Consider the following 57,315-nt stretch of genomic DNA (forward strand, 5'->3'; position numbering starts at 1 on the left):
GTCTATCTAAACCAGGCATCGCCATACATCAGCCGCAGTGTAATTCGGAATAGTTTAGCCAGCGGCGTATTCTCAAGTAATGCGGCAAAAGCCGTCGTTCGCGATAGTGAGTTGTACGGTAATGGTGGCTGTGGCATAACCGGTTTTAGTTTTGGAAGCGCTGTAATGAACGTTAGCGGAAATGTAATAAGAAACAACCAGTGTGGGATATCTCTCGGGAACGGAGTTGTAAATAACAATATTATTGCTGGTAATAGTATTGGTGTTACTGCGAGCTCATCTCCTGGCACGGTTTCTTTTTCTTATAATAGCATAGTTAACAGTGCAGCTACAGCAGTGTCCATGGAAAATCAATCTGGCATTAGTTACCTGTTATCTAATACTTTTAGTGGCAATAGTGGTGATCAATACAACAATTCTACTATCGTATCGGGTAATGGTTTTTGGGAGTCAAACACTGTAATTAGTAGTAATAACTTGTTTGATTTAGTCCCTTATGCCATTTACAATCGGAATGTGAACAGTACACCAGCACTATCGGCAATTAATAATTGGTGGGGTACTGCTGTAGATGGTGCTATTCAGGCGAAGATATACGATTGGCTAGATGATGGTTCAAAAGGCGTTGTGAATTATGTCCCATACCTGACTATTCCCAATGTTGCAGCTCCGATTTCTCCGCCCTCTGAAGTCAAAGCAAGCCTAAATGGTACTGATGTTACCTTAAGCTGGAAGGCCAATCCTGAGGGTGACGTTGCAGGGTTCAAAATTTACTGGGGGACAGAAGCTGGATACTCATACGCGAACAGTGCTGATGTAGGCAGTGGCACCAGTTACACGCTTACCGGGATTGATCCGACCAAAATTTATCATGTAGCGGTCACAGCCTACGACAATGACTATGACATTACCAAAGACGATCCTGACACTGCTGTTAACGAAAATCAGACAAACGGTAATGAAAGCTGGTACTCAGAAGTGGTAGTGACAGCCACACCACCAAATGATACAGAGGCACCGGTAAACAGAAGTATCAACTTTATTGATGGCGGTATTCCAGCTACACTTTCTGTTAATGTCTCCCTGGCACTTGTTGGGACAGATAATACGGGCATTGTGGGCTATTGGATCTCTGAGTCCTCAGCGATACCTAAAGCAGACGATAGTGGATGGACCACTGTTGCTACGGTAAAGGCTTACGCTGCCAATATTCCCTTTGTCTTAAGTGGAGCAGCTGGAACAAAGACCGTCTATGTCTGGTTTAAGGATGCGGCAGGAAATCTTTCAGAGGGGGGTAGCAGCAGCATTGTTCTTCACACCAGCCTGACAGGAACCCCAGTATATGGTGTTCTTACCTCAAATACGACTTGGACAAAATCAAACAGCCCGTATGTGGTGCTGAACAACATTCTTGTACCTGTTGGGACAACCCTGACGGTCGAGCCTGGTGTTGTTGTCAAATTTGATAAAGACAGAGTTCTCCAAATCAATGGTACCTTGCTAGCTCGTGGGACTTTTGCCCAGCCAATAATATTTACATCGGGGCAAACTTCACCTGCTGCTGGGGACTGGGGGCGTATTTACTTTGATGCTACGAGTACTGCTGCCGTTTTCGATTCTGCTGGTAATTATTTAAACGGTAGTATCATCGAGCACAGTATTGTCGAATACGGAGCAGGGCCAGATGGTATGGTCTATCTAAACCAGGCATCGCCATACATCAGCCGCAGTGTAATTCGGAATAGTTTAGCCAGCGGCGTATTCTCAAGTAATGCGGCAAAAGCCGTCGTTCGCGATAGTGAGTTGTACGGTAATGGTGGCTGTGGCATAACCGGTTTTAGTTTTGGAAGCGCTGTAATGAACGTTAGCGGAAATGTAATAAGAAACAACCAGTGTGGGATATCTCTCGGGAACGGAGTTGTAAATAACAATATTATTGCTGGTAATAGTATTGGTGTTACTGCGAGCTCATCTCCTGGCACGGTTTCTTTTTCTTATAATAGCATAGTTAACAGTGCAGCTACAGCAGTGTCCATGGAAAATCAATCTGGCATTAGTTACCTGTTATCTAATACTTTTAGTGGCAATAGTGGTGATCAATACAACAATTCTACTATCGTATCGGGTAATGGTTTTTGGGAGTCAAACACTGTAATTAGTAGTAATAACTTGTTTGATTTAGTCCCTTATGCCATTTACAATCGGAATGTGAACAGTACACCAGCACTATCGGCAATTAATAATTGGTGGGGTACTGCTGTAGATGGTGCTATTCAGGCGAAGATATACGATTGGCTAGATGATGGTTCAAAAGGCGTTGTGAATTATGTCCCATACCTGACTATTCCCAATGTTGCAGCTCCGATTTCTCCGCCCTCTGAAGTCAAAGCAAGCCTAAATGGTACTGATGTTACCTTAAGCTGGAAGGCCAATCCTGAGGGTGACGTTGCAGGGTTCAAAATTTACTGGGGGACAGAAGCTGGATACTCATACGCGAACAGTGCTGATGTAGGCAGTGGCACCAGTTACACGCTTACCGGGATTGATCCGACCAAAATTTATCATGTAGCGGTCACAGCCTACGACAATGACTATGACATTACCAAAGACGATCCTGACACTGCTGTTAACGAAAATCAGACAAACGGTAATGAAAGCTGGTACTCAGAAGTGATTATAGGTCAGGTCGTTAATAAGGTTGGGGACTGTAACAATGACGGTCAGATCTCTATTGCGGAAGTTTTTAACGTAATAAATAGGTTTCTTGGTGTCGAGACCGGGGTAGACTGTGTGGATGTCGGCACTACGAATGTTGTGACAATTACAGATATACAGAAAGCTTTTAACAATTTTTTGGCCAATGACTCTTTAATCCATTAGCATGCTGCTGGTTCTAAGTTACCTATGTTGCTGTTTTTAACCCTTGATGACTTTAAACGTACTACCTATTGGTTCAGCGATAGATTCGGGCATGGCACTGATTTTTGCCATCAACTTTGGGTTTAAATAAGACTCTTTCATGTAATGCGTTTTCGTCTTTTGTCTTCAGTGGGTGCCCGCATGGGGTAGGGCAACTTTGGACGCCGATACAGGGGGCAAACTCTAAGCCGATTCACAATGGTTAATTTGTGCGATTGGGTGATCACTGTCATTACAGTAGCTTACAGCGTTTCTCCTTTCAATAGTCTAGCTGCTTCTGCTGCTGTTTTTTTCGAAACCCTTAGTTGTTTTGCAATAGTGGTTAAGGGTAGTCCCTCTTGGCGAAGAAGCGCCACCTCCTCTGCTATCTTGCGGTGGGATGGTATATGCTCGTTAAGAGGGACCTCAATAGGTATTTCTGCAAAGGTTCGAATTCTTTCGTATTGGGGACCCCACTAATAAATAAAAGGGTTACAGCAAATGCTGTAACCCTTTTTTGTTTTGGCAGGCCTTACGCCGCTCTCTCGTTGCCTTAAAGACGCTCAGAAAACTTATAATCTTATATGTGTCCCTTTGTGCCACTTTGTGCCAGCAGAGAAAACTCGTCACCCTGGTCACTGACGATATCGTGATTTACAGTATCATATCAATGCGAGACAAAATCGCATACACTGCGCCTGTTCCAGTGTATGTCGACACTGAACTCTGAGAGGAATTTATCATGGACAAATTCATGCAAGCAGCTTTGGAAGAGGCTCGAACCGGTTTGTCAGAAGGCGGAGTACCAATCGGGTCAGTTATAGTGCATGACGGCAAAATTATCGGCAGGGGCCGTAACCGAAGAGTGCAAAAAGGAAGTGCTATTCTGCATGGTGAGATGGATGCTCTGGAGAATGCCGGGCGCCAGCCTGCCTCTGTATATCGGAACTGCGTGCTTTATACCACTCTCTCGCCTTGCCCTATGTGCAGCGGTGCCATTATCTTGTATGGGATACCGCATGTCATAATCGGGGAGAACCGCACGTTCATGGGTGAAGAGGATGTCCTCAGATCGCGTAATGTGACTGTTGAAGTTCTGCAGGACGAGCAGTGTATTGGTATGATGGAGGAGTTTATTCGGCAAAAGCCCGAACTGTGGAATGAAGATATCGGGGTGTGAACATGGAAACCGAAACTTTGTCCACGACCGGCAGGAACCAAAATACCGATCAATGGGGCAGGGGGACGTTGTTAATCTACTTGCATTAGGTGGGGCACGTAGAGCAAAAGTGAAAATATTAACAACGTCCCCGCCGTTCCCTTTACAACTGACATAGCCAAACCGGATTCCGTAATACCCAAGACCTTCATGTGCAATTACATGGGGCACAACTCCATGCGAGGCATAAAACCTGCGACAGAACTGAAGCGCCATAAACCTAGCTAGTCCCCACTCGTTACCCTGTCTTCCTGCTGCTCGCCAATCTTCAAATAGCAAAGAGACATCTGAATACTCATTGTTTGTACTGCTCAGCTTAATTTCAGACTCGCTTGTCATCGCAAGGTTTACTGCACCTGTTATTACTGGAAAGGTGCTGTTGAAGAATTTCAACTAGCTTCGCTGTGTATCTGTTCTGGTGCCCATTGCCGGGGAAAGGTAAGGTATAAGCTTTGGTTGATATTCCAGATTGATCGATTGCTTTCAGCACATGAGTTTCAATTCTCTTCAGTACAGTAACAATGACGGTCGGCTGCATCTGCTTGATCCGTCTGGACAAGTCAGGAATGCAAGACTTGAGAAGCTGTTCTCTTTCGGTACACGGAAGATTGTTTACTGGCGTCTCAGTTATGTCATCTCAGTAACAGCCACAATCCTTGAAGTATTCGAGAAAATGTCTAATGCTTTTGAATTTGAGTCCGGATGCCTTCTCAAATGCCACCATCGTGTAGCGCGTCATTTCACTTTTCACATAAAAGAAATCCCCATTTGATGGCGGTGATTCCGCAACTAGCAGAATTTTCACATTTGATGGGAGATATGCTTTCCTGATTTCTTCAGTACTCCTTTTCTTTTCCAACTGACCAAGTGTCACTTGCCTGGTAAGACCAGGTGCATCTTCATGACATGATTCTGAGGGGGGCTGTGTCATCGGAGCCTAACCTCCTTCCAGGACGTAAATAGGAAAAAGAGTGTGTTTGGGCGGACGGGAGGGGGGGAAATACATCATTTATAGTATCCGCATCCTTTGAAACCGCAAGCCGATCCAAAGTCCTTCAGCTTGGGGGATCACGAAAACAGCGGGTGCACAGCCTCATGCGGGCGGACCAACTGTCCTGCCCCTAGCTGGCCTGCACGCGCTGGTCTAAATTTTAAGGGTACCTGGGACCAGGCATGCAATGTTGCGATGTCACTCCGGGAGGGCAGGGTGGCAGGGGGACGTTGTTGACTTCGTTGAGTTCACTCCAGTAAGTCAACCAACTCAACAACGTCCCCCTCCCCCGCCAACCGTATCAGGAGTACGGCTTTTGTCTTCACGGCTTCTTAACGCCCTCGGTGGGGATTTTCACACCGTCTTAATATGCCAAGGGATATGGTGATATTTAGGAATGAAACGAAAACGCCTGGAGAATCGCCATGAAAATCTATTTTTACTCCCCAGAAACTGGAGTCTATCAGGGCGAGGATTTCGTTGATGCAACTCTGGTGATGAGGTCTCACCCCCAAATTCCGGAGTGGGCCACAACCATTGCTCCCCCGGCTTACAGTAAAGGAGAAGTGCCGGTCTTTCTTGCGGATGAAGAACGGTGGGTACTGACGCACCTAGAACGAATTCAGAATTGGCACCTCGTTCCGGCCCGAGAGGACGAGCCGCTTGCGAGAGAGCTACCGGTGACATCACTTCCGTCAGAATGAGACGCAGTGAGATAACTGGGGTCAGGCTTGCATTGTCGCAAAGGGGGCAGGGGGACGTTGTTGACTTCGTTGAGTTCACTCCAGCAAGTCAACCAAATCAACAACGTCCCCCCCCTCCCACGGTTGGCGCCCCCCCTTCAACGTGGCAAATTACCATGGCGGTCGTCATCTGGAACCTTTTTGATATACTTCAACGATTAATGTATTAACCTCCGAGATGTGAGACAACCCATGCTCAAGGCGCGGCACACATACATGGTCACGTTGCTGGCTTTCCTTGCAGGGTGTGCTGCTACAGAGATCCCAAGCGGTGCATTGGTACTTCGCAAAATCGATAGTGTCTATTCCCGTGACAAATTCATAAGCCTCGATGAGGGACGACGTTACGCCTGCTTTTTGCGCCTTGGGGGTAAGGGTGAGGATGTCGTCGATGGCAGTTTTGTTGTCACCGTCGGATTTCAAGGCCCTTACAGTGGAGGTGGTGAAATTGCCTTCGTCAGACCTGGTCTGAAAGCTGATGTGGGAGATATCGTCGAAATGGAGACTTACGCAGTAAGAGAGAGGAATGTTATTACTAAGATTCGGCAAAAAAATGGCTATCCGGGTCCGTGTAGTTTCGTGACAAACCGGTTTCTCTGGAATACCGCTGAAGATTTATACTGCGATGGAATAGAGCGTGAGGGCTGGCAAAAAGTCCCTGGCTCCTATGGGACATGGTTCAAACCGCCAGAGGATTGGAAAACTCAGAAAAGCAGCAGGGAGAGGAGCAGGTGATGCGCAGTATATCTCCTCAAATCACTGTCCTGTCATTCCTCATATGTCTGATTCTGCCGCAAATGGGATGTGCACCCCGTATTCCGCAAGCAGCTCAGCCGACTGCTGCTTTTCCATCCTCAATTGAAAGGACTGACTTAATTCCCATTGGAGTTGAAATTTCGCCCGATGTGATTCTTGAAGCTGATTCAAGGGGATGGTATTGGTGGCAGGCAAATGTGAATACCGCGGCAGATGCTATTTTATGGCCTCTACGGGTTTCCGTGTCCGCGTTGTTGGCTCCCGTTGCACTGCCTCTCTGCATGTCAACTGAAGCTTATAATGAGAGTTATATCCAGCAGGTCGTACAGGAAATTAAACTAGTAGAGAATCTACGTTCCAGTGTTGTAGAAGAACTGCGCAACATCAATGGTCCAAGCAATGTTGCTGCGGCAGAGCAGAAAGGAGGGGGACTGCCTGGCTCGCAAACCTCGGCGAGCTATTCCTCTTCAACCCGGTTTCACAGCATTCTGACATTGGACAAGATCAAGGTCTATTTAGACAACGGTACGGTATACAAGGAGACCGGCACAGGCCACAGCTTCACCCTTATCCTACACTCCCGTTGGTCGCTGCGGAAATTGAGCGGTAGGGAGGAAAGTGTAAGTTTCGAGGTGGTTACTGTCCGGCCGTGCAAAGTGCAGATGGTTGACATACCGTTAGAACTTTTTCTTGCCCTTGATGGACATGCAAAAAGAATTGTCCATAAGCTGAAGCCTCCAAGAAATATAGAAAAATAGAGAGTCGCCCCAAAAACAGTAGGGGGGCAGAGGTAAGTTGTTGACTTAGTTGATTTCACTCCAGCAAGTCAGCCAAATCAACAACGTCCCCCCCTCCCAAACGCTGTAGGCCTTTTTTGCTCTTATTCTACCTCTGCAGTTCTCCCCTTTGCATGGCCGACTTGATAGCATTGCCTGCCAGCCGCTCGAAGGCCCGGGCCCATCCTATAGATCTCCGCCAGCACCGTGTCAGTCACGCCGGTGGAGACGTTCACCTGAGTTACTTCCACCGGCTGCCCTCCACTGTGGTACGTACCGCACTGCCCCCCTGTATTGCTATTATGGGCGACCTTCCGTTGACTTGTCTCGTCCAGCCACTAGACTCAGATGGGGCACAATCGTTAACAGACTGGTGACAATGTCATGAGGAGGTTTCAAATGAACAGACGGGCTTTTCTGAAAACCACAGTTGCCGGCTCCTTAGTCGCGGGCTTCGCTGGAACGGTAGCGGCGGCCGAGCGCTATTTCCCGACCCAAGTTGACATGAGGCTCTTCGATACTATCAACAGGGTTAAGGACCCAACTAAAAAGACTCCGCTCGAAAAAAGCCATGCGCCTGTCATCACCGCTCCTGCATCAGTAACGGCCGGCAAGCCTTTCACCGTTGAAGTATCGGTCGGGGAAGTGCTCCACGGGATGATGCCCGCCCACTGGATAGGCTTTATCGAGCTCAGCCTTGGCAACGAGCCCGCTGGAAGAGTGGATCTGCAGCCGAGGGGGTACCTGGTACCGAAAGTTGCCTTCACCGTTTTGGTCCCCAAAGAGGCAGCGTCGACCGGGAAGGTTACACTGGTGGCAAAACAGCAGTGCAACCTCCATGGTCTATGGGAAGGCACCCTCGATATCGCAGTGACCTGATTCCAGCCGACGGGGCCTGGAGTTGTATCGGATTACTGGCTATGGCACGGTACACACACCATCGCATACTGTCGGGTGCAGCGCGGAGAAGACGTGGGGTGGCGAGGTCGGGCGCCCTCCCCGTTGGTGCGAGGGGAGGGCGGGAATTCTGGCGCCTGTTATGTCCAAAATTCCTGTTTGCATTTCTAGCTGACAGGCAGATAATTACTCTAACCTGCTATGAAGACAATCGTACCGAAAGGATGCCAACCACATCTATCGAAAGCGAAAACCTTCAGAACCAGGTAAAGGCTCCCGCTCCACCAGCCATCGGTCCTGAAAAAACCGACCGCTGAGCGTAGACACTGCTAGCATTAAAAACGTTACTCTGCCGCCGGGAGCCACCAACGAAACTGCTTTGGTCAGAGACCGCAATTGGACTTGCTAAAAACGAGTCCTAATTACAGCGGCAACCTGCCCAAAGCAGTTTCTTTTTTTGTGCCCTCCATCAATTATGCCGCCGTCTTGACATCTGTAACCCGGGTAGAAGAAAGGGGACGCCTATATAGGAGAAAGGGGACGCCTATAAGTTTATAAGATCCAGCTCCAGAGACTTTTACGCTTCCCTTATCATGGACACACTCCGTAACATAAGAAAAGGCCCCGGCGAGAGCTTGTACAGCTTCGCGCCGGGGCCTTTTTTCAATTTAAAGATGTACTTCCTATTGTGCTGCGGTGGTCACTTTGTTAAGAGCCTGCTCGACATCATCAATGGTCTGGGTATCAAAGCCCAGCTTTGCTGTCGCGGCAATGCGGCCGTCCGGCTTTTCCGTCACGATGACGTAGTTGATGCCAAGCAGCCGGTTGAAGAGCGGGGTTTTCTTGCCGGTGGCAAGGTTCTCGACGGTGGTTTCACGCATGCTGTTTTCGGTGATGATCAGGAGCGGACCGCTGTCGCTTTTCTGCCAGGAAATGCGCCAGTAGTAGTGACCGCCGTTGGGCATGCCATACTTGTCGTAGAGGCTTTCGAAGAATTCCACTTTCTTGCAGGCATTCATCACCGCTCCCTTACGGCGGCACTGCGAGTAGTCGCCTTCCTTCTTGTCATCCATGCTCACATTGATGGGAACCTGCTTCCCGGAGTCCATGTGGAGGAGGATGTAGTCTTCCTTCTTGTTGATGCCGAGAGTGCTCCCAAGACTGGACACGGCATTCATGATGCCGCCCACCTGGTCGCTCTTGTCGACATCCTGACGCTCCGCCAGGAGGTAACGCGTTCCGATGATGTCACCGTTCTGGAACGGTGCGATCAGGAAGCCGTCAGGAATGGCTATGCTGGTGATCCCTTTGCCGGGCGTATAGAGGAAGCCGGCGGTTGAACGGCCGACCAGGAAGCCTCGCGACAATGGAATGATCGCTTCGCCTGTGAGTTTCTTGCCGGTGGCGGTGACGACGCTCCAGCCGGTCGCGGTCACATTCGCGGTGGCAATGGTTATCGGTTCGCTGCCGACCCGCATGGTCTTGATGGCATAGCTGTCTTCGGAAAGTTGGGCCATATAGGTGACATCGCCAGTTCTGGCGCTGGAGCCGTATTTGACGATCTGCCCCTCGGGATCGATGTGGCGCCTGCCGTTCGCTTCAAAGCCGTCCTTCTTCTTCACAATGGTTGCGCCACCGGGAAGTTCCGGGAAAGCGGCGATCTGCGCAGCGAGGTCCTGTTCGCTCACGGCCGGAGCCTGTTCGATCTTTGCCGCTTGTTTGGCTTGGACCTCCTGGGGCTGTCCCATTCTGTTAAGGAAACCCTGCATTAGTTTCTGACGCATTTCCATCTCTTCCGCTGTCGGTTGATGAGGCATGATGCATCCGTTTAGTGACATGACAGAGACTACAAGAACAGCCGACAGGACAAGCTTACGCATAGCAACTACTCCTTCTGACTTTGGGATGGTTTCCACGTGGGAGGATTTGGCATTTTTATGCAAACGCGCAGATTTTGGCAAGTATTTTTTGAACGCATATTCATAAATAAGTAAAAATTATGCCCCGATTACATTTGCGCGTTCAAAGATGCTTGGAAGCCGAAGGGCCATAACATCCTGCAGATGGTCACTCAAGAGGAAGAGTAGGGGCGCTTGACAGGCAGTGATTCAGTTTGAAGTAACTGCTGGCCGGCCGGTCAAAGGTCTGTTTCCGATTCAATCCACTTTATTGCATGTTCGACGGTCCTGAATGCCGAGTACAGATATGGAATACCTGACAGGCTGACGATTGCGGTATACATGTGTGACATACCGAAGGTCAGATCCCTTGACGCCACGAATGCACTCTTACTGTAGGGGGTGCGGTTGATGACTTTTGTTGAGAGGATTGACGCCAAGGCCCTCATCTCATCACCAGAGAGGGCACTGATGTCTGCGTTGTTGAAATCCCAAATCAGGTGTCTCGTAACCTTCGGACCGTAGTTGCTTATGATATCAAGGAACTCCTTGTACCCAATCGTGCCGGTCACATGAAACACTTGTGTGTCTGGTGTGAGTTGTTCAAACTGTACCGTGGCCATAGGCATGCTCCATTCCATGTAATCTACCTCAAAAAAATTATTCATTTTATGCAGAAAGCCGTCCTCATCGGAAAGACTGAAGCGCCAATGGTGGAATTATCGGCTCGGCATGTTATGAAATATAGCAAAGTGTGCGAAATGTGCAGTCTTTAACCAGATGCGAAATACCGAGCAACTAGAACAGTCGGAGTCGGTCCCTTGGCGGGAGGTGGCGGAGCGACGCGGCAGCGTGCCGGCCTCGATCCTGCGCGGCGCACGAGGAAAGGTGGGGGTTACACAGACCAGGCTGTCGGAACTCTGCGGGATACCGCAGCGGCACCTGTCCGAAATGGAGCGTGGCAAAAGGCCCATAGGCAGGGAAACCGCCAAAAAGCTGGCTGCTGCGCTCGATCTCGATTACCGTCTGTTCCTGTAGATACCGCAGATGGGGAAGGGGCGGGCACTCGGCGTAGAAAGTGCTTGAAAGAGGGCCGTTTGTTTGACGTGGTCTCTCTCTGACTAGGCACCTTGTAGCGGCGAGGAACCCCGCAGTATCCGCTCCACATCCGCCCTCTCGAGCACCTCTTCCTGCAGCAGCGCCTTTGCCAGGGCATCGAGCGTATCCCTCCTGTCCCCCAGTACCCTGGTCGCAGTTGCCTCCGCTTCCCTTATGATCTGCTGGATCTCCTGGTCCATGACCCAGGCCATTTCCTCGCTGTAACGTTTGGGCAGGGAGAGTTCCCTGCCGAGGAAGGGATGCTCTTCGCCGCGGCCGAGGTTCATCGGCCCCACCTTGTCACTCATCCCCCACTGCGCCACCATCTTCTCGGCCAGCGCGGTTGCGTCTTTGAGGTCGTTCTGCGCTCCGCTGCTGAACTCGGCATACACCATCTTCTCCGCGACCCTGCCCGCAAGGCTTATGCTCAGCCGGTTCATCAGGTAGGAGCGGGGATAATAGTGGCGATCTTCCCCCGGTAGGAGCTGCGTCACCCCCATCGCCATGCCACGGGGGATGATGCTGACCTTGTAGATCGGATCTGCGCCCGGCAGTTCCCAGGCAACGAGGGTGTGGCCGGCCTCATGGTAGGCGGTTATCTGCTTTTCCTCGTCACTGATGGTCAGCTCCTTGACCGACCCCATCAGGATGATGTCCTTGGCCTCGCTGAAATCATGCGCGTCCACCAGCTCCTTGCCCTGCCTCAAGGCTACCAGCGCCGCTTCGTTGGCAAGGTTCTCCAGGTCCGCACCGGTCATCCCCGGCGTCCCCTTGGCCAGGGTTTCCAGATCCACATCTGGCGCCAGCTTCTTGCCGCGTACGTGGATTTGCAGGATCGCCTTACGTTCCTTCCAGCCGGGCCGGTCAATCACGATATGGCGGTCGAACCTTCCCGGCCTGAGCAGCGCTGGGTCCAGAACGTCAGGTCGGTTGGTCGCGGCCATAACGATAACTTCCTCGTGGGGGTCGAATCCGTCCATTTCGCTCAGCAGCTGGTTCAAAGTCTGCTCCCGCTCGTCATGCCCCCCGCCAAGCCCCGTGCCCCGGGTCCGGCCGACCGCGTCGATCTCGTCGATGAAGATGATGCTCGGATGGGTGCTTTTGGCCTTCTTGAACATATCCCTGACGCGTGAGGCGCCGACCCCCACGAACATCTCGACAAATTCCGAGGCGCTGATGCTGTAAAAGGGGACGGCCGCCTCGCCTGCCGTAGCGCGGGCAATCAGAGTCTTGCCGGTCCCCGGTGGGCCGACCAGCAGCACTCCCTTGGGAACCTTCGCCCCGATCCTTTCAAAGCGGGAGGGGTCCGTCAGGAACTCGATGGTTTCCTTCAGTTCCAGCTTAACGCTGTCCATGCCTGCAACGTCATTGAAGGTCACGCTCGGCTTGTTGACGTCATAGAGCCTCGCCTTGCTCGCGCCGAAGGTAAAGAGTCCCCCCGGACCGCCCTGTATCTGCTGGTTCTTTCTCAGGATCACTACCCAGACACCGATGATGAGCAGCCAGGGGAGCAAAGTCAGCACCGTCTGCCACACCGCACCGTGTTCGGCTGATTCGATGCTGATGGTCACCTTTTTTTCCTGCAACAGGGTGAGCAACCCCTCCCCCTGGAAGGTGGGAAGGGTGGTCTGGAAATATTTCACCTGCGCGGGCTTCCCCCCTTCCTGCAGCGGGAGGCTCGTCTCGTTGCGCAATTCGCCGCTAAGGGCTTCCTTCCTGATGGTCACCGATTTGATGTTGCCCGCGTCAAGCTGCTCCACGAACTGGCTGTAGTTGATGGTATGGCGCAGGGGAGCATTGAGGTTGGACGTGCTGCTCCATAACGACACTAGCAGAAGAACGAGCAGGAACGGTGCGAACTTCCAGAAATTCGGGATATCGGGGGGTAGGCTTTGCTTGGTGTCATTCATGAGCCACTCGTGTCCGTGGCGCACCTTTGGGGTGCGCCCCTTGAGATTGTCCTAGTTTTCGTCAAGCCTCTGAACTTCTCAGCGCTTGTAACCGATACGACGCAGCAGGTCGCGCCGCTCCTGCCGGTCCTCGTCCGTTTCCACCCCTTTGGGCGGCAGCCCGTCGATGACCCCGAGGATCCCCCACCCCTGGAGTGTTGAGGCAACGATTACCTGGAGCGGGTTTGCCGTGGCACAGTAAATCCGGCACACCTCCGGGCAGTTCTTGATCTGGTTGAGCACGTTTATGGGGTAGGCGTCGCGCAGCAAAACGCAGAAGACATGACCGGCGCCGATGGCATTGAGCACCTGCACACATCCCTGGACCAACTCCTCGTCGTTCCCCTCGGTCCTGATCAGGCACGGTCCGGATGCCTCGGTAAAGGCGACTCCGAAGCGGGCCTGCGGTACCGTCGTGGCTATGACTTCGTACAGGTCTTCGGCCGTCTTGATGAAGTGTGTCTGGCCTATGATGATGTTGCATCCCTCGGGATACTCGATTTTTACGTCGTGTATTTCCACGTTCATGGGTTTCTCCCTTTGATTGACAAGGTGACCCGCGCCGTTCCAGCACTCTGCTTTTTCTGTGTTTTACCGTACCGTTTCAGATGCCGAGGCCCGCTATCGCGGCGCCGTATTCAGGACAGGCCCCGTTGCATATCCTGTTGGTCTCGAGCGTGTTCCCTTCTACCCGCTCGAAAAACAGCGCCTCTTTCATGGCTCCCCCTGCGTTTCCCGCGTCAAGTTCCGGGTTTTTTCGCTTCGGCGTACCCTTGTCTAGTGAATGCGGATCCGGCTCACATCAGGCGCGGAGATCTGGTAGGCTCCTTCTCCCGTTTCTCCGTGGAAGACGGCACCCGTCCGTATCTTGAGTTGGAGGCGATGCCCGGATTTAAGCAGCAGATCGGCCGGCACCGTATCGCCACTGGCTGGGCCAAGGTCTACTTCTTTCAGGTCGTGGAAGAAGACGCTCATGTCTCCCGCCCCTCGTTTCCCCTCGAGAAAGACCTTGCCGTTCATAGAAAACCTGCTTAATTCGAGTTTCATTCCGGAGCGGTCGGTAAGCTGCACCTTGATGTTCTCATCCGTTTTGGGTACCTCTCCTTCCGGTGCGCCCCCCAGGCTACCCATGCCCATCAACACGGCGGTTGTTACAAGGACCAGCGCGGCTGTCATAAGGCGTCTCATACCGTCTCTCCTTTCCATCGTCAGATTTGATGCAGCTCGCAACGGACGGTGCTATGTAAAATAGAGGGATGGCGTACAGAACGAGGGCTACCAGCATTAACCCGGCCTTTATTATCCCCTCCGTCAGTGAAATCTCTAAGCAGGAAACGCCTGGCTGTTACTGTGACTTCAATGCTCTGACAGTATATCACTTTGCGATGGCCACATGCCTTGAGGTTAACAAGGGGGGATGGATGACACAGGTATGCCTTGAGCGGAATCGGCATGCTCAGTATTTCGGCTGGGGTGGCCGTGGATCGCGGCGTTGACATCGGCCATATGCTGGAAGAAAGTGCTTGAAACCTTGCATGGATCTGGGTATATCTAGTCCGCGTTGAGCGGTGCGAAGGTGGACGGTAAGAAATCATCTTGAAGAACGTTACAAGGCACTTGCGGGGTTTCCTGCGGGTGCTTTTTTATGTTGTAGTTGTGGGGAGTTGATGGAAATCGTAAAGCAGGAAATAGAGCGGCTGGACAGGGTGCATGAGGCGATCGGGCGGTACGCGGTCGACCGCCTGCAGACGATCGGTAGGCACGAGGCTTACACGAAGGAGCTGGAACAGCAGCGCCTTGCCTCGGTGGACTGGCGCGAGAAGAACGATCTCACGGAGAAACTGATCGAGCACGGGCACCACTCGCCGCGCAAATACCTCCACGAATTCGCCCAGCAGGCCTCTCCCTACTTCGGCATCCTCGGCATCCACGACAACGACCGCAGGATCGGGAAGAAGGAGTACCTGATCGGCAACCAGACGCTAATGGACGGCCAGCGGGTGGTCGTCATCGACTGGCGCAAGGCGGAGATAACCGGACCCTTCTACGAGGGGTACGAAATAGGGGAGGAGTACGAGCTCACCATCAGGGGTGTCGAGAGGGAAGGGGTGGTCACCCGCCGGGACAAGGTGACCATCACCAGGAAGGCGCTGCAACGGATCGAGACCCCTTCGGAGACCTACGAGTTGCGCGGCGACGCATGGCAAAAGAACGGTTCGGCCGGCGAGACGACCGCGGACACCAAGGAGCGCACCGAGGACCACCGGATGGTGGACTCCATCGCGGCCCTGATCTCTCCCGAGCAGTTCCGCGCCATCACGAAGCTGAAAGACGGTGTGGTGGTCATAAACGGTGCGGCGGGAGCAGGGAAGACCACGGTGGCGCTCCACAGGCTCTCCTACCTCATGTTCGACGCCCCCGAGAGGTATCGCCCGGAGCGGTGCATCGTCCTCATGTTCAACAGGGTTCTGCGCGACTACGTGAAGCAAAGCAGCGACACCCTTCTGGGTCCGGCCCGGGTCGACACCTACAGCGCCTGGTCCCTGACCGCGCTTGCCGCCCTCGGCGTCCACTCGTTGAAGACCGTCTTCGACGACCCCTTCGGGGCCCAGAAGAAAAGCAGCCGGGTTCCGGCCCTTCTCGCCAAATACGTGAAGGAGACCGCCAAGATCGAGCCGGTCACCGACCTGTGGCGCTTTCTCATGCAGGACTACGTCGTCGCTGCCCTTTGCACCGACTCCGGCGCGGAGTTTCAGCGGGCGGCACAAAGGAAGTTCGAGGCGAAGGAGCGGACGGTCTCGTTCTCCGATGCCAGCATCCTGCTCCGCCTGGCCCAGCTGCGGCGCCCGGCCGGCACCGTGGTGCTCGGGGCGCTGAACGCCTACGACCACGTCGTAGTCGACGAAGCCCAGGATCTCTCCTCGCTTGAGCTGCGCACCATCGTGGCCGCCACCTCCGCGGCGCGAAGCATAACCATCTGCGCCGATGAAAAGCAGCAGATCTTGAGTTTCCTCGACTCGCAAGGGTTCTCGAGCGTCATGGCCCAACTCCACTCGCAGGGGCTGGAAAAAGAGAACCTGACCGTTTCCTACCGCTGTCCCAAGGAGATCGTCGATCTGGCCGCCCAGGTGAGCGGACGGAGCGCCGACACCACCAAGGCCCATTCCGGTGCGCTCGATTTCCATGCCACGAGGAGCGCCGCCGAGTCGATGGCGAAGATCCGGGAACTTGTCGAGGCGCTGGTGCATGCCGCACCTGGCTCGCTTACCGGTGTCATCTGCAAGAAGAAGGCGGACGTCAAGGCTCTGCATGCAGCGCTCTCCGGCGTTCCAGGCCTGCACGCCGAAGGGGAGGTCTCCTTTGCGCCCGGGGTCCAGGTGATCCATGCTCATGCCATCAAGGGAGTCGAGTTCACCAACGTGATCCTCTACAACCCGAGCTCCTTCGACTACCGCCAGACCGACCCGGATAGAAACCTCCTGTACGTCGCGATCACCAGGGCCTGCAAGTCCCTGCACATCGTCCATCACCAGCCGCTGGCGCATGGGCTTCGTGACGGGGCTGCTGCCTGCCTTGCGGGACGTGCGTAACGTTCCGCTCACATCTCTGCGTCAGCAAAATTCCATCGCGCTTTTCCCCATGCGGATGACCTCCCGGTAATCCTTCAACATGGTGACATGGCCGTTGTCATGCGCCATCATCGCCTCGAAAAGCTGCTTGAGTCCTGCGTCCTGGAAGTGCACCACGTTGGACATATGCAAAAGTGCCACCTGCTCCTCCAGGCGGATGGCCATGTCAAGCGCGTCTTCGGGAAACGGTGTCGTGCCGGTCAGCCGCTCGACGATTTCCTCCAGTTTTTTCAGGTTGGCGGACGCTTTGGTGACATCGATCTTAACCGCTTCCATGCCAGTCCCTTGCAGCCTGATAGCCAGGTGGAACTGCTGGGCGTGGTTTTCCTCCTCGACTGCCGTCTTCTTGAACAACATGGAGAGGCTTTCGTCATCGGCAAAGATATTGGCGTAATGGTGGTACAACGTCGCCACTTTCGACTCGAATCCTGCACACTGCTGCAAGAACTGCAGTTGGTCCAAAGGCAGCTTCAAGATCTGTGCATTCTCTTTCTGCCGTATCTTATGTCTACTGATCATGTGGAAATTCTCCTGGCTTGGTGTCCGTCTTTCACCTACACTCCTCCAAAACGGCAACAGGGGACCAGCTAAAATAGCTGGTCCCCTGTTGCTTATTGGCTGCAATACCGGGATCGAACAAGCGATGCCGGCGTCAATGGTTACTTTGCGGACACGACTTGTACCAGATAAAATCTGGAAAATCAAGGGTTTCTCTGTAGGCGCAACGGGGTGAGGATCCTTCGAGTTCCAAACTAGTTGCCGCAATGATTCTAGACTGGTTATTTTTGACAATATTTCACTGTGACATAAAATCTTACTGTATTTGAATTCCCTTTGTTTGGAGACCACCGTTACTGCTTCTGTCTCGCTTTTTTCCTGACTGTGTCGGAGGCTTTATGGACAACCTTAAACGATGTGCCCGGCTGGTTTTTATCGCGATAGGTTTCTCCCTCTTGTTGCTGGGGTGTGCCGCACCACGGACTATCCAGACTCATCCCGCCCTCTCACAGAAATGTCAGAACATAAAGAGCATCGTTTTCGCCAAACCGGACATAAAGGTCTACCTCGTTTCCGCCGGTGGCGTCCCTGAACTTATGGATGAATGGTCGAACCTCGCAAGTGACAACGTCACCAAGGCCCTGCTCGCCCAGTTCGAAGGTTCCGGCACCAAAATATCGGTGCTGAAGACGGACCCTCAAAATGAGCAGGAGATGAAGGAAGTGCTCGCTCTCTTCCCGGTGGTGAGTAACGCCATCATGTACCATGCCGCTCCGGCTCAGCCCGGATTCACCCAAAGCGCCCCGACGACGTACGAGACAGGCGCAGACTACTCGGTCGGGCCGATCCCCAAGATCCTGGATCCGGCTGGGGCCGATGCCCTGCTCCTCGTCCATGGCGTGGACCAGTATGCCAGTGCCGGGAAAAAGGCGGTGAATGTCCTCGGCACTGTCTCGGGCGTGATGATGTCGGCGTTTACCGGGATCGTCGTCGTACCGAGAGGGGAGGGGACGACCCTCAGGATAGCCCTGGTTGATCGCAACGGTGCCGTCCTATGGCACAACATTAAGGGTGGTTCGACCAACCTCCGCGACCCGGACCAGGCAAAAGGTTTCGTCGAGGTGGCTCTCGACGAATTCCCGGGACTGAAGAAATGATCAGACTTTGCCTCATCGTCTTGCTCCTTGTGCTTTGCTGCCCGGCCTCCTTCGCGGCGGCAGGTGCCGGTCCGGCATACCCGCAGGATGATGATGAGCGGCGGCTTTGGTTGCGGGCCGACGAGGAAGTGAAGAAGCTGAACGACAGCAGCCAGATCTACAAGAACGCGGAGATGGAGCTTTACCTGGACAACGTGGTGAAGACGCTGCGCACAAGGGAGGAACTCGCGGTCTTGCCCCTCAAGTTCCGGATCATCAGAGAGCGCTCCTGCAACGCCTTTATCTTCCCCAACGGCAGCGGCTACATAAATACCGGCATGTTGGCGAACATGGAGAACGAGGCGCAGCTCGCCACGATCCTCGCCCACGAAAGCATCCATGCCATCAACCGCCACATGCTGAAGGAGTTCCGCGACACAAAGGACAAGAGTGCCCTTTCGACGGTGCTCGGCATGCTGACCGGGAACCTCCTGACCCCTCTGGGACACCTGGGAGCGCTTGCATCCATGAAGGGATACTCCCGCGAGCTTGAGGCCGAAGCCGACCGCGAAGGGTTCCGGTTGCTGATGCGGGCAGGTTACGATCCCTACGAGGCACCAAAGGTCTTCGGCGCACTGCAGAAGGAGGCCAAGGTGGAAGATCGCAAAGAGACCTTCTTCTTCGCCTCGCACCCGATGCTCCAGGCGCGGATCGACAACTTCAACGCCCTTCTCGCCGTCGAGGCGAACGGTAAAAAGGGGAAAAACAACGCCGAGGGGTACCTGCGGACCTTTGCCGTGCTGCTGCTGGAAAATGCGGAGATGGACATGAAGGCGGGGCACTTCGGGAGGGCGCAGGACTGCATCACGCGTTATATCGTAGCCCGTGGCGAGGATGCCCGGGCCTGCCTGCTCATGGGGGAGACTTTCCGCCGCAACAGCAGCCATCCCGACCTGGTGAAAGCAAAAGAGCTGTATCAGAAGGCGGTACGGCTGGACCCGCTGTATCCCGAGCCTTACCGCATGTTGGGCCTTATCGCCTACAAGGAAAAGGACGTGGAGCTTGCGCGTAAGTCACTTGGTGAGTATCTGAAGCTGCAACCTGGTGCTCAGGATCGCGGGTACATCGAGGGGATGTTGCAAAACCTGCGTTAAGGGAGGCCATAAATGAAAAGGGTGCTGCTTGTGATGGTGCTGGTTCTCCTTGGCGGCTGTGCCACGACCAAGCCCGGGACGGAAAATCGGCCTTTTTCGGTGACCCAACCGCCCGGCTGGAAAGAGCAAAGGACCAGCGCGCTGATGCTGGTCAGCAAGGAGTATCCCGCCCTGCAGAACGTAGAGATCGCCAGGAAGGGGCTCCAGGAGGAGAAGCAGTTTACCCACACGAAGCGACGGGTGACTGCGGGGATGCTGCCGCAGGAACTTGCCGAAGTTGTCATCGACGAATTCCAGTCGGACCAGAACTTTCCGGTGGACGCGGTGGAGGGAAATGAACCCGCGATGATTGGTGGGGAGCCCGGTTTTCGTGTCCGCCTGACTTACAGCACTAAATCTGGCCTGAAATATCGTACCGAGGTCTACGGATTCGTGCATGATAACTGGTACTACCAGATCACCTACTCGGCACCGGCACGGTATTATTTCGCAAGGGATCTGCCTGCCGTGCAGGAGATGGTAAAGTCCTTCACCCTTTCAAAGACGCAGTGAAGCGTCGCCTCGAGAACGAAGGAGGGCGCGATGAGTGATGACCCGTTAAGCATCGAGACCAAAGGGGTAACGGTGCAGCTACTCACCAGTGTAGATCTTGGTCCTGAAATAGAGGGGATGGCGGGACGCGAACTGCGCATGCGCATGGTGACCATCGAGCCCGGAGGGGTCTTCGGTCCGCTGCACGACCATATAGACCGGCCTGGCACTGTCTATATTCTGCAGGGAACCATAACGGACCACCGAAACGGGATAGCCACGGACTACGGTCCTGGGGCAGGCTGGCCCGAGGACAGGAACACCATGCACTGGCTCGAGAACAGAGGCACGATCCCCGCTGTGGAGATTTCCGTCGATATAGTCAGGAAAGGGTGAGCAAGAGGGCTTGGGAGCGGGTTTGTATGGAGCAAGACAAGCTTGATGAGTACAAGCTCGAAGAGGACATAAGCGTCCACATCTTCACTGCTTCGGCCGCGATGGTTGGTGTCTGCCTTACGGTAATCGGCCTGGTGCGCGTCTTCATTACCATTAAGCGGGTGGATACGCTTGCGGATGACATTTTGGCTGTCGCGTCGCTCATCTTTCTTACCTCGTGTTTAATGTCCTACTGGGCCTTGAGAACCAGAAAGCGGCAGCGCATGTACAGGATAGAGCGGGTAGCAGACGCCGTTTTTATCTTCGGTTTGCTGCTGATGGTGGTAGTGTGCGGGATCATTTACGTTCATCATAGAGTCCGCTTGAATCACCCCTTCAGGTGCACAGTCTTTTCGTGAAGGACGATGGCGCAGCGGAACGAATTATCGTTGTCGGCGTAAGTGGCGACGGCATCACATGTCCGGATCAGTCTTTTCAGATGCGGGGTCAGCTTATTTATCGACTCCGCGTTGAGTCTGAACGTCAGGGGCATCGCCTCGACCGGTGTCCCTTCAGGAGCATCACCCGTCTCGAAATAAAGAGTAACCGGTTCCAGTTCCTCACGGCCTAAGGCGTATGGCCGAAACCTTTCGATCACTCGTCTTCTTTGGTTCTTCGTCGTGGAAGGGTAAAACCAAAGGGCGAAACGCGTTGCGCCCTTGTCGACGGAAGACGAGAGCATCGATTCAAAGAGCGACGCAGTTATTTGTCCCTTGATGGTTTTCATTTCTTCACTGTTTACGTTGTTTCCCCCTGCCAGTCAAGCCAATCCCGCGAACCGCCCCCCCCCCCATTTGGAGCAATGCATCGAGCCATGCGTCATCCCCTTAGGGCTCGATGGAGTAACGTATCGCGCGATGTGCCACTACCTATCGCGCGATGTGCCATGACCTATTGCACGATGTGCCATGACCTATTGCACGATGTGCCATGACCTATTGCACGATGTGCCATGACCTATTGCACGATGTGCCATGACCTATTGCGCGATGTGCCATGACCTATTGCACGATGTGCCATGACCTATCGCACGATGTGCCATGACCTATTGCACGATGTGCCATGACCTATTGCACGATGTGCCATGACCTATTGCGCGATGTGCCATGACCTATTGCGCGATGTGCCATGGCCTATTGCGCGATGTGCCATGGCCTATTGCGCGATGTGCCATGGCCTATTGCGCGATGTGCCATGACCTATTGCGCGATGTGCCATGACCTATTGCGCGATGTGCCATGACCTATTGCGCGATGTGCCATGACCTATTGCACGACGTGCCATGGCCTATTGCACGATGTGCCATGGCCTATTGCGCGATGTGCCGTGACCTATTGCACGATGTGCCATGACCTATTGCACGATGTGCCATGACCTATCGCACGATGTGCCACTGCGCTTAGCCCAAATGAAGTGTCGCAAGGCACGAAGCGGGGTGTGAAGGGGCATCCTGAAGTGGGCAAGGTTGAGACAGGAAAGAGGAAAGATCTCCCTCGGGGAGCTTCCATCCCGAGGGAGAGGGTAACGGTGAACTGTGGTGGCACCTAATCAGGCGAAGAGGTGGTGGTCCTTTTCTTTTTAGGGGCCGCAATCACTTCAAGTCCTGCCTGCAGCAGTGCGGGGATGTCGTCCTCCGTCGCGACTACCTGGAGATAAGCGGCGACATTCTTGAATAAATCGATCATGACTTTGAAGGCCTGGTTCCGCATTACGATGGCGACGCGGTCGTAGTTGATGGCATTGCGGTACTTCTGCTCCGCGTCACTGATCGCTGCGCCGATCACCTCCAGAGGAACCGCCAGCTCGGCCGCTTTTTTGTACAACGACAGGGTGGCCAATCCGCCGTAGTACCGTTGGCAGTCGCCGAGGACCACCAACGTTTTACCGGATAATTTGTACCTTAGATGTAGCATCGTCACCTCCGTTTTTTGATGGTTAGGGCGCGCTAACGCTGCTGCCGTTCAATATAGCGAAGCTCCCACGGTTGTACAGCGAGTGAGACAATTAAATTGCAGCCCCTTCTGCTTTAATGTTGAGAGGAAGGAAACGGGGGGAGGACTGCCGTGGTGCCGGTAACCAGCCGGTCATCGGTTAGGCGAGGTGGTTCCGTGGGAGGTAAGGGGGGCGCTTGGTGAAAGGGGGGCAGGGGCTTAAGCCCCTGCCTCTTGGGGAGGGTGAGGTGCTAGGGGATAGTACCGAAGGCGGAGTTGTTCGACTCTTCGGACTCCGCGACGCTGTTGGCCGGGTCGATCACCGCTTTCAGGTACAGGCTGCCTGGGTCCGTCGTCCCTGTTGAGTAACGTATCAAAGTCGCCTTGCTCGCGCCTGCCGTGATGCCGGCGAACTTGTAGGTCCCGATCAGCGTATCGTGGCTAGTAGACGTGGTGTCAGTAGAGAGATAGACGTTCACGGTGACGTTGACGGCGGTCGCACTTCCTCCATTGATGGTGGTCAACGTGCCCGAAACAGAGTAGTTGCCGCGCTTTTGGGTCTTGCTCACCTTGGACCATGCCCCGTACAGGTCGGGGAGAAGGTTGGTCCCGACGCCGGTGAGGGAGACGGTCGCGGGACTGTCCGGATCTTCTGAGGGGATAGTCAGCGTAGCCGATTGCTGTCCTTCCAAGGTCGGGGTGAAGCTTACAGTGGCGGTGCAGCTCGCGGAGGGCGACAGCGTTTTCTTTGAACAGTTGTCCGTAGTCATCTTGAAATCCGCAGCTCCGGATAGCGAGAGCTGGCCCACAGTAAGGGGAGCCGTCCCCGTATTGGCGACGGTGAAGGTCTGCGTCGTGTTGGTGTTGAGTTTGCGGCTGCCGAAGTTGTAAGCGTTGGGCGAGACCGACAGGTTTGGAGCGCTCGGGGCGGAGGCGAGATTAACGATGCTCACCCCCCAAAGGGCCATCCCGGAGTAGCTCCCCCCCCAGGTCATGGTGTGGTCGTCGTTGTCCCAGGTATCGTGGAGGTACACCGTGTTCGAGTCGGTGTAACCGACTCCGACGATGGAATGCCCTTCCAGGTTCAAAAGCACGGGGCGGCCGGCGTCGATCTCAGCCTTGAACTGGGCAAAAGAGAAGCCTCCCGCATGCACGTTGTCGGTCATCTGGGTGTAGCAGTCGGTGACCGCGTAGCCACGGGCCTCGTAGAAGAGTTTTCTTCCGTAAGTGCCGTCCAGCCTCGCCTGGTCGTACCCTTCCATGTCGGCGCAGGTCAGCGGGGTAGCCGCATTGATATAGTAGAAGGAGGTCGAACCGTCTACGTTGTTGAAGGCGGACTGGCTCGTCTTCATGTAATCGCCGACGGCATCCCCCCATTCATGCTGCGTCCACCTACCGGAGATGTAAGGATCTCTCCGGCCGCTCAGGTAGGAGATCCAGTAGTCGTCTATGGAGCCCGGGCTGGCTCTGCCGTCAAGTCCCATGTGGGAGGCAATGAGCGGGTTGTTGGGATAGGAGTCGCCGGTCTTGTCGTTCCAGGTACCCCAGGCCTCGTCCTCCATGAGGGGGATCACGCCGCCGCCTGTGGGGCCCGTGTAGATGTTCGGGTATCCGGTGCGGTCGTAGTACCCGGCGATCATTGAGCCTGAAACGGCGGAACAGCCAAAGACCCACTGGAAGGCGGGGACGTTAGGCAGCGTGTTGACCCCGGCGGCGGGTGTTGGTGCCGGAAGCGGGGTTATCGCGCGGATGTGGTACCCGTAGGGAGGTTTCGGCGGGCCGTTTATCTCGGCTCGCTCGAGGACGCTGTTGTCGCTGTAGAGGGTGGCCTGGGTGCTGAAGTAAGGGTTGATCCGTTTCACCGGACCCTGTGAGACGGGGACTTTGCCAGGTGAGGGTTGAGCGGCGACGGGAAGGGGGGAGAGGGCGGCAAGAAGCGACATGACTGCCAAAGAGTACAATGCGGCTACCGGTCTTCTCATTGTGTATCCCTCCATTCAGGCTTTGATGGCATCTTCAAGCAGTTGAGGAGGCAGCAGGGTGTATGTGGATTTTATCAGTATTCTCTGAAGATAAAGGGTGCTAGTAGATAATGTTGGGATGTGGACGAAATGTCACATAGGGGCAGATGCAGATTGATGAGGGAGGGCGCTGCTCGGAAGATGTGTGGTTGCGGCTGTAATGTTATGGAAATGACGGCGAAGAGCAAATCCCCCCTGTCCCCCCTTCGCAAAGGGGGGGACGTTAGGGCTCATGCAGTGCTTTGTAGGCAGCTGCGCTTCGCGTTCCCTGGAACTGAAGAACTTTCGCAAAAAGGGGGCTACGGCAAGGCAATGAAAAGAAAAAGGGCCAGGCATAATGCCTGGCCCTTCTTATTGATGGTGGAGCTACGCGGGATCGAACCGCGGACCTCTTGAATGCCATTCAAGCGCTCTCCCAACTGAGCTACAGCCCCATCTGATTGTGCTCGCCCTGTAAAGGAAGAAAAAAGAGGTTAGGCCGTTGCCTAACCTCTTGATCTTTTGGTGCCGAAGACTGGAATCGAACCAGCACACCCTTTCGAGTACTAGAACCTGAATCTAGCGCGTCTACCAATTCCGCCACTCCGGCTTGCGAGAGACCTACTTATAGCATCGGACGCCTTCCCGTGCAAGAAAAAAATGGCTGAATGATTATCTTTTTCTGCCATGCGGGGTAACTGATCGAAAAATCGCCGGATGCTAAAAAGGGGGCTCGATGGCCCCCTCGGTGTCGCTTCTGTGACCGGGTAATGACGCTACTCCCTGACGTAGGTGTCCATATCAGACTCGTCCACCATGGCCATGATGCGCGCGTACTCGGCCTCGATAGTGAGGAAGTGGTTGTGCGTCTCGTTGGCGTTCCAGAGGAAGATCTCCTTGATGGAGGAATCGGTGATCTTCGCTGCAGTCTCACGAAGGGCCTTCTCCAGCTGGGTCTCTTTCTCCATGGCGTACTCAAGGGCCTTCTGCTCGGAGAAGTCGGGGCCGATCACCTTCTGGATGGAGTTGACCCAGAGTGCCTCGTTCTGGGGAGGGGCGGTGATGAACTCTTCGAACGAACCGAGCTCGCTCCCCTTGTAGGCCTTGAAGAACTGGGCGGCATGTTCCTTCTCCTCCCTTGCCAGTTGTTCGAAGAGCCGCTTCGCTTCTTTGTCCTTCATCTGCTGTGCGCCGATCTGGTAGAAGTTCATCGCGTTCTTCTCTGTCTGGATGGCCTGCTTGAGTGCGTCCTGCATGTCTTTCATATAACCCTCCGTGTCTTTGGATATCATTAAATTGTTGGTGTAAACATTATATGGGGTGTTGATTGGTTGTCAACCGGACTACTTTACGGATTTTTGCTGTCAGGACAGGGGAGGGGGGGATGCTGATTGAATGAGTGATGTGTAATGTTGGACTTCGGGATGTTGTGGGGGAGCTCTGAGGCGAAGCATTGCTTCTTGATTTGCTGAAAGACAGGATGATGGGGGGCTGTGACTGTAAATCACAGAGTAGGGAAGGATAAAAACAAAAACGCCCCAGCTGTGAAGCTGGAGCGTTGTGTTTGTGTGGTGCCGAAGACGAGACTCGAACTCGTACAGGCTATCGCCCGCCACCCCCTCAAGATGGTGTGTCTACCAATTCCACCACTTCGGCGTTGAAGAACCACATTACTATCATTAGCTGAGCGCGAAGTCAACAAAATAAACCCGGGTGGTGCAATTTGTTCTGATCCCGTACTACTTCATTTACTTCGCGCTGCGACGCGGCGAGTCGGTCGAGATAACCGGTCCTTCCGCCGGGTCACGCTGTGGCCTTCCCTGTGCCCATCGTTCGTGCAGCGGCGACGTCAGCGGGATGTCGGCTCCTTCCGCAGGGTCACGCCCCGGTGTGAAGTCCAAGCTTTCGAAGCGGCTGCTTATCGTGCCCTGGTCGGTATATTCGTTTCTACCGGCCCGGGTGAGGAACTGACCTCCCACCGCACCCTGGTGCTGTCGGTCGAGTTCTTCGGCTGCGTTGGATCTGCTTTGGATGTGCCTTTTCATATGCCCCCCTCTGGTGGCCTTTCACCTGGCCCTCCTTTCCCTTTGTCTGTTGTTATTTTACTCCCGTTGTGGCGAGGGTAGGGGGTGTGATCTGGGATAGGTCTGGGAAGGGCAAATCCCCCCTGTCCCCCCTTCGCCAAGGCTACGGGGGGCAAGCTCCCCCTTCGCAAAGGGGGGGACGTTAGGGCGCCTTCAGCGCTTCGTGGGGACTTGGACTGGGGAATCCATGCGGAAATGAAAAAAGGGCTACGGTGTGTACCGTAACCCTTTGATCTTTTCTGGTGCCGAAGACGAGACTCGAACTCGTACAGGCTATCGCCCGCCACCCCCTCAAGATGGTGTGTCTACCAATTCCACCACTTCGGCAGGAAGAACCAGACTTTTAACATTACTCGTTAGAGATGTCAACAGCAAATCTCTAATTAATTACTTTGCCGGTGCTGCGGGAGCTGCGGGAGCTGCGGGAGCTGCGGGTGCTGCCGGTGCAGCGGGAGCTGCAGGCGCGCCAGGTGCTGCCGGTGCGGTAGCGGGTGCACCCGGTTTCATCGGCTGCTGCAGCGGCATGCCGCCCATGGGGGCCGGCTTGGCTTTGGGAGCCTTGGACATGATGGACGAACCGCCGCCTTTGCCGGAGATGAAGGCGAGGGAGAGGGAGGTCAGCATGAAGATTACCGCGGCGTAAGTGGTCAGCTGGCTCATGAAGGTGTTGCCACCGCCTGCGCCGAACACGGACTGGCTGCCGCTGGCGCCAAACGATGCCCCCATCTCGGCCCCTTTGCCGGACTGCAGCAAAACGACCACGATAAGCGCGAAACAGACCATGACATGCAGTGTTACCAGTAGAATAGTCATTAAAAAACTAACCTCCGAGAGTGTTCAAAGAGACTACGAAAAAGTCTTCTTAACGTACAACGAGTCTATCTAACATACTTGTTCAAAAATACCAAGCACTATTCACCAAACCGGACGATCGAGGCGAAGGATGCCCCCTTGAGGCTCGCGCCTCCCACGAGGGCACCGTCGATGTCCGGGCGACTCATGAGCCCCTTGACGTTCTCGGGCTTCACCGAACCGCCGTAGAGGATGCGCACCTTGTCGGCTGCGTTTTTGCCGAGCAGTTGCGCGACTACACCGCGGATGAAGGCGTGCGCCTCCTGCGCCTGGTCGTCGGTGGCTACCTTGCCGGTGCCGATGGCCCAGACCGGTTCGTAGGCGATGATGACCGCTGCGAACTGGGTTTCCGTGAGCCCTTCGAGGCCACCCTTCACCTGGCGCTCCAGCACCTTGAAGGTGTTGCCGGCCTCGCGCTCCTCGAGGGTTTCGCCGATGCAGAAGATCGGCACCAGGGCCCCTTTGAGCGCGGCCTTGATCTTCTTGTTCACCGTGGTGTCGGTTTCGCCGAAGTACTGCCTGCGCTCGGAGTGGCCGATGATGACGTGGCTTGCACCGGCGTCGAGCAGCATGCGCGGGGATACCTCGCCGGTGTAGGCCCCTTCCTCTTCCCAGAAGACGTCCTGGGCTGCGAGGTTGATGCCGGTGCCGGCAAGAGCGGCGGGGAGGGCGGGGAGCACGGTGAATACCGGCGCCACCACGATCTCGACGTTATCAACGCCGGTAACCAGCGGCGCGAGCTCCTCGATCAGGGCGAGCGCCTCGTCCTTCGTTTTGTACAGTTTCCAGTTGCCTGCTATGACCGGCTTGCGCATCTAATCCCTCCTCAATGACAGATCAGAATAAAATTAGGGTTAGAAAAAGGTCGAGGTCGAGGGCTTTGACTTGTCAGCCGCAACCCTCGCCCCTCCCTCGTCTCTTTATTTATGCCCCTTGTCCTCGAGCACCTTGATGCCGGGGAGCTTCTTACCTTCCAGGAGCTCGAGGAAGGCGCCGCCGCCGGTGGAGATGTAGCTGATCTTCGCGTACTCGCCGGCGCGGTGCACCGCGACGTCGGTGTCGCCGCCACCCACTATGGTGAGCGCGTAGGAGTTGGCCACGGCCGAGACCATGGCGAAGGTGCCGCGGGAGAAGGCGTCCATCTCGAACACCCCCATCGGGCCGTTCCAGACGATGGTCTTCGCGTTCTGCAGCGCCTCGGCGAAGAGGGTGACCGTTGCGGGGCCGACGTCGAGCGCCATCCACCCTTCGGGGATCTCCTGTATCGGGGTGACCTTGGTCTCGGCGGCGGGGTTGAACTGGTCCGCCACGACGCAGTCGACCGGGAGGTAGAACTTGACCCCCTTCTGACGCGCCTTCTCGTAGGTCTTCATGGCGGTCTCGATCAGGTTGTCCTCGACCAGCGACTTCCCTACGTTGTAACCCATCCCCTTCAGGAAGGTGAAGGCCATGCCGCCGCCGATGATGATCTTGTCCACCTTGTCGCACAGGTTCTCGAGCACCTCGATCTTGCCGGAAACCTTGGCGCCGCCCAGGATGGCGACCAGCGGGCGGATCGGGTTCTTCATCGCCTTCTCGAAATAGTTCATCTCGTTCTTCATCAAAAAGCCCGCAGCGACCACCGGGAAGAAGTCGGTGATCGCCTCGACGGAGGCGTGGGCGCGGTGCGACACCGCGAAGGCGTCGTTCACGTACACCTCGCAACCGTTGACAAGGGCCTTGGCGAAGTCGGCGTCGTTTTTCTCCTCGCCGTTGTAGAAGCGGACGTTCTCCAGCATGACCACGTCGCCGGGCTGCATGGCGTCGATCATGGCGCGCACTTCGTCACCGATGCAGTCGACGGCGAGCTTCACCTCCTTGCCCAGAAGTCTCGAAAGACGCTTCGCGGCCGGGGCCATGGAGTACTTCTCCTTGCGCTCCCCCTTCGGGCGCCCCAGGTGCGAGGCGAGCACGATCTTCGCCTTGTTGTCCAGCGCGTAGTTGATCGTGGGGAGCACCGCACGGATCCTCGTGTCCTCGGTGATGTTCTGGTGCTCGTCCAGCGGCACGTTGAAGTCGACGCGCATGAACACTTTCTTGCCGGCAAGGTTTTCGATTTCATCGATGTAGCGAATTGACATGATTCCTCCTGGTTCACTAAAAATAAACGGGGGGGCGACTGCTCCCCCCCCGCGGTTTGTCATAAGCTCCGCTCCTGTCAGAGCATGATTCTCATAAGCCCCACCACGCGGCTGGAGAAGCCCATCTCGTTGTCGTACCAGGAGATGACCTTGACCATGGTCCCGTCGATCACCTTGGTGCAGCCGGCGTCGACGATCGAGGAAAGGGCGTTGCCGTTGAAGTCGGTGGATACGAGCGGCTCCTCGCAGAAACCCAAGATACCCTTGAGCGGCCCATCGGCGGCAGCCTTGAGCGCCGCGTTCACCTGCTGCGCGTCGGTCGCCTTCGAGAGCGTGGCAACCAGGTCCACCACGGAAACGTTCGGGGTCGGCACGCGGATCGCCATGCCATCCAGTTTCCCCTTGAGGGCCGGAAGCACGAGGGATACCGCCTTGGCGGCGCCGGTGGTGGTGGGGATCATGGAGAGGGCCGCGGCTCTTGCACGGCGCAGGTCCTTGTGCGGCAGGTCGAGGATGTTCTGGTCGTTTGTGTACGAGTGGACCGTGGTGACGAGGCCCCTCTCGATGCCGAAGCTGTCCTGGAGGACCTTGGCGACCGGGGCGAGGCAGTTGGTCGTGCAGGACGCGTTGGAGACGATATGGTGCTTGTTCTTGTCATACTCCTTGTCGTTCACGCCGAGCACGACGGTGAGGTCGGGGTCGGTGGCGGGCGCCGAGATGATCACCTTCTTCGCCCCGGCGGTCAGGTGCTGCGCCGCCTTCTCCCGCGCAGTGAAAAGGCCGGTGGACTCGAGGACGATGTCGATGCCCATCTCCTTCCAGGGGAGCTCGGCGGGGTTTTTCACCGCGAGTACCTTGATCGCCTTGCCGTTCACGACGATGTTGTTGCCGTCGACGGAAACTTCGCCGGGGAACTTGCCGTGTACGGAGTCATACTTTAACAGGTGCGCCAGGGTCTTGGCATCAGTCAGGTCATTGATCGCAACAAAGTCAAACTCTTGCGTGCCTGCAGCTGCCCTAAGTACACAACGTCCGATTCGGCCGAATCCGTTAATCGCCACTCTTAAAGCCATGTGCTCCTCCCGTTAATTAAGTATTCCTTCACAATTGGGCATACTAACAGCCGATGGGGTGGTCGTCAAGATTTTATTCAAGATAATTCCGGGATTGTCGATAGCGATGAAGAGCCGGTACAGGCAGGGTTTTTACGGTTAATCGAGACCTTGCGATTTGTTTTTTATCGGTGAATAAATACACATAATAATTGACTTTTCGCAGAAGTATAAATTATGCTGGCGTGGACCATGATGCGCACCATTTTCCAACACGCGGGCTGCTGGACATTTACTTGATGAAAATGACACTGGAAAAACGCATCCTTCTCTTCTCTTTCCTGATCCTCTTCCTTACTATCTTCATTAGTTCAGGTATGGATATCATGGCGTTGCGCAAGGACCAGGTGAGCGCTCTCAACCTGCGCTCCAAGGGTCTCGCCGTGGCGCTCAAGTCCAACATCGAGAAGGTGTTGAACCTGGGGCTAGAGCTGAAGGACATGACCGGGGTCTCCGAGAAGTGCCGCGAGATCATCGAGGGGAACCCGGACATCGCCTACTGCGTGGTGACCGACCTCGGCGGGCGCGTGCTCTTCGCCAGCGATCCCCGTTTCAACGCCATGCCGCTGCAGCCGCAGCAGCAAAAGGAAGAGTCGCGTCCCGGTGACGAGCCGGTCTACAAGCGGCGCGTTTCCATGGTGTTCGACGGGACCCACAACTCTTATTACGACAACGCCGTCATGGTTATGAGCCCCTACGGCAAGCCGATCGCCCAGGCGCACGTTGGTTTCAGCGAACAGGTCGTCTTCGACAAGATGCGCGGCATGGTGCTGAAGACCCTCCTGTTGCTCGCCTTCTCCCTGATCACCTCCTTCACCCTCATCATGCTCTTCATGCGGCGCTACGTCACCCAGCCGATCTCGGTCCTTCTGAAAGGGGTGAAGCAGATCTCCGAGGGTGCCTTCGACACCCATATCGGCGAGGTGCAGGTCGACGAGTTCAACGAGCTCGCCAGAAACGTGAACATCATGTCGCAGTTCCTGAAGAACAGGGACGCCGAGATCAAGAAGAACTACCAGGACATGGAGCGGACCTTCGAGGAGCTGCAGGCTTCCTACCGCAAACTGGAGACCCTCTCCACCGACCTCGAGCGCTCCGAGGAGCTGTACAAGTCGCTCATGGAGGACGCAAGCGACGCCATCGTCGTGATCGGGGCGGACGACTCGATCCGCATGGTGAACAAGATGGCGGAGGAGTTCTTTGGCTACGAGGCGAAGGAACTCGTGGGACTTCCGCTCACCAAGATGCTCCTTCTTTTGAACATCAGCAACATCCCGAAGGTGCACCGGATCTTCCGCGAGGCCTCCGAGGGGGCGCACATCGCCGAGGAGATGCAGCTCTCCAGGAAAGAGGGGGGCGCCATGGTCGCCATGCTGCACGCCTCAAGCATCAAGAGCGGCTCCGAGACCCTCGTTCAGGCCATCTTCCGCGACGTGACGCGCGAGAGGGAAATCATCCTGAACCTGGAGAAGAGCTCCGCCGACCTCGCGCGCCTGAACCGGATGAAGGATTCCTTCCTGGGGCTTGCCTCGCACGAGCTTAAGACGCCGCTCACCGTCATCATGGGGTACTCGGAGCTCATCACCACCGATCTCGCCGACAAGGTGGACAAGACGGTACTCGAGATGGTGGTGAACATCGCCAACGCCGCCTCGCGCCTGGACAACATCATCAAGGACATGGTCGACGTTTCGATGATCGACGAGAAGAGGCTGCAGTTGAAGGTGGAGGACATCCAGCTGAACCGCCTCATCGAGGCCTCGGTGAACGAGCTGCGCTTCTTCTTCTCGATGAGAAAGCAGGAGGTGGTGCTGAACCTCGACGAGTCGCTCCCCTCGATACGCGGCGATGCGCTGAGGCTCATGCAGCTACTCTCGAACATCCTTGGAAACGCCATCAAGTTCACCCCGGACGGCGGGCGCATCACGGTGAGCAGCTCGGCGAAGTACCTGCTGCGCGGCCCCGCGGGGTCGGCGGAGGGACGCGAGCATCACCTGTTCCTGGAGATCACCGTCACCGACACCGGTATCGGCATCGACCGCGAGGACCAGCTGCGCGTCTTCGACAAGTTCTACGAGGTGGGGAACATCCAGGAGCACTCAAGCGGCAAGGTCGCCTTCAAGGCGAAGGGGGCGGGGCTTGGCCTCTCCATCGCCAAGGGGATCGTCGACATGCACGGCGGCGAGATCTGGGTCGAGTCCACCGGCTACAACCCGGAGCGCTTCCCGGGCTCCACCTTCCATATTCTGCTCCCGCTGGCGCCCGGTCTGGGCGAGGGGAACACCGACTACAGCAGGCTCCTGCGTTAAGCAAAACTCAGCAACTTCATCTTGAATCCGCTACCTGTTTCCTGTATAAAAATAAGGTTTTTCTGCCGTTCATGAGCCCCGTGCGGGCGATGTGCGAATTCTCGGAGGGATGGATGAGGCTCAGCCTCCTGGCAAGTGGCAGCAAGGGGAATTCCCTGTTTCTGGAAACCGATGCCTGCCGTTTGCTGATCGATGCCGGCCTCTCCGGCCGGGAGACGATGACCCGGCTCGCCTCGATAGGCGTCGACGCCGACACCCTGGACGGCATCATGGTGACGCACGAGCACGGCGACCACATCCGTGGCGTGGGAGCGCTCGCCCGGCGCCTGAAGATTCCGGTGCTCTGCTCGAGCCTCTTGCTGCAGGCGGCTGGCCACACCATCGGCAAGGCCGAGTTCATCGAGTTCGAGGCCGGTTCCCCCTTCGCCTTCAAGGGGGTGTCGGTCGACCCCTTTCCGATCACCCATGACGCCTGCGATCCGGTCGGCTTCCGCATCGAAAGCGGCGAGGGGTGCATCGGTTTCGCAACCGATTTAGGGATCGCCACCCGGCTCACCCAGGAGAAGCTCAAGGGGTGCCGGGCGCTGGTTCTCGAGTTCAACCACGACGAGCAGATGCTGCAGGACGGCCCGTACCCCTGGCATCTGAAGCAGCGCATCCGCTCCCGCCACGGGCACCTCTCCAATTCGGAGGGGGCGAACCTTTTGGAGGAGCTCCTGCACCCCGAGCTGCAGGGGGTCTTCCTCTCACATCTCTCCGAGGTGAACAACGATCCGGCGCTGGCCTTTGCCGCCGCCGACGGGCTTTTAAAACGCCAGAACCTGTGCGGCCCCGACCTCTTCGTCGGCTGCCAGCACAAGGTCTGCGGCGTGTTCTCCGCTTGATCCTTTGCGCCGGGCGTCGAAAAGGGGGCTCCCCCCGGTGACGCGCGGTGCAGCTGTTTTCGCCATACAAAAAACTAGACATGCAAGAAGGGGGAACTATTCGTGATCGAACGTTACAGCCGTCCTGAAATGACCCGCATCTGGGAACCGGAAAACCGCTACCGCAAGTGGCTCGAGATCGAGATCTACGCCTGCGAGGCGCACGCCGAGATGGGGCGCATTCCCAAGGACGCCGTGGCGCGCATCCGTGCCAAGGCAAGCTTCGACGTGGAGCGCATCGACGAGATCGAGCGCACGGTAAAGCATGACGTCATCGCCTTTCTCACCTCGGTTGCCGACTACATCGGCGACGACTCCCGCTTCGTTCACCTGGGGCTCACCTCCTCCGACATCCTCGACACCTCCTTCGCCATGCTCCTCAAGGAGGCGGGCGAACTGATCATCTCCGACATCAAGCGTCTCATGGCGGTCATCAAGACCCGCGCCTTCGAGCACAAGATGACCCCGCAGATGGGGCGCTCGCACGGCATCCACGCCGAGCCGGTCACCTTCGGCCTCAAGATGGCGCTTTGGTACGACGAGATGGCCAGGAACCTGAAGCGGATGGAGTCCGCCCTGGAGACCATCTCCTACGGCAAGATCTCCGGCGCGGTCGGCACCTTCGCCAACATCGACCCGCAGGTCGAGGAGTACGTCTGCAAGAAGGCAGGCCTGAAGCCCGCTCCCTGCTCGACGCAGGTGCTGCAGCGCGACCGTCACGCCGAGTACTTCACCGCGCTCGCCATCGTCGCCTCCTCCATCGAGAAGTTTGCCGTCGAGATCAGGCACCTGCAAAGGACCGAGGTGCTCGAGGCGGAGGAATTCTTCAGCAAGGGGCAGAAGGGGTCCTCGGCGATGCCGCACAAGCGTAACCCGGTCCTCTCCGAGAACCTGACCGGTCTTTCCCGCCTGATGCGCGGCTACGCCCTCTCCGCGATGGAGAACGTGCCGCTGTGGCACGAGCGCGACATCTCCCACTCCTCGGTAGAGCGCATCATCGGCCCGGACGCGACGGTAACGCTCGACTTCATGCTGAACCGCGCCATCGGCCTCATTGAGAACCTCGTGGTCTACCCCGAGAACATGATGAGAAACCTGAACCAGATGCGCGGCCTCATCTTCTCCCAGCGCGTGCTTTTGAAGCTCGCCGAGGCGGGTGCCTCCCGCGAGAAGGCGTACGCCCTGGTGCAGAGAAACGCCATGAAGGTGTGGGAAGAGGGCAAGGACTTCCAGACCGAGCTTTTGAACGACGAAGAGGTGGCCGGTTTCCTCCCCGCCGAGGAGATCAAGGAAGCCTTCGATCTCGGTTACCATCTGAAACATGTCGATACCATTTTCACGAGGGTCTTTGGTGGATAGCATCCTGTACTACCTGGCGCCCGACGAGATGGATCCCTTCCTTCTCTTCTGGGGCAAGCAGGCACTCATCTCCGCCGTCATCATCGGCGCTTTTTACCTCCTCTCCAGGCTGGCGCAGCAACTGCTGACCAAGGTCGGCACGCGCCTTTGCTCCTTCACGGAGACGGATCTCGACGACAGGATCCTTGAGCGGGTCTCCGGACCCGCCATGCTCCTCGTCAACTGCGCCGGTCTGTATCTTGCCATCAGGCGTCTTCCGCTGCACGACCGGATCGGCATCATCGCCTCGGGGCTTCTCTTCGTGGTGAACATCTCCATCCTCACCATCATCGCCTACCGCGCCCTGGACGAGCTCTTGAAGGCGTACGGGGCGCGCGTTGCCGGTGCCGAGATGAGCCGGCAGCTCATGCCGCTCGTGGAGAAGCTCTGCACCATCTTCCTGGTGGTCACGGCACTCATCATCACGCTAAAGCATTTCAACTACGACATCCTCTCCCTGGTCACCGCCCTTGGCGTCGGATCCCTCGCCATCGGTCTCGCAGCGAAGGACACCCTGGCTAACATGATCTCCGGGTTCACCCTGATGATCGACCGCCCGTTCCGCATCGGCGACCGGATCACGCTCGGCGCCCAGACCGGGGACGTCATGGACATAGGTCTCAGGAGCACCAAGATCAAGGGGCTCGACAACACCCTCCTGATCATCCCGAACTCCGAGCTTTGCAACTCCAACCTGATCAACATGGCCTTTCCCGATGTACGCGGCAAAGGTAGGGTCAACGTCGGCATCGGCTACGAATGCGACGTGGCGCGCGCCAAGGAGATCATGGTGCAGACCGCCCTCGACGTTGCCGAGGTGCTGAAGGACCCGGCCCCGGAGGCGTTCTTCGTGAACTTCGGTGACAGCGCCCTGAACCTCTCGCTCTTCTTCTGGGTTCCCGAATACACCCAGGTCTTCGGCGCGCAGGACAAGATCAACAGCGTGCTCCTCAAGAGATTCCAGGAAAACGGCATCAACATCCCGTACCCGACGCGGACGGTCATCTATGAAAAGGACACCAACAATGCCCCACAGGATTGAGATCACCCTAAAGGACGAGGTCCGCGACCCGCGCGGCGAACGTATCAAGCGTGAGATCGGACACTTCCTCCATCTCGACGTGGCCGAGGTACGCACCATCGACGTCTACACGGTCGATGCCGAGCTCTCCGCCGACGAGCTGGCGCAGGCTGCGGCCGGCCCCTTCAGCGATCCGGTCATCCAGGACTACTCAATCGACAAGCCCGCTGCGGCAGGCTTCGACTTCCTGGTTGAGGTCGGCTTCCGCGCCGGCGTGACCGACAACGTCGGGCGCACCGCCAAAGAGGCGATCGGCTACCTGCTCGGTCGTCAGCTGGCGGCGGGGGAGGGGGTCTACACCTCGGTACAGTACCTCCTCTCCGGCAAGCTGACCCAGGCCGACGCGGAGAAAATCGCCACCGGGCTTTTGTGCAACACCCTGATCCAGCGCTACCAGATCCTCGACGCCGCGACCTTCAAGGCGCAGGGGGGCGTTGCTCCCTTCGTGCCGAAGGTGCAGGGCGAGGCGAAGGTAGAGGTGAACACGGTGAACCTCGAGGTCTCCGACGAGGAGCTGATGCGCATCAGCCGCGACGGCGTGCTGGCGCTCACCCTGGACGAGATGAAGATCATCCAGGCGCACTACCGCGATGAGAAGGTGCGCGAGGAGCGCGTGAAGGTAGGTCTCTCCGCGGCACCCACCGACGTCGAGCTCGAGGCGCTGGCGCAGACCTGGTCCGAGCACTGCAAGCACAAGATCTTCTCCGCCGACGTCACCTACGAGGACGGAGAGGGGAACACCGAGAAGATCAACTCCCTTTTCAAGAGCTATATCCAGAAGACCACCGCCGACGTACGCGCGGCGCAGGGTGACAAGGATTACTGCCTCTCCGTCTTCAAGGACAACGCGGGCGTCATCAAGTTCAACGACGACTGGTCCCTCGTCTTCAAGGTCGAGACGCACAACTCCCCGTCGGCGCTGGATCCTTACGGCGGGGCGCTCACCGGCATCGTCGGCGTCAACCGCGACCCGTTCGGCACCGGCAAGGGCGCGAAGCTCATCTTCAACACCGACGTCTTCTGCTTCGCCGATCCTTTCTACGAGAAGGAGCTGCCGAAGCGCCTTCTGCACCCGCGCCGCATCTACGAGGGGGTCGTCGAGGGGGTTGAGCACGGCGGCAACAAGAGCGGCATCCCGACTGTGAACGGCTCTCTCGTCTTCGACGAGCGCTTCGCAGGGAAACCGCTGGTCTTCTGCGGTACCGCAGGCCTCATGCCCGCCGCCATCGCGGGTGAAGCGTCCCACGTGAAGAAAATCGTTCCGGGCGACCTGATCGTCATGACCGGCGGCCGCATCGGCAAGGACGGCATCCATGGTGCGACCTTCTCATCGGAGGAGCTGAACGAGAACTCGCCGGTTTCCGCTGTGCAGATCGGCGACCCGATCACCCAGAAGCGGATGTTCGACTTCCTGATCCGCGCCCGCGACAAGGCGCTCTACCGCTTCATCACCGACAACGGTGCAGGGGGGCTTTCCTCCTCCATCGGCGAGATGTCCGAGGAGTGCGGCGGCTGCGAGCTCGACCTCTCCAAGGCGCCGCTCAAGTACCCGGGCCTCGCCCCCTGGGAGATCCTCATCTCCGAGGCGCAGGAGCGGATGAGCCTCGCCGTTCCCCCGGAGCAAATCGACGAGTTCATGGAGATGGCGAAACGCTACGGCGTCGAGGCCACCGTGCTTGGCACCTTCACCGATTCCGGCATCTTCCACATGCTCTACGGTGAGAAGACCGTGGCGTACCTGCCGCTTTCCTTCATGCACGCGGGGCTTCCCCCGATGCAGATCCCGGCGCGTTGGGATAAGCCGGTGCACGAGGAGCCGAAGCTCGAGGTATCCGGCGACTACACCGGCGACGTCAAGGCGCTCCTCTCCTCGCTCAACATCTGCTCCAAGGAGAGCGTCGTGCGCCGCTATGACCACGAGGTGCAGGGCGGTTCCGTGGTCAAGCCGTTCACCGGCGTCGACAACGACGGCCCGTCTGACGCCGCCGTGGTCCGCCCCGTGCTCGACTCCTTCGAGGGTGTCGTCGTAGGGCACGGCATCTGCCCGCGCTACAGCGACATCGACGCCTACGACATGGCTGCGAACGCCATCGACGAGGGGCTCAGGAACTACGTCGCCGTCGGCGGCTCGCTCGATCTAGTCGCCGGTCTGGACAACTTCTGCTGGTGCGACCCGGTCCTCTCCGACAGGACCCCGGACGGCCCCTACAAGATGGCGCAGCTCGTGCGCGCCAACAAGGCGCTCTACGACTACTGCACCTTCTTCTCCATGCCGCTCATCTCCGGCAAGGACTCGATGAAGAACGACTTCTACGACGGCACGACCAAGATCTCCATCCCGCCGACCCTTCTCTTCTCGGTCATCGGCAAGATGGAGGACGCGCGTCTCGCTGTGACCATGGACGTGAAGCGCGCCGGCGACCAGGTGTACCTGCTGGGCGCCACTGCGAACGAGCTGGGTGCTTCCGAGTACCTGGTGCAGAAAGGCTTCGTGGGGAACAACGTGCCGAAGGTCGACGCTGCGGCCGCACTTGCCACCTACCGCGCCTACGGTGCCGCCTTGAACGCGGGGCTCGTCGCCTCCTGCCACGACCTCTCCGACGGCGGCCTTGCCGTCGCCGCGGCCGAGTCCGCCTTCGCAGGCGGTTTCGGGATCGAGCTCGATCTCGCCAAGGTTTCCTTCAAGGGGGATGCGGCAGGCAAAAGCGACGTCGTGCTCCTCTTCTCCGAGTCCGCATCGCGCCTTCTGGTGACGGTGCGTCCCGAGAAGGCGGAGGCCTTCGAGAAGGCGATGGCGGGAACCGCGTTTGCGAAGATCGGCGCGGTCACCGAGGAGCCGGCCCTGAAGGTGAAGGGGCTTTCCGGCGGCGTGGTGGTGAACGCCGCGAACGCCGAGCTGAAGGCCGCCTGGCAGGCGCCTTTGAAGGACCTTTAAGCGGTCCATATCGCGAATCTTTTATATGCAGAAAAAAAGCGGGTTATGCCATAATGCATGGCGTTGTGCCCGCTACCAACTTCGATAGAGGACTTTATAGATGACCAAGGCTAAAGCGCTTGTCATAACAGGCAACGGCACCAACTGCGAGATGGAGGCGGCCCACGCCTGCAGGCTGGGCGGATTCGACGAGGCGCGCATCGCCCACATCGCCGAACTCCTCACCGGCGAGGTGAGCCTGGACGATTACCACTTCCTGAACCTGACCGGCGGCTTCCTGGACGGCGACGACCTCGGCAGTGCCAAGGCCCAGGCGAACCGCCTGCGCTACGCGGCCGTCGAGGGGAAAGAGGAGCGCCTGGTGGACCAGATCACCCGCTTCATCGCCGACGGCAAGCTGATCCTCGGCGTATGCAATGGCTTCCAGCTCCTGGTGAAGATGGGGATGCTCCCGGCGCTTTCCGGGAACTACCTGAACCAGACGGTAACCCTCACCTACAATGAATGCGGCCGCTTCCAGGACCGCTGGTGCTACCTGAAGGTGGACGCCGATTCCCCGTCGCTCTACACCAAGGGGATCGAAGGCGGGGTTTATCTCCCGGTGCGCCACGGTGAAGGGAAGTTCCTCGTGGACGACGCGAAGACGCTCGACGCGATCGAGGGGAAACATCTCGCCTGCCTCAAGTACTCCGACAAGAACTACGAGGCGGCCACCATGGAGTTCCCCGAGAACCCCAACGGCTCGATCAACGCCATCGCCGGCATCTGCGATGAGACCGGAAGGATCATGGGGCTCATGCCGCACCCCGAGGCCTTCGTACACCGCACCCAGCACCCGCGCTGGACCCGCGAGGAACTGCCGGAAGAGGGCGAAGGGCTCATCTTCTTCAAGAACGCGGCGAAGTACGTGAAAGAGAACTTTTAGTATTCCACTCTCTCGGACCATCACTTCGAGGGATACGACAAAGATCGACAGGTAAGCAGTTCTTTTATAAGGAGCAGTCGTGGAAGAAATGATGATGCGCAGGCCCGAAGAAGAGTGCGGCATTTTCGGTGTCTTCAACCACCCGGAGGCGTCCAACCTCACCTACCTTGGGCTCTACGCCTTGCAGCACAGGGGACAGGAAAGCTGCGGTATCGTCTCCTCGGACGGTGCCAACCTGCACGCACATAAAAGCATGGGTCTCGTCGCCGACGTCTTCGGCAACCAGGAGATCTTCAAGACCCTTCCCGGTCGGTCGGCCATCGGCCACGTCCGCTACTCGACCACCGGGTCGTCGGTGATCAAGAACGTACAGCCCATCAACGTGGATTACTCCCGGGGCTCCATCGCGGTCGCCCACAACGGCAACATCGTCAACGCCCAGATCATCAAGGACGAACTCGAGGCCTACGGTTCCATCTTCCAGACCACGATGGACACCGAGATCATCGTGCACCTGCTCGCCACCTCCAAGGCCAACTCGCTTCTGGACCGCCTGACCGACGCACTGAACCGGATCCAGGGCGCCTACTGCCTTCTCTTTTTGACCGAGAGCCGCATGATGGCGGCGCGCGACCCGAACGGCTTCCGCCCGCTTTGCCTCGGTCGCCTGGGGAGCGCCTACGTGGTCGCCTCCGAGAGCTGCGCCCTCGACCTGATCGACGCCGAGTTCATCCGCGAGATCGAGCCGGGCGAGGTGATCGTCATCGACAAGAACGGCATGACCTCCTTCTTCCCGCTGAAGAAGGCGGAGCCGACCCCGTGCATCTTCGAGTTCGTCTACTTCGCTCGTCCCGACTCCCGCATCTTCGGCAAGAACGTCTACCAGGTGCGCAAGGAGCAGGGGCGCCAACTGGCCCGCGAGCACAAGGTCGACGCCGACATCGTCATTCCGATCCCGGACTCCGGCGTTCCGGCCGCCCTTGGCTACGCCGAGGAATCCGGCATCCCGTTCGAGTTAGGTCTCATCCGCAACCACTACGTCGGGCGTACCTTCATCGAGCCGCAGCAGGCGATCCGCCACTTCGGCGTGAAGATCAAGCTGAACCCGGTGCGCGAGGTGCTCAAAGGCAAGCGCGTCGTCGTCATCGACGACTCCATCGTGCGCGGCACCACCTCCAGGAAGATCGTCAAGATGATCAGGAACGCAGGCGCCTCCGAGGTGCACGTGCGCATCTCCTCGCCGCCGACGAGCTACCCCTGCTACTACGGTATCGACACCCCGAACCGCAAGGAGCTGATCTCCTCGTCCCACTCCATCGACGAGATCCGCCGCTACATAACCGCCGATTCGCTCGGTTATCTTTCCGAAGAAGGTCTCATGTCTACCGTCGGCGCGGAAAACGCCGGCTTCTGCACCGCCTGCTTCACCGGTGGCTATCCGGTTAAATTCCCGCGTCTGCTCGAAGAGCCGCAGATGGGACTATTCGAAAAGGAGATCGAGAAGAAATGAGCGAGAAGGAAAGGCTGAAGAAGATCATTATTGAGCTGTCCTACGAGAAGAGGAACGTGACCCTGGCTTCCGGCCGTCAGAGCGACTTTTACTTTGACGGGAAGCAGACCACGCTGCACCCCGAGGGCGGCTACCTGACCGGCAAGCTCTTCTTCGATGCGATCAAGGACGTGGAAGGGATCGAAGGGGTAGGGGGGCTCACCCTGGGCGCCGACCCGATCGCCACCTCGACCTCCGTGGTGAGCTTCCTGGAAGGTAAGCCGGTTCCGGCTTTCATCATCCGCAAGGAGCCGAAAGGCCACGGCACCGGCGCCTGGCTGGAAGGGCGCAAGAACCTGAAGCCCGGCTCCAAGGTGGTCATCGTCGAGGACGTGGTGACCAGCGGCGGTTCCTCCATCAAGGCGATCAAGCGCGCCGAGGAGGAAGGGCTGAAGGTACTCGGCGTGGTCACTCTGGTGGACCGCGAGGAAGGCGGCCGTGAGAACATCGAGGCGGAAGGGTACTGGCTGAAGTCCATCTTCACCAAGGCCGAGATCCTCGCCTAGTTCACCCGGCATCACCTGTTTCATCGAAGGCGGCAATTGTTCCATTGCCGCCTTTGTTTTTCCTGCTCCTCCACCCGGAGTGGGGGGCTCGGGAGGGGGGACGCATGAACATGACGCTGCGCGCCCTTTCCCTGACCCTCCCCCTTCAGGGGAGGGGACCATGGACGGATTGTTTTCTTTATGGAAGAAATACTGGAAAGAAATAAAGAGTTGCTCTCCCAGGTGGATGCCTGGTTTTCCCGCTGCATGGAGGCTTACCCTCAGCACATCGCCTGCCAAAGCGGCTGCTCGGCCTGCTGCCGGAGCACTTTCGACATCACGCTCATGGACGCCTACTACCTGAAGCTGGGCTTCGACGCCCTGCCTGTCCCGGTCAAGGATGCAGTGCTGGCCAAGTGCCGTGAACGGCTCGCCTTGATGCGGGAGCATTGGCCGGAGCTCGACCATCCCTTCGTGCTGAACTACCGCCCGGAGGAGGACTGGGAAATCCTCATGCCTGACGAGGACGAGACTCCTTGCGTGCTCTTAGGTGTGGACGGGCGCTGCCTGGTCTATCAAAACCGCCCGATGACCTGCCGGCTGCACGGCATTCCCCTCGTGGATACTGAGGGGGAGGTGATGCACGACGAGTGGTGCACCATGAATTTCACCGAGGTCGATCCGCTTGCTCTGTCCGGGCTAACGGCGCCGTTTGATGCCATCCTCCGCGAGGAGGTGGCGCTGTTCCGGGATTTCACCGGGCAGATGCTGGGACGGAGGATGAGTGAGCTGGATACCCTCATTCCGCTCGCGCTGCTTATCGATTTCGACGGGTTCGATTGGAAACGCTGGGCGAAGGAGGGGGGCGAATAATCACTCGCCCTGGGGCGCAGCGCCTTTCGTTGAACGCGGAGGGAGATGTAGCCAGTCCCCGCTCAACGGCCGCACGTAAGCATAATCAATAGGAGTTTTTCACGTGGCACTTCCCTCCACTATTTACCGCGCTTCCGTGCAGCTCTCGGACCTGGACCGCCAGATCTACGCCGAACTGCAGACCACCATCGCCCAGCATCCCTCCGAGACCGCGGAGCGACTGCTCGCCAGGCTTTTGGCATACGCGCTTTGCTATCGCGAGGATCTCTCCTTCACCAAGGGGATTGGCTCCGGCGACGAGCCGGATCTCTGGAGCAAGGGGCCGGATGGGCGGGTGCAGCTCTGGGTCGAGGTGGGGCAGCCGGACCCTGAAAGGCTCGCGAAGTCTTGCCGCCACGTGGAGCACGCGTTCTTGCTTGCCTTCGGTGCCAACGTGACCCGCTGGCTGGCCCAGCACCAGCAGAAGCTGGAACAGGTGAAGAACCTCACCGTCTGCATGGTTGATTTCAAGTTCCTGAGGGAGCTTTGCGACGGGCTGGAGCGGGTCATCAATTGGTCTGTCACCATCACTGAGGGAAATATCTACCTGACGGTGGGCGGCGGGAGTGTGGAGGCTTCGGTTGAACATGTTTGTGGGCCGCAGCGCACAGAGTTGGTTTAAGGGGTAAGCCGGCGTTTCATCTAAAGGCAAATCCCCCCTGTCCCCCCTTCGCAAAGGGGGGGACGCAGGGGCTCATGCAGGGCTTCGTGGGGAGTTGGCGGGTTGTACGCCTCTATTCAGTGGTGAGTGCCGCCGACGGCGTCTTGGGCTACGCCTTTAGCATGGCGGCGAGATCGCGGGCGTTTTGGGGGGCGGCGCCGCCTGCGTCGTTGTTGAAATATATATACACATCCAAACCGCGCCCCAGGTACTTCCTGATGCGGGCCGCATCTTTTTGCAACTCCTCTTCCGTGTAAAACCCGTTGTAACTCCCCTGCTAACCGTGCCGCCTGATGTAGACGAAGTCCGCCGTGATGGGTGCTTCGTCCAGAAAGGTCGGATGGTCCGCCATACAGAGCGAGACGTTGCGGCTGCGACAGAGCTTCACCACGTCGTCGGTAAGCCAGCTCTCATTCCTGAACTCGAGGGTGTGCCTGCCGTGATAAGGTGCCACCTGGTCGAGAAAGCTCTCCAGGCGCGGCACGTCCGCCCTGAACTGCGGCGGGAACTGCCAGAGCACCACCTGCAGCTTCTCGCGCAGTTCTTCCGCCGGGGTGAAGAACCTCGCGACGGCCTCCTCTATGTCAACAAGTCTCTTTATGTGCGTGATGAAACGACTACCCTTGATGGCGAAGGAAAAGGACCCCTCGCTTTCCTCATACCAGTGCTGGAAAGTCTCGGCCTTGGGCGTCCGGTAGAAGGTGACGTTCAGCTCAACGGTGTCGAACACGGAGCGGTAATGCTCGAACCACCGCTTGGCGGGAAGCCCTTCGGGATAGAAATTGCCACGCCAGTGGTCGTAGCTGAAGCCGCTGCATCCGAGAAAGAGCTTCGCCATGACGGATTCCTCCTTTACCAGGAGCGCTGCCAGCGCATGCCGATCCAGTCCGGTCCGATGGTCGGGGCGATGTGAGTGGCGTTTTCGGGGGTGACGAAGAGTTTGCCGACGCCGAAAGCGATGGCGCCGGAGGCGATGGCATCGCGCCAACGATGGCTGTGGTTGTCGACGCGGTTGTACGCGACGTAGGCGGTGCCTACCCAGGCGGGAAGACCGTAGTGCCACCCGTAGCGCTCGCTTAAAAAGGCGGCGCCCGATCCGGCGAATGCTACATGTCCGGATGGGAAGCCGTAGGGATGACCGTTGGGACGCTCGCCCCAACTGGTCTGGTTGAAGCCGAGCCTTGCCGCGGAGGTGATAATCTGGTTGGCGGCCAGGTTGCGCAGCCACTGCTTTTCACCTTCTGCGTCGTCCTTGAAGAATGCGACCGCGAAGGCTGTGACGGGAATGACGGTCATGACTACGTCGCCGATGATGGCGTCGTCGGCCTTGGCGGGAAGCGAAGGGAGCAGGGTCAGAAGCAGGAGCAGAGCGGCGAGGCAGTAGCGGCGTCTTGACATGGGCGGCCCTCCGGTTAGAAGAAATTCAAACTCGGCAAGTATACCCGATGCCGCAGAGCGGGCCACAGGTTTTCTCTGCTGGGGAAAGGGCGTAAAAAAAAAGCGGGACCTGTTCGGGTCCCGCCTTTTGATGTTTCTGATTACCGCTTGAAGTTTACATCTTGTGGCACTTGTCGCACTCACCGGAGGAGGTGAAGGCGTCCTTGCCGTTGTGGCATGCACCGCAGGACAGACCTTTTTCCATGTCGCCCATGGTGTGATGCTTGGCACCGGCCTGCATCGGGAAGATCTTGTTGTGGCAGTCGGCACACTTGTAGGCTTCAAGGTGGAACTCGTGGCTGAAGGTTACTTCGCCGCCATCGTTCTTGAAGAGAATCTTGCCGGGCTTGTAACCCTTGTGGCACTTGTTGCAGTCGCCGGCCACGGAGAAGGCTTCCTTGCCGTTGTGGCAGCCGCCGCAGGACTTGCCTTTGCCCATATCCGCCATGGTGAAGTGCTTGGCGCCTGCCTTGAAGGCGAAGAGCTTGGTGTGGCAGTCTTTGCAGCTGAACGCTTCGAGGTGGAAGTCATGGCTGAACTTCGCGTCGGTGACCCCTTTGGCCTTCCAGGTGATCTCGCGCGGCTTCATACCGGCATGGCACTTGCCGCAGTTGCCGGCGACGGTGAAGGCTTTTTTACCGTTGTGGCATGCGCCGCAGGTTTTGCCTTTCTCCATCTGGGCCATGGTCACGCGCCCTTCCTTGCCGGTGATCACGGTGCCGTTGTGGCACGCCCTGCAGGAACCGACCTTGGCGATGTGAACGGAGTGGCTGAATACAGTCTGGCCGGCGCTTTTTACTTTGAAGTCTACGTTGCGCGGCTTGCCTTTGTGACATTTGACGCAACTCTTTTCATCGGCTACGCTGAAGGCCTTGATGCCGGTGTGACAGGCACCGCAGGACTTAGTCTTCTCCATCTCTGCCATGGTGAAGTGGTGCTTCGCCTTAAGATCGAAGATAGCGTTGTGACAGATCCTGCAATTGTTGTTATATTTCTTCAGGTGCACATCGTGACTGAAGACAACTGCATCCGCGTTCTTAAGAGGGAACTTGACGTCTTTGGTCTCTTTTGCGAAAAGCGCAACAGGCGACGCGCAGACGATAAGAACCATAAGTAAGGCGAGGCGAAACTGCATGGTACACTCCTTCTGGCTATTTATTTGCTCTGCCTAGGCACAGCCGGGATAATATACACATCGCAATAGCCATCGTCAATTCAAAACTATTGATTGTTTTTTATGTTCGGCCATTTAAGGCACCAAAAGGGGGAAGGATGAGGCACCTGTTGCTCTCTCTTCTGATACTGGCTCTCCTGTCACCGCTGCCTGCACGAGCTGCGTTCTATCAATGGACCGACGCGGAAGGCGTGGTGCACTTCACCGATAACCGCAACAACATCCCGAAACAGTACCTGGACAGGGCGCGCCGGGTTGAGGTTTCCGACAAGGCCACGACGATCACCCCCTCAACCGGCGGGACGATACGACAGGAGCCGCAGCAAAAGCCGCTCGAGCCGGGCGGTCACGGCGAGCGTTGGTGGCGCGACCGCTACAGGGCGCTTAGAAACGAACTGAAGAGTCTGCAGGACGGACGCACCGGCAAGGAGCAGGCGCTCGAGGAGCTGCGTCGCAAGCGTACCTTCTTCCACAAGGCGAGCGACCGTCAGGCAATAAACGTCATGGAAGCCGACATCGCCGGCGATGATGCGAAGATAAGTGAGATGCTCAACAGGATCCAGGCCCTCGACCTTGCCGCGGCCCAGGCCGGAGTCCCGCTGGAGTGGCGTCAGTAGCATCTTGGCGGGATTTATTAGCGGTTGCGGGCCTAGTTAAGCTGTGCTATAAAAAAATGCCGCTTAACACAGGGAGATGCCGGATAATATGAACCAAATCGATAACATAATTGACAACGCCCTCGCCGAGGATATCCACACCGGGGACATCACAACCCTTTCCGTGCTCACCAGGCCGCGCAGGATGCGCGCACGTCTTGTCGCCAAGGAGGCCATGGTCCTCTCCGGCATCGATGTCGCCCGCCGCGTTTTCGCCCGGCTCGATGCCGACATCACCTTCACCGCGGAATTCCAGGACGGTGCGCGCCTTGAGAAGGGTGACATCATCGCCAGGATGGAAGGGGATGCCGCCTCGCTTTTGCAGGGCGAACGCGTCTCCCTGAACCTTTTGCAGCGTATGTCCGGCATCGCCACGCAGACCGCGGCCTTCGTGCAGGAGCTCGAGGGAACCGGCGCGCGCGTGGTCGATACCCGCAAGACGACCCCGGGCCTGCGCGTCCTTGAGAAGTACTCCGTGCGTGTGGGGGGAGGGACGAACCATCGCACCGGCCTCTATGACGGCGTTCTCATCAAGGAGAATCACATCGCTGCCGCAGGGGGGATCCCCGAGGCGGTGCGCGCCGCCCGCGCCTACATCCCGCACACCCTGAAGATCGAGGTGGAGACCGAGACGCTTGACGAGGTGCAGCAGGCGCTGGACGCCGGTGCGGACATCATCATGCTCGACAACATGAGCCTTGATCAGATGACCGAGGCTGTGCAACTTATCGATAAGAGGGCGCTGGTCGAGGCGTCCGGGGGGGTGAACCTGAAGACGATCAGGTCCATAGCCCTGACCGGTGTGGATATCATATCGGTCGGTGCGCTCACCCACTCGGTACGCGCGACCGACATCTCAATGCTCATGGAGGACGTTTGAAAGACTCCGGGGTCGACGGCAGGATCATAGAGCTGTTCCGCTCCGGCGACGGGGTCGTCTCCGGAGCTGCGCTCAGCCGGCTTTTGGGCGTTTCGCGCACCGCCGTCTGGAAGCACGTCAAGGGGCTGCGCGCCGCAGGATATCTCATCGAAGCAGTCCCCTCGAAGGGTTACCGGTTGCTCTCCTCCCCCAAACTCCTCACCCAGTTGGATCTCTCTTCCGGCCTCGCCACCAGGAGGGTCGGTTCCCGCATCGTCTGCCTAAAGGAAACGGAGTCCACGAACCAGGTCGCCTTCAAGATGGCCGAGGAAGGTGCCGTCGAGGGGACCGTGGTCATCGCCGACGCCCAGAGTGCAGGGAAGGGTAGGCTCGGCCGGGTATGGCTGTCGCCTGCCGGGGTGAACCTCTACTGCTCCGTGGTACTGCGTCCAGCCATAGCGCCCATGGCGGCTTGTCAGCTCACATTTCTCTCCGTGGTCGCCGTGGCGCGTGCCATCGAGAGCTGCACGAGCTTGAAGCCCCAGATCAAGTGGCCCAACGACATCCTGATCAACGGCAAGAAGGTAGCCGGGCTTTTGAACGAGATGAACGCCGAGACCGAGAAGGTTAATTTCGTCGTGCTCGGGATCGGGGTGAACCTGAACCTCAGGATGTCGTCGATAGCGGAGTCGCTTTTGCGCCATCCGGCCACCTCGCTGATCGAGGAGGGTGGCGAGGAAGTGGATCGGGTCGCCTTCACCAGGAGGCTTTTGACCGAGCTCGACGAGCTCTACGACGTCTTCCTGCAGGAAGGGGAGGGGCCGGTAAGGGCCGAGTGGCTCGAGCGTTCCGCGATCCGTGGGCGCAGCGTTAAAGTGAGCCAGGGAGAGCGCGAGTTTACCGGAGAGGTGCAGGGGGTGGACTCCTTCGGTGCGCTCCTCGTCAAGCTTATCGACGGCACGGTCGAGACGGTGCTCTCCGGTGACGTGGCGCTAGTCTGAATCAAAAGACCAACGGCGTTAACGCAAAGACGCAAAGTCGCGGAGACGCAGAGAAGAAGCAGGTTTTAAGCTCTCACCTTTTTAGATTTTCTTTGCGGCTTGGCGCCTTGGCGTCTTTGCGTTGAAGCTTTGCTTTCAGTTCTTAGTCTTGGAGGTTTCGTTTGCTTTTGGTGATTGACGTAGGGAACAGCAACATCGTTCTCGGCATATACGACGAGGAGCGCCTCGTACAGGACTGGCGGGTTTCCACCGACAAGTCCAAGACCATCGACGAGTACGGCATCCTGTTCCACGACCTGTTCCGCCTGTCGGGGATCGTCTTCTCGGACGTGAAGGACATCATCGTCTCCTCGGTGGTCCCCACCCTGACCGGGGTGCTCGAAAAGCTCGCACGCCAGTACTTCAAGATCACCCCCTACATCGTGGGCCCGGGGATCAAGACCGGCATGCCGATCCACTACGACAACCCGAAGGAGGTCGGCGCGGACCGCATCGTCAACGCCATCGCCGGCTACGAGAAGTACCGCTCGGCGCTCATCATCGTCGACTTCGGCACCGCGACCACCTTCGACTACGTGAACAAGAAGGGCGAGTACTGCGGCGGGGCCATCGCTCCGGGGCTTGCCATCTCCATGGAGGCGCTGTTCCAGAAGGCGAGCAAGCTGCCGCGCGTCGACATCGCCCGCCCGCCGAGCATCATCGCCAAGAACACGGTGAACTCGATGCAGGCCGGCATCTTCTTCGGCTACGTGGGACTCGTCGACGGCATCGTGCAGCGCATGAAGGCCGAGGGGAAGGAGCCGTTGAAGGTCATCGCCACCGGCGGCCTCGCCTCGCTCATTGCACCCGAGTCGTGCACCATCGAGGCGGTGGACGAGTTCCTCACCCTCGAGGGGCTGCGCATCATCTACAAAAGGAACAAGCCTTAGGGCTTACGCGTAACCGGCACATGCAGGTCCATCCGCAAGGCGGGTGAGGGAGGTTCCCGAAATCCACTCCAGAGTTTCAGCCAGGTAGTTGGTAGTAGTCTGTTTCGTCTCAAGTCAGGTCTCGTTGAAGCGTAGGTCATTGATGATCTTCATTCTAAAGGGAGGGCACTATGGGAAGGTATGAAACGGCAAAACTGCGTAACCTCGGTATTGTAGCTCACGGCGGCGCCGGCAAGACCACGCTGGCCGAGGCGATCCTGTTCGATACGGGCATGATCGACCGGCTCGGGCGGGTCGACGACGGCAGCTCCACGATGGATTTCGAGCCGGAAGAAATCAAGCGCCGGATCTCCATCACCTCCTCCCTCGACCACTGCGAATGGAACGGGCACTCCATCCACATCGTCGACACACCGGGATACGGAAACTTCATCGCCGACACCCGCGCCTGCATGCGTTCCCTCGACTGCGCCGTGGTGATCCTCTCCGCCATTTCGGGGGTCAAGGTCCAGACCGAGGAGGTCTGGCAGTGGGCCAACGAGTTCGAGGTCCCGCGCATCGCCTTCGTGAACAAGATGGACCGGGAACGCGCGAGCTTTTTGCGCGCCATTGACGACATGGAGAAGGCGCTCGGGGCGCGCGGGGTAGCGGTGCAGATGCCGCTTGGCGCAGAGGAGAATTTTGAGGGGGTGGTCGACCTCGTGCGGATGAAGGCCTACCGCTACGCGAAGGATCTCTCCGGCAAGTTCTCCGAGGAGGAGATCCCGGCCGAGTACCGGGACGAGGCGCAGCGACTGCGCGACATGATGGTTGAGACGGTGGCCGAGGCGTACGACGCGCTCACCGAGAAGTTCCTCGACACCGGCGAACTCACCGAAGAGGAGATCATCGACGGCATCAGGGTCGGCACCATGCGCAGCACCTTCACCGCCGTCTTCTGCGGTTCGGCCGCGATGAACATCGGTGTAGCGCAGCTTTTGGACGCGATCTGCAACTACCTGCCGTCTCCCCTGGACCGGACCAAGGCGGTGGGGATCGACCCGAAGACGGAACAGATCATCGAGCGGGGACCCTCGGAGAGCGAGCCGTTCTCGGCACTGGTCTTCAAGACCACCTCCGATCCGTACACCGGCAAGATCACCATCTTCCGCGTCTACTCGGGTGTCCTCAATTCCGATTCCCTGGTCTACAACTCGACCAAGGGGGTGCAGGAGCGCATCGGCCAGATCTTCGAGCTGGAAGGAAAGAAGCAGCACCCGATCAAGCAGGCGGTCGCTGGCGACATCGTGGCAGTGGCGAAGCTAAAGGAGACCGTGACCGGCGACACCCTCTGCGACGAAGGAAAGCCGATCCTCTACGAGCCGGCCCAGCCGCTCACCCCGGTCATCTCGTACGCCATCGAGCCTAAGACCAAGAACGACGAGGACAAGATCCACGGTGCCCTGCAGCGCATGATCGAGGAAGACCCGACCATCGAGAGCCACCGCGACCCGCAGACCCGCGAGTTCATCATCTCCGGCATGGGGCAGGTGCACCTCGAGGTGATCGTCGAGAAGATGAAGCGCAAGTTCGGGGTGGAAGTGCTCCTGAAGACCCCGAAGGTCCCGTACCTGGAGACCATCCGCGGCAGCGCGAAGGTGCAGGGGAAATACAAGAAGCAGTCCGGCGGACGCGGCCAGTACGGCGACTGCTGGATCGAGCTCTCGCCGATGCCGCGCGGCGAAGGGTACCTCTTCGAAGACAAGATCGTCGGCGGCGTGATCCCGCGCCAGTACATCCCGGCGGTGGACAAGGGTATCCAGGAGGCGGCCAAGGACGGCTTCCTCGCCGGGAACCCGGTGGTCGATTTCAAGGTCGCGCTCTTTGACGGCTCCTTCCACACCGTCGATTCCTCGGAGATGGCTTTCAAGGTCGCCGGATCCATGGCGTTCAAGAAGGCGATGGAACAGTGCAAGCCGGTGCTCCTCGAGCCGATCGTCAACATGAAGATAACCGTGCCGGACGAGAACATGGGTGACGTCATCGGCGACCTGAACTCCAGGCGCGGCAAGGTGGTCGGCGTGGAGCCGAAGGCGAACTCGCAGATCATCAGGAGCGTCGTCCCGATGTCGGAGGTACTGACCTACTCCAACGACCTGCGTTCCATGACCAGCGACCGCGGCATGTTCACCTCGGAGTTCTCCCATTATGAGGAGGTTCCGAGCCACCTGGCGCAGAAGATCATCACTGAGGCGCAGGATCAGAAGAACAACAACCATAAGAGTGCTTAGCTGAACGTACTGCCCGGTCTCTTCGATTGAGGAGACCGGGCAGGTAATTTTTCGATGCAATAGGGAGGATGGGCCAGATGGCGAAAGAATTTTTTCCGGAAGAAGATGAAAATGCTGCACAGAAGAAGAGCTCGCAACAGCGGCTCCTTTTGCTGCTTCTGCTCCTCATCATCCTTTTTGCGTACCTGTACTTCTTTACCGGTCTGATCAAGCCGCGCGGGGAACAGGCTTCCGCCCCGACACCGCCGCCTGCTCCTGCCGTGGTCAAGAAACCGTTGCCGCCGCGATCCACCTCCACCTCCGGAAATGCTACGGCGGACAAGCCCGCAAATGCTACGGCGGGCAAGCCCGCCGAGGCTCCGGCAGGCAAGCCCGCGGAGGCTGGAAAGCCTGCTGCCGCACCGGCTGCTGCTCCGGCTAAACCGGAGGCGGCTGCTAAGCCTGCCGCTCCTGCGGCAAAACCGGAGGCGGCTGCTAAGCCTGCTGCTCCGGCCGCTCCTGCCAAACCGGCTCCTGCTAAAGAGGCGAAACCTGCTGCTGCTAAGGAAGCGAAGCCGGCTCCGGCCAAGGAAGCGAAGGCTGCTCCGGCTAAGGAAGCTAAGCCCGCCGCTCCCGCCAAGCAGGCAAAAGCCGCTCCTGCCAAGGAGACAAAGCCTGCCGCTGCCAAAGAGCCAAAGACTGCAGCGGCCAAAGAGGCGAAACCTGCCGCGAAGACAGCGGCAAAGGCCAAAGCTGTCAAGCCCGTCGTAGCCTCGGCAAAGGGGGGATTTGCCCTGGAGCTGGACAATGACCTCGCCGAGAGCGAGATCCCGTCGGTGACGAACAAACTGAAGAAGGCGGGTCTCACCCGCGTGGTCACCATCAAATCGCACAAGGGCGAGCCGATGCACCGCCTCTTCCTCGCCGACTTCGGCAACCACGACGAGGCTGCCGAGGAACTGGGCCGCCTGAAGGGCGTGGCTCCGAACGCCTTCATGCTCAAGGAGAACGGCCGGTATGCCGTCTATGCCGGTTCCTTCATGAGGGAAGGGAAGGCTGCCGTGGAGCAGGACCGTCTCTACGACAAAGGGGTTCGTCTGGTGCTGAAGAAGGCGAACATCCCGGTTACCGTGGTCAAGGTTCGCGCCGGCAGCTTCTCCGATCCGACCAGCGCGGAGAAAGCGGCGGCAGGCCTTAAGAAAAGCGGACTCACGGCTAAGGTCGTCAAAGCGGGGAAATAAAATTCCGTGTCGAAAGTTACCCTGAGAATCTCAGCGGCGGCCGCTCCTTACGCAGGCGCGGACAAACCCAGAGAGAACCGGATTCTCGCCGCCTCCGGCAAGGTGCCGCTGCCGCCGTCCGACCTCGTGCTGCTTTTGTACTACCTCTGCCATGATCCGGACCAGGAGGTAAAACGTCTCGCGGTCGGGACGCTGCGCTCCCTGGATGCGCCGTTTCTCGTCGGGATACTGGCTGATCCTGCGCTGCCGCCGGTTGTGCTGGACGCGCTGGTTCAACTGCACGGCAAGCGACAGGAACTCGGGACCGTTTTTGTCGGACACCCGAACCTCTCCGAGAAGGCGGCGGCGTGGCTTGCCGCGCAGGGGATTGTTCCCGTAGTCCCCGCATCCGCCGCCGCTGACGGTCAGGAGCCGCAACGGCGGCACGATCCCGCCGCCGAGGAATCTTGCGCCGATGACGAGGAGGTCGACGAGGAGCGCTTCCAGTCGAAGTTCCAAATAGCCCAGGAACTCGGTGTGAGCGAAAAGATCAAGATCGCCATGACCGGTGACAAGGAGTGGCGCACCATCCTGATCAAGGACAACAACAAGCTCGTCTCGGGCGCCGCCATCAAGAACCCGCGTATGACCGAGGCGGAGGTGCTCGCCATCGCGAAGTCGACGGTGCAAAACGACGAGATCCTGCGGGTGATCTGCGCCAACAAGGAGTGGATCAAGAACGCGCAGATCAGGAAAGCGCTCGTGGAAAATAACAAGACGCCGCTTCCCAACTCCCTGCGCTTTCTAGGGACCTTGGGCGAAAAGGACCTTGCTTCCCTTGCCAAAAGCAAGAACATCAACACGGTGCTGGCGACGCAGGCACGCAAGATCCTGTTGAGCAAGAAAGAAAAAAGGTAGTTCAGGGGGGACCTCGAATGGCTCTGGTGAACCAGGCAAAACGCGAAATACACGCCAAGATAGTCTTTTTCGGCCCCGGCCAGGCAGGGAAGGGAACCAGCCTTAGGCACATCTTCAACAAACTGAAGCCGGAATTCCGCGGCGCGATGAAGGTGATGAGCGTGCAAGGCGCGCGCATGCTGTTCTTCGACTTCACCCCGCCCGGCGACGGCAACGTGGATGGCTTCCGCGTCCGTTTTCACCTGTACACCGTCTCCGGACCGGTTGTGGATCCGGCCGCCTGGAAGATGGTGCTGAAGGGGGCGGATGGCATCGTCGTCGTGGCCGACTCCTCGCCGCACCGTCTCGATGAGAACCGGGCCGCCATGGACGAACTTGTTTCATACCTGAAGGGGTACGGGCAGGGGTTGAGCACCGTTCCGGCCGTTTTGCATCTGAACAAGAACGATCTTGCCGATGCCCTCCCGGTCGCCGAGCTGGAGCGCCAGTTGAACCCTTCCCGTCTGCTCGCCTTCAGCACCTCCGGCCACAGCGGGCAGGGGGTGCTGCAAGGGGTGATGGCCCTGGTGAAGAACATCCTGACCGGCCTGCGTGCCAAGGGCGCCGATGGGATCGCAAGCGGCGAAACCCTGCAGCACATGGTGGAAGGGACAGCGGCTCCCGCCGCGCTTGCGGCACAGGCGCCGGCAGAGTCTTTCGCCGAGGTAACCACTCCCGCCGCCGCACCGGCTGAAGCGTCCGAGGCTGTTCTGGAGCTTTCAGAAGCGGCGGACGAAGCGCCGCTTTCCCTGGAAATCGCGGCGACCCCGGTCGTTGCCGAAGGTGACCAGATCCGTGTGCCGCTCACCATCCGCTGCGGTTCGCGCGAGAAGACCGTCGTGCTGACCCTTTCGCTTGGGCTCTCCGAGGAGTAGCGTTTGGGACCCGAACTGAGCATCCATCTTTTGGCCCGCCTGCTGCTCGCCTCCTTCCTTGGGGGGCTGATCGGCCTGGAGCGCGAGATACACGGCCGTCCGGCCGGTTTCCGCACCCATCTGCTCGTCTCGCTTGGGGCATGCCTCTTCACCATCACCTCGCTCGAGATGTACCGTGTCTTTGGAAATTTCAGCGGTAACGGACCGGTCGGCGTCGATCCCGGGCGCATCGCGGCGCAGGTGGTGACCGGCATCGGCTTTCTGGGCGCGGGTGCAATCATCCGCGAGCGCGCCTCGATCCGCGGGCTCACCACCGCCGCCTGTCTATGGGTCGCTGCAGCGCTCGGTATCGCCTGTGGCATCGGTCTCTTCTGGCTTGCCATCTCGGTCACCCTCGTGGCGCTCGTCAATCTCCTGCTCCTGAAAGAGGTGGAGCGAAGGCTCACCCGTGACACCTACGTGCTGGTGAAGGTGTGGGGGGAGGATAAGGGGGACTTCCTCGCCCGCGTCTACGACATCCTGAGCGATACCGGCATGGACAACGTGGACGCGAAGTTGCAAAAAGACCTCGAAAAGGGGGTCATATCCATAGAACTGCAGGTCAAGCAGGCGAAAAAGGGGTCGTCCGTCGAACTGCTTGCCCGCTTAAGTGCTGTCGACGGGGTCAAGAGGGTCAGCGTGGACTGACCAACCTGACAACGTTTTTCAAGCAACAACGAAAGGAGAACAGAGCATGGCGGAACTGAAAGGAAGCAAGACCGAGAAGAACCTGATGGAAGCGTTCGCCGGCGAGTCGATGGCGCGCAACAAGTACACCTACTACGCGGCGGTGGCCAAGAAGGAAGGGTATGAGCAGATCGCGGCACTGTTTCTCGAAACGGCCGAGAACGAGAAGGAGCACGCGAAGCTCCACTTCAAGGCCCTCAGCGGCCTTGGCGACACCGTGACCAACCTGAAGGCTGCGGCGGCAGGCGAGTATGCCGAGTGGGTCGACATGTACCCGCGTATGGCCAAGGAGGCGCGCGAGGAGGGGTTCACGGCGCTGGCGACCATGTTCGATGGCATCGCAGCCATCGAAAAGGCGCACCAGGAGCGTTACAAGGCGTTGCTCGCCACGGTTGAAGAGGGGACCGTCTTCAAGGAAGAGGCTCCGACCAGCTGGAAATGCCGTAACTGCGGCCACATCCACGAGGGAACCGACGCCCCGGACCTCTGCACGGTCTGTCACCACCCGAAGGCGCACTTCGAGCGTCTCGCGGAAAACTACTAACCAAAAGAGGCGGGGGAGGGTCTCCCCCGCCTTCTTTGTCTCTCAACTCCTGCGTTTGCCCCCGCTACACCTGAGTCCAGTTCCCCGAAAGCAGCAAAACCCCTTGTATACGGACGACTTTACATGCTATGATTCGTGCGTTTTTCATTAGCAAAGGAGGCATGCATGGCAATCATCACAATATCCAGGGAGATGGGTACCGGCGCCTACGCCATAGCGAAGGAACTTGCGAAAAAGCTCAAGTACACCCTAGTTGACCGGGTGAAGATCGAAGAGCTCGCTCCTTCCTATGGGCTGACACCGGAAATCCTGGAACGGGTGGACGAGAAGCCCCCGTCATACCGTACCGCGGAAGACCGCCTGCAGGCAGCTCACCTTGCCACCATGGAGCTGATCCTCCTTGACTGTGCCAAGAAGGGGAACGTTATCCTTTACGGCAGGGGCGCTCAGGACCTCATCAAGGGACTCACCAACGTGCTCAAGGTACGTTTCGTCGCGCCGTTTGAAGACCGGGTGGAGAAATTCGCGGAAAGGGAGTGGATCGATCCGGACCTGGCCCGAGAGTTGATCCGCAGAAGTGATCACCAGCTCGGCGGTTTCATCCACTTCTATTTCGACCGCGACTGGAATGACCCGCTGGCTTACGACCTTCTTTTCAACACCAAGGTCTGCACCCCGCACGCCATGATCGAGTCAGTCATCGCCGCTTCCAAGGACGCACGTCTCAAGGAAGGGGAGGAGGAGTCGATGGAGCTTCTCGATGATCTCATCCTGGCCAAGAAGGTGGAGGCGGAACTGTTGAA

52 protein-coding genes, 4 tRNA genes and 1 pseudogene (1 of these 57 only partly in view) are annotated in these 57,315 nt (G+C 57.8%); 34 read left to right on the plus strand and 23 right to left on the minus strand.

What is annotated here, in order from left to right; translation table 11 throughout:
- Both E4633_RS07270 and E4633_RS07275 read left to right on the plus strand, forming a co-directional pair.
- Nucleotides 1-2,880: fibronectin type III domain-containing protein (locus E4633_RS07270; protein ID WP_198419407.1), on the plus strand; the 2,880-nt coding region annotated here is incomplete at its 5' end.
- Nucleotides 2,881-3,640: 760 nt separating this feature from the next.
- The gene (locus E4633_RS07275; protein WP_135869604.1) at nt 3,641-4,078 is read left to right on the plus strand and encodes a nucleoside deaminase; all 438 of its coding nucleotides are present in this window, start codon (nt 3,641-3,643) and stop codon (nt 4,076-4,078) included.
- Between the two features lie 676 nt (nt 4,079-4,754).
- Here the strand turns inward: E4633_RS07275 and E4633_RS07280 are convergent.
- On the minus strand, nt 4,755-5,048 hold the full coding sequence (locus E4633_RS07280) for a hypothetical protein (protein WP_135869605.1): 294 nt from the start codon (nt 5,046-5,048) through the stop codon (nt 4,755-4,757).
- Between the two features lie 485 nt (nt 5,049-5,533).
- On the opposite strand from E4633_RS07280, the gene E4633_RS20550 reads away from it, so the two are divergent.
- The 4 genes from E4633_RS20550 (at nt 5,534) to E4633_RS07300 (ending at nt 8,262) form a co-directional block, all read left to right on the plus strand.
- Nucleotides 5,534-5,812 carry a hypothetical protein gene (locus E4633_RS20550; protein WP_198419408.1) on the plus strand — a complete coding sequence of 93 codons (279 nt, stop codon included), beginning with the start codon at nt 5,534-5,536 and terminating at the stop codon, nt 5,810-5,812.
- 231 nt (nt 5,813-6,043) lie between these two features.
- Nucleotides 6,044-6,586, plus strand: coding sequence for a hypothetical protein (locus E4633_RS07290; RefSeq protein WP_135869606.1), 543 nt, complete (start codon nt 6,044-6,046; stop codon nt 6,584-6,586).
- Nucleotides 6,586-7,365: a hypothetical protein gene (locus tag E4633_RS07295; RefSeq protein ID WP_135869607.1), complete on the plus strand. Its 780-nt coding sequence runs from the start codon at nt 6,586-6,588 to the stop codon at nt 7,363-7,365. Before E4633_RS07290 ends, E4633_RS07295 begins: the two co-directional genes overlap by 1 nt.
- A gap of 417 nt (nt 7,366-7,782) precedes the next feature.
- Nucleotides 7,783-8,262 carry a class II SORL domain-containing protein gene (locus tag E4633_RS07300; protein WP_135869608.1) on the plus strand — a complete coding sequence of 160 codons (480 nt, stop codon included), beginning with the start codon at nt 7,783-7,785 and terminating at the stop codon, nt 8,260-8,262.
- A gap of 701 nt (nt 8,263-8,963) precedes the next feature.
- On the opposite strand, the gene E4633_RS07305 is transcribed toward E4633_RS07300, so the two are convergent.
- Together E4633_RS07305 and E4633_RS07310 are read right to left on the minus strand one after the other, a co-directional pair.
- The gene (locus E4633_RS07305; RefSeq protein ID WP_135869609.1) at nt 8,964-10,160 is read right to left on the minus strand and encodes a hypothetical protein; all 1,197 of its coding nucleotides are present in this window, start codon (nt 10,158-10,160) and stop codon (nt 8,964-8,966) included.
- A 257-nt stretch (nt 10,161-10,417) separates the two neighbouring features.
- Nucleotides 10,418-10,801, minus strand: coding sequence for a hypothetical protein (locus tag E4633_RS07310; RefSeq protein WP_135869610.1), 384 nt, complete (start codon nt 10,799-10,801; stop codon nt 10,418-10,420).
- A gap of 157 nt (nt 10,802-10,958) precedes the next feature.
- On the opposite strand from E4633_RS07310, the gene E4633_RS07315 reads away from it, so the two are divergent.
- Complete coding sequence (locus E4633_RS07315) at nt 10,959-11,216, plus strand: helix-turn-helix domain-containing protein (protein ID WP_135869611.1); 258 nt, start codon at nt 10,959-10,961, stop codon at nt 11,214-11,216.
- Between the two features lie 83 nt (nt 11,217-11,299).
- Here the strand turns inward: E4633_RS07315 and ftsH are convergent, their stop codons facing one another.
- The 3 genes from ftsH to E4633_RS07330 all read right to left on the minus strand — a co-directional run bounded on the left by ftsH (nt 11,300) and on the right by E4633_RS07330 (nt 14,413).
- Nucleotides 11,300-13,186, minus strand: coding sequence for an ATP-dependent zinc metalloprotease FtsH (gene ftsH, locus E4633_RS07320; RefSeq protein WP_135869612.1), 1,887 nt, complete (start codon nt 13,184-13,186; stop codon nt 11,300-11,302).
- Nucleotides 13,187-13,264: 78 nt separating this feature from the next.
- Entirely contained in the window at nt 13,265-13,753 is a 489-nt protein-coding gene (locus tag E4633_RS07325) for an adenosine-specific kinase (RefSeq protein ID WP_135869613.1), read from the minus strand.
- Between the two features lie 249 nt (nt 13,754-14,002).
- On the minus strand, nt 14,003-14,413 hold the full coding sequence (locus E4633_RS07330) for a hypothetical protein (protein WP_135869614.1): 411 nt from the start codon (nt 14,411-14,413) through the stop codon (nt 14,003-14,005).
- Nucleotides 14,414-14,892: 479 nt separating this feature from the next.
- On the opposite strand from E4633_RS07330, the gene E4633_RS07335 reads away from it, so the two are divergent.
- Nucleotides 14,893-16,815: a UvrD-helicase domain-containing protein gene (locus E4633_RS07335; protein ID WP_135869615.1), complete on the plus strand. Its 1,923-nt coding sequence runs from the start codon at nt 14,893-14,895 to the stop codon at nt 16,813-16,815.
- A 21-nt stretch (nt 16,816-16,836) separates the two neighbouring features.
- Here the strand turns inward: E4633_RS07335 and E4633_RS07340 are convergent, their stop codons facing one another.
- The gene (locus E4633_RS07340) at nt 16,837-17,373 is read right to left on the minus strand and encodes a ferritin family protein (protein ID WP_246037970.1); all 537 of its coding nucleotides are present in this window, start codon (nt 17,371-17,373) and stop codon (nt 16,837-16,839) included.
- Nucleotides 17,374-17,750: 377 nt separating this feature from the next.
- On the opposite strand from E4633_RS07340, the gene E4633_RS07345 reads away from it, so the two are divergent.
- From E4633_RS07345 to E4633_RS07365, 5 genes are read left to right on the plus strand one after another with little or no spacing between them, the layout of a single operon-like run.
- The gene (locus E4633_RS07345; RefSeq protein ID WP_135869616.1) at nt 17,751-18,509 is read left to right on the plus strand and encodes a hypothetical protein; all 759 of its coding nucleotides are present in this window, start codon (nt 17,751-17,753) and stop codon (nt 18,507-18,509) included.
- Nucleotides 18,506-19,642: a M48 family metalloprotease gene (locus tag E4633_RS07350; RefSeq protein WP_135869617.1), complete on the plus strand. Its 1,137-nt coding sequence runs from the start codon at nt 18,506-18,508 to the stop codon at nt 19,640-19,642. Before E4633_RS07345 ends, E4633_RS07350 begins: the two co-directional genes overlap by 4 nt.
- Nucleotides 19,643-19,654: 12 nt before the next feature.
- Nucleotides 19,655-20,194 (plus strand): hypothetical protein, encoded by a 540-nt coding sequence (locus tag E4633_RS07355; protein ID WP_135869618.1) that lies wholly within the window; start codon nt 19,655-19,657, stop codon nt 20,192-20,194.
- 30 nt (nt 20,195-20,224) lie between these two features.
- The gene (locus E4633_RS07360) at nt 20,225-20,569 is read left to right on the plus strand and encodes a cupin domain-containing protein (protein WP_135869619.1); all 345 of its coding nucleotides are present in this window, start codon (nt 20,225-20,227) and stop codon (nt 20,567-20,569) included.
- Between the two features lie 26 nt (nt 20,570-20,595).
- Entirely contained in the window at nt 20,596-20,967 is a 372-nt protein-coding gene (locus tag E4633_RS07365; RefSeq protein ID WP_135869620.1) for a hypothetical protein, read from the plus strand.
- Here E4633_RS07365 and E4633_RS07370 read toward each other — a convergent pair.
- The 13 genes from E4633_RS07370 to gap all read right to left on the minus strand — a co-directional run bounded on the left by E4633_RS07370 (nt 20,937) and on the right by gap (nt 30,668).
- Nucleotides 20,937-21,335, minus strand: a complete 399-nt coding sequence (locus tag E4633_RS07370; protein ID WP_135869621.1) for a hypothetical protein — start codon at nt 21,333-21,335, stop codon at nt 20,937-20,939. The two genes, E4633_RS07365 and E4633_RS07370, sit on opposite strands and share 31 nt — an antisense overlap.
- An 817-nt stretch (nt 21,336-22,152) precedes the next feature.
- The gene (locus E4633_RS07375; protein WP_135869622.1) at nt 22,153-22,521 is read right to left on the minus strand and encodes a hypothetical protein; all 369 of its coding nucleotides are present in this window, start codon (nt 22,519-22,521) and stop codon (nt 22,153-22,155) included.
- A 269-nt stretch (nt 22,522-22,790) separates the two neighbouring features.
- Nucleotides 22,791-24,521, minus strand: a complete 1,731-nt coding sequence (locus E4633_RS07380; protein WP_162604958.1) for a choice-of-anchor D domain-containing protein — start codon at nt 24,519-24,521, stop codon at nt 22,791-22,793.
- Nucleotides 24,522-24,918: 397 nt separating this feature from the next.
- A tRNA-Ala gene (locus E4633_RS07385) sits at nt 24,919-24,994 on the minus strand.
- Between the two features lie 68 nt (nt 24,995-25,062).
- A tRNA-Leu gene (locus E4633_RS07390) sits at nt 25,063-25,149 on the minus strand.
- Between the two features lie 166 nt (nt 25,150-25,315).
- The gene (locus E4633_RS07395) at nt 25,316-25,804 is read right to left on the minus strand and encodes a ferritin-like domain-containing protein (protein ID WP_135869624.1); all 489 of its coding nucleotides are present in this window, start codon (nt 25,802-25,804) and stop codon (nt 25,316-25,318) included.
- Between the two features lie 304 nt (nt 25,805-26,108).
- Nucleotides 26,109-26,195 (minus strand) — tRNA-Leu (locus E4633_RS07400).
- Nucleotides 26,196-26,287: 92 nt separating this feature from the next.
- Nucleotides 26,288-26,584, minus strand: coding sequence for a hypothetical protein (locus E4633_RS07405; RefSeq protein ID WP_135869625.1), 297 nt, complete (start codon nt 26,582-26,584; stop codon nt 26,288-26,290).
- A gap of 279 nt (nt 26,585-26,863) precedes the next feature.
- A tRNA-Leu gene (locus E4633_RS07410) sits at nt 26,864-26,950 on the minus strand.
- Nucleotides 26,951-27,010: 60 nt separating this feature from the next.
- Complete coding sequence (secG, locus tag E4633_RS07415; RefSeq protein ID WP_135869626.1) at nt 27,011-27,436, minus strand: preprotein translocase subunit SecG; 426 nt, start codon at nt 27,434-27,436, stop codon at nt 27,011-27,013.
- A gap of 98 nt (nt 27,437-27,534) precedes the next feature.
- Nucleotides 27,535-28,290, minus strand: coding sequence for a triose-phosphate isomerase (tpiA, locus tag E4633_RS07420; protein WP_135869627.1), 756 nt, complete (start codon nt 28,288-28,290; stop codon nt 27,535-27,537).
- A 105-nt stretch (nt 28,291-28,395) separates the two neighbouring features.
- On the minus strand, nt 28,396-29,595 hold the full coding sequence (pgk, locus tag E4633_RS07425; protein ID WP_135869628.1) for a phosphoglycerate kinase: 1,200 nt from the start codon (nt 29,593-29,595) through the stop codon (nt 28,396-28,398).
- 77 nt (nt 29,596-29,672) lie between these two features.
- Entirely contained in the window at nt 29,673-30,668 is a 996-nt protein-coding gene (gap, locus tag E4633_RS07430) for a type I glyceraldehyde-3-phosphate dehydrogenase (RefSeq protein ID WP_135869629.1), read from the minus strand.
- Between the two features lie 278 nt (nt 30,669-30,946).
- On the opposite strand from gap, the gene E4633_RS07435 reads away from it, so the two are divergent.
- From E4633_RS07435 to E4633_RS07480, 10 genes are all read left to right on the plus strand, one after another.
- The gene (locus tag E4633_RS07435; protein ID WP_135869630.1) at nt 30,947-33,016 is read left to right on the plus strand and encodes an ATP-binding protein; all 2,070 of its coding nucleotides are present in this window, start codon (nt 30,947-30,949) and stop codon (nt 33,014-33,016) included.
- Nucleotides 33,017-33,129: 113 nt separating this feature from the next.
- A complete protein-coding gene (locus E4633_RS07440; RefSeq protein WP_135869631.1) occupies nt 33,130-33,900 on the plus strand; it encodes an MBL fold metallo-hydrolase in 771 nt (256 codons plus the stop codon).
- A 102-nt stretch (nt 33,901-34,002) separates the two neighbouring features.
- The gene (purB, locus tag E4633_RS07445; RefSeq protein WP_135869632.1) at nt 34,003-35,298 is read left to right on the plus strand and encodes an adenylosuccinate lyase; all 1,296 of its coding nucleotides are present in this window, start codon (nt 34,003-34,005) and stop codon (nt 35,296-35,298) included.
- Nucleotides 35,291-36,379: a mechanosensitive ion channel family protein gene (locus E4633_RS07450; protein WP_135869633.1), complete on the plus strand. Its 1,089-nt coding sequence runs from the start codon at nt 35,291-35,293 to the stop codon at nt 36,377-36,379. Before purB ends, E4633_RS07450 begins: the two co-directional genes overlap by 8 nt.
- A complete protein-coding gene (locus tag E4633_RS07455; protein WP_135869634.1) occupies nt 36,363-39,353 on the plus strand; it encodes a phosphoribosylformylglycinamidine synthase subunit PurS in 2,991 nt (996 codons plus the stop codon). Before E4633_RS07450 ends, E4633_RS07455 begins: the two co-directional genes overlap by 17 nt.
- Nucleotides 39,354-39,453: 100 nt before the next feature.
- Nucleotides 39,454-40,278 (plus strand): phosphoribosylformylglycinamidine synthase subunit PurQ, encoded by an 825-nt coding sequence (locus E4633_RS07460; protein ID WP_135869635.1) that lies wholly within the window; start codon nt 39,454-39,456, stop codon nt 40,276-40,278.
- 88 nt (nt 40,279-40,366) lie between these two features.
- Nucleotides 40,367-41,788 (plus strand): amidophosphoribosyltransferase, encoded by a 1,422-nt coding sequence (gene purF / locus E4633_RS07465; RefSeq protein ID WP_135870424.1) that lies wholly within the window; start codon nt 40,367-40,369, stop codon nt 41,786-41,788.
- The gene (pyrE, locus tag E4633_RS07470) at nt 41,785-42,333 is read left to right on the plus strand and encodes an orotate phosphoribosyltransferase (protein WP_135869636.1); all 549 of its coding nucleotides are present in this window, start codon (nt 41,785-41,787) and stop codon (nt 42,331-42,333) included. Before purF ends, pyrE begins: the two co-directional genes overlap by 4 nt.
- A gap of 180 nt (nt 42,334-42,513) precedes the next feature.
- Complete coding sequence (locus tag E4633_RS07475) at nt 42,514-43,185, plus strand: YkgJ family cysteine cluster protein (protein WP_135869637.1); 672 nt, start codon at nt 42,514-42,516, stop codon at nt 43,183-43,185.
- 103 nt (nt 43,186-43,288) lie between these two features.
- The gene (locus E4633_RS07480) at nt 43,289-43,846 is read left to right on the plus strand and encodes a YaeQ family protein (RefSeq protein WP_135869638.1); all 558 of its coding nucleotides are present in this window, start codon (nt 43,289-43,291) and stop codon (nt 43,844-43,846) included.
- A gap of 148 nt (nt 43,847-43,994) precedes the next feature.
- Here E4633_RS07480 and E4633_RS07485 read toward each other — a convergent pair.
- From E4633_RS07485 to E4633_RS07495, 3 genes and pseudogenes are all read right to left on the minus strand, one after another.
- Nucleotides 43,995-44,723 (minus strand): annotated as a pseudogene (locus tag E4633_RS07485) (DUF72 domain-containing protein).
- Nucleotides 44,724-44,737: 14 nt separating this feature from the next.
- On the minus strand, nt 44,738-45,283 hold the full coding sequence (locus tag E4633_RS07490) for a phosphatase PAP2 family protein (RefSeq protein ID WP_135869639.1): 546 nt from the start codon (nt 45,281-45,283) through the stop codon (nt 44,738-44,740).
- Nucleotides 45,284-45,437: 154 nt separating this feature from the next.
- Entirely contained in the window at nt 45,438-46,457 is a 1,020-nt protein-coding gene (locus tag E4633_RS07495) for a cytochrome c3 family protein (RefSeq protein WP_135869640.1), read from the minus strand.
- A gap of 137 nt (nt 46,458-46,594) precedes the next feature.
- Here E4633_RS07495 and E4633_RS07500 point away from each other — a divergent pair, with 137 nt between their 5' ends.
- From E4633_RS07500 to E4633_RS07550, 11 genes are all read left to right on the plus strand, one after another.
- A complete protein-coding gene (locus E4633_RS07500) occupies nt 46,595-47,113 on the plus strand; it encodes a DUF4124 domain-containing protein (protein ID WP_135869641.1) in 519 nt (172 codons plus the stop codon).
- An 88-nt stretch (nt 47,114-47,201) separates the two neighbouring features.
- Nucleotides 47,202-48,032 (plus strand): carboxylating nicotinate-nucleotide diphosphorylase, encoded by an 831-nt coding sequence (gene nadC, locus E4633_RS07505; RefSeq protein WP_135869642.1) that lies wholly within the window; start codon nt 47,202-47,204, stop codon nt 48,030-48,032.
- Nucleotides 48,029-49,012: a biotin--[acetyl-CoA-carboxylase] ligase gene (locus E4633_RS07510; RefSeq protein WP_135869643.1), complete on the plus strand. Its 984-nt coding sequence runs from the start codon at nt 48,029-48,031 to the stop codon at nt 49,010-49,012. The genes nadC and E4633_RS07510 overlap by 4 nt, the downstream gene beginning before the upstream one ends.
- A gap of 161 nt (nt 49,013-49,173) precedes the next feature.
- On the plus strand, nt 49,174-49,941 hold the full coding sequence (locus tag E4633_RS07515) for a type III pantothenate kinase (protein ID WP_135869644.1): 768 nt from the start codon (nt 49,174-49,176) through the stop codon (nt 49,939-49,941).
- 170 nt (nt 49,942-50,111) lie between these two features.
- Complete coding sequence (gene fusA, locus E4633_RS07520) at nt 50,112-52,211, plus strand: elongation factor G (RefSeq protein ID WP_135869645.1); 2,100 nt, start codon at nt 50,112-50,114, stop codon at nt 52,209-52,211.
- A 77-nt stretch (nt 52,212-52,288) separates the two neighbouring features.
- The gene (locus E4633_RS07525; RefSeq protein ID WP_135869646.1) at nt 52,289-53,431 is read left to right on the plus strand and encodes an SPOR domain-containing protein; all 1,143 of its coding nucleotides are present in this window, start codon (nt 52,289-52,291) and stop codon (nt 53,429-53,431) included.
- A 6-nt stretch (nt 53,432-53,437) separates the two neighbouring features.
- On the plus strand, nt 53,438-54,328 hold the full coding sequence (locus E4633_RS07530; protein ID WP_135869647.1) for a hypothetical protein: 891 nt from the start codon (nt 53,438-53,440) through the stop codon (nt 54,326-54,328).
- Nucleotides 54,329-54,345: 17 nt separating this feature from the next.
- Nucleotides 54,346-55,242 carry a GTP-binding protein gene (locus E4633_RS07535; protein WP_135869648.1) on the plus strand — a complete coding sequence of 299 codons (897 nt, stop codon included), beginning with the start codon at nt 54,346-54,348 and terminating at the stop codon, nt 55,240-55,242.
- 3 nt (nt 55,243-55,245) lie between these two features.
- Nucleotides 55,246-55,929, plus strand: coding sequence for an MgtC/SapB family protein (locus E4633_RS07540; protein WP_135869649.1), 684 nt, complete (start codon nt 55,246-55,248; stop codon nt 55,927-55,929).
- Nucleotides 55,930-55,975: 46 nt separating this feature from the next.
- Nucleotides 55,976-56,512 carry a rubrerythrin gene (rbr, locus tag E4633_RS07545; protein ID WP_135869650.1) on the plus strand — a complete coding sequence of 179 codons (537 nt, stop codon included), beginning with the start codon at nt 55,976-55,978 and terminating at the stop codon, nt 56,510-56,512.
- A gap of 165 nt (nt 56,513-56,677) precedes the next feature.
- Nucleotides 56,678-57,315, plus strand: partial view of a cytidylate kinase family protein gene (locus E4633_RS07550; RefSeq protein WP_135869651.1) — the 5' portion only. Its footprint extends 184 nt past the window's final position; only the first 638 of its 822 coding nucleotides appear in the window; it begins with the start codon at nt 56,678-56,680; its stop codon lies beyond the right edge, outside the window.

Origin of the sequence: Geomonas terrae (assembly GCF_004791675.1) — a bacterium.
GTDB lineage: Bacteria > Desulfobacterota > Desulfuromonadia > Geobacterales > Geobacteraceae > Geomonas > Geomonas edaphica.

Bases quoted from the DNA above. Each gene is read 5' to 3' on its own strand.
- E4633_RS07310 (WP_135869610.1), bottom strand. From the start codon at position 10,801: ATGGCCACGGTACAGTTTGAACAACTCACACCAGACACACAAGTGTTT.
- E4633_RS07345 (WP_135869616.1), top strand. From the start codon at position 17,751: ATGGACAACCTTAAACGATGTGCCCGGCTGGTTTTTATCGCGATAGGT.
- E4633_RS07275 (WP_135869604.1), top strand. From the start codon at position 3,641: ATGGACAAATTCATGCAAGCAGCTTTGGAAGAGGCTCGAACCGGTTTG.
- gap (WP_135869629.1), bottom strand. From the start codon at position 30,668: ATGGCTTTAAGAGTGGCGATTAACGGATTCGGCCGAATCGGACGTTGT.
- E4633_RS07280 (WP_135869605.1), bottom strand. From the start codon at position 5,048: ATGACACAGCCCCCCTCAGAATCATGTCATGAAGATGCACCTGGTCTT.
- ftsH (WP_135869612.1), bottom strand. From the start codon at position 13,186: ATGAATGACACCAAGCAAAGCCTACCCCCCGATATCCCGAATTTCTGG.
- E4633_RS07525 (WP_135869646.1), top strand. From the start codon at position 52,289: ATGGCGAAAGAATTTTTTCCGGAAGAAGATGAAAATGCTGCACAGAAG.
- fusA (WP_135869645.1), top strand. From the start codon at position 50,112: ATGGGAAGGTATGAAACGGCAAAACTGCGTAACCTCGGTATTGTAGCT.
- E4633_RS07475 (WP_135869637.1), top strand. From the start codon at position 42,514: ATGGAAGAAATACTGGAAAGAAATAAAGAGTTGCTCTCCCAGGTGGAT.
- E4633_RS07375 (WP_135869622.1), bottom strand. From the start codon at position 22,521: ATGCTACATCTAAGGTACAAATTATCCGGTAAAACGTTGGTGGTCCTC.
- E4633_RS07315 (WP_135869611.1), top strand. From the start codon at position 10,959: ATGCGAAATACCGAGCAACTAGAACAGTCGGAGTCGGTCCCTTGGCGG.
- E4633_RS07490 (WP_135869639.1), bottom strand. From the start codon at position 45,283: ATGTCAAGACGCCGCTACTGCCTCGCCGCTCTGCTCCTGCTTCTGACC.
- E4633_RS07350 (WP_135869617.1), top strand. From the start codon at position 18,506: ATGATCAGACTTTGCCTCATCGTCTTGCTCCTTGTGCTTTGCTGCCCG.
- tpiA (WP_135869627.1), bottom strand. From the start codon at position 28,290: ATGCGCAAGCCGGTCATAGCAGGCAACTGGAAACTGTACAAAACGAAG.
- E4633_RS07355 (WP_135869618.1), top strand. From the start codon at position 19,655: ATGAAAAGGGTGCTGCTTGTGATGGTGCTGGTTCTCCTTGGCGGCTGT.
- E4633_RS07330 (WP_135869614.1), bottom strand. From the start codon at position 14,413: ATGAGACGCCTTATGACAGCCGCGCTGGTCCTTGTAACAACCGCCGTG.
- E4633_RS07335 (WP_135869615.1), top strand. From the start codon at position 14,893: ATGGAAATCGTAAAGCAGGAAATAGAGCGGCTGGACAGGGTGCATGAG.
- E4633_RS07395 (WP_135869624.1), bottom strand. From the start codon at position 25,804: ATGAAAGACATGCAGGACGCACTCAAGCAGGCCATCCAGACAGAGAAG.
- nadC (WP_135869642.1), top strand. From the start codon at position 47,202: ATGAACCAAATCGATAACATAATTGACAACGCCCTCGCCGAGGATATC.
- E4633_RS07370 (WP_135869621.1), bottom strand. From the start codon at position 21,335: ATGAAAACCATCAAGGGACAAATAACTGCGTCGCTCTTTGAATCGATG.
- E4633_RS07365 (WP_135869620.1), top strand. From the start codon at position 20,596: ATGGAGCAAGACAAGCTTGATGAGTACAAGCTCGAAGAGGACATAAGC.
- E4633_RS07360 (WP_135869619.1), top strand. From the start codon at position 20,225: ATGAGTGATGACCCGTTAAGCATCGAGACCAAAGGGGTAACGGTGCAG.
- E4633_RS07460 (WP_135869635.1), top strand. From the start codon at position 39,454: ATGACCAAGGCTAAAGCGCTTGTCATAACAGGCAACGGCACCAACTGC.
- E4633_RS07455 (WP_135869634.1), top strand. From the start codon at position 36,363: ATGCCCCACAGGATTGAGATCACCCTAAAGGACGAGGTCCGCGACCCG.
- E4633_RS07305 (WP_135869609.1), bottom strand. From the start codon at position 10,160: ATGCGTAAGCTTGTCCTGTCGGCTGTTCTTGTAGTCTCTGTCATGTCA.
- E4633_RS07495 (WP_135869640.1), bottom strand. From the start codon at position 46,457: ATGCAGTTTCGCCTCGCCTTACTTATGGTTCTTATCGTCTGCGCGTCG.
- pgk (WP_135869628.1), bottom strand. From the start codon at position 29,595: ATGTCAATTCGCTACATCGATGAAATCGAAAACCTTGCCGGCAAGAAA.
- rbr (WP_135869650.1), top strand. From the start codon at position 55,976: ATGGCGGAACTGAAAGGAAGCAAGACCGAGAAGAACCTGATGGAAGCG.
- E4633_RS07405 (WP_135869625.1), bottom strand. From the start codon at position 26,584: ATGAAAAGGCACATCCAAAGCAGATCCAACGCAGCCGAAGAACTCGAC.
- E4633_RS07290 (WP_135869606.1), top strand. From the start codon at position 6,044: ATGCTCAAGGCGCGGCACACATACATGGTCACGTTGCTGGCTTTCCTT.
- E4633_RS07340 (WP_246037970.1), bottom strand. From the start codon at position 17,373: ATGATCAGTAGACATAAGATACGGCAGAAAGAGAATGCACAGATCTTG.
- E4633_RS07325 (WP_135869613.1), bottom strand. From the start codon at position 13,753: ATGAACGTGGAAATACACGACGTAAAAATCGAGTATCCCGAGGGATGC.
- E4633_RS07440 (WP_135869631.1), top strand. From the start codon at position 33,130: ATGAGGCTCAGCCTCCTGGCAAGTGGCAGCAAGGGGAATTCCCTGTTT.
- purF (WP_135870424.1), top strand. From the start codon at position 40,367: ATGATGATGCGCAGGCCCGAAGAAGAGTGCGGCATTTTCGGTGTCTTC.
- E4633_RS07295 (WP_135869607.1), top strand. From the start codon at position 6,586: ATGCGCAGTATATCTCCTCAAATCACTGTCCTGTCATTCCTCATATGT.
- E4633_RS20550 (WP_198419408.1), top strand. From the start codon at position 5,534: ATGAAAATCTATTTTTACTCCCCAGAAACTGGAGTCTATCAGGGCGAG.
- E4633_RS07435 (WP_135869630.1), top strand. From the start codon at position 30,947: ATGAAAATGACACTGGAAAAACGCATCCTTCTCTTCTCTTTCCTGATC.
- E4633_RS07500 (WP_135869641.1), top strand. From the start codon at position 46,595: ATGAGGCACCTGTTGCTCTCTCTTCTGATACTGGCTCTCCTGTCACCG.
- E4633_RS07535 (WP_135869648.1), top strand. From the start codon at position 54,346: ATGGCTCTGGTGAACCAGGCAAAACGCGAAATACACGCCAAGATAGTC.
- secG (WP_135869626.1), bottom strand. From the start codon at position 27,436: ATGACTATTCTACTGGTAACACTGCATGTCATGGTCTGTTTCGCGCTT.
- E4633_RS07380 (WP_162604958.1), bottom strand. From the start codon at position 24,521: ATGAGAAGACCGGTAGCCGCATTGTACTCTTTGGCAGTCATGTCGCTT.
- E4633_RS07300 (WP_135869608.1), top strand. From the start codon at position 7,783: ATGAACAGACGGGCTTTTCTGAAAACCACAGTTGCCGGCTCCTTAGTC.
- pyrE (WP_135869636.1), top strand. From the start codon at position 41,785: ATGAGCGAGAAGGAAAGGCTGAAGAAGATCATTATTGAGCTGTCCTAC.